Here is a 57,671-nt window from a genome sequence, read left to right on the forward strand (position 1 = left end):
CCGTTGGTTGAAACAAGTGACACTGTTCAGGCGCCAGGGCATCAGAGTGGTGGGTGACAAAGACCACTGCCAGCAGTTTGCCTGGCACTGCGGCCAGCGACGATGCCATCAGCCACCTTGTTAATCTGTTAGATCCCGTTTTACCCCCTTGGCATTTGTGTGGTGTCAGGCATTACCACGTCTGAACACGCGGCCCGCCAAATAAAAATCGCTTGCTTACCCGATCTCTAGCGGGTTCTTGGGGGGAGCTGTGTGTGATGAGAGAGATAGCCAGCCAGGTAATGGCTGGCTCAGAAAGGTGGGTGTCCCAAGTTTTCCAGCGGGCGGGGCCCGGATGGTGCTGTAGGCGCCGAATGACCAGCATATGCTCAAGCCTCATATGCAAACCAGCCAGAAAGTGACGCAACTATCAGGAAGATCTGCGTTTTTTGCGCCAGCTCAACAATTACAGCGTTGGGTATGGCAGAGGGGCGTGCCGTGGGTTTCCGTCAACTAGCCAGATGACGGCCAATAAAAATCCCCCTTGATGGGGGATTTTTATTGCTCGGGTTGGGCACCTGCTCGCCTGTCGGGCCAGGGCGTTACCCGTTTGCCCATAACTGCGCCATCAGGCCCCGGTTTCGGGCGGGGTATGCTCGGGGGCGCCGCTCAGCAGATCCTGCCCCTGGTCCTGGCTCAGCACCAAATAGCGCTCGTACTGGCGCAAGACGTCGGCGCTCAGCTCGTCCCGGGTCAGGTACTGGATGTCGTAACCGGCGCGGCCGTCGGCGAAGAAGGTGATGGGCTCGAAGATGCGGGCCTCGGGATCGTGGTTGTGGGTCGCCTCCAGGGGGTTGAAGGCGGGGGCGGGGCGGGCCTCGATGCGCACCCCGTAGCAGAAGTCCCGCCGTCCCTCCTGAGGCACCAGCAGGTGGCACTGATCCGCATCCTGCTCGACCCGGCTGGTGAGCCCGCGGGCCTCGAACTCCCGGCACAGGGCGGTCAGGGCAGGCAGGGCTGTCTCGTGCAGGAAGCGGTGGGCATCCGCCTCGGTGGAGGGGCTCAGCAGGTGATCCATGCGGGTGCGCCACTGCTTGCCGTTCCAAAAATCGGTGGCGGGTGAGAGGCGTCTGGCCGAGTGCTCCTTGTCCGCGATGAGGCCGCGCACCAGACCGAGGCAGAGCAGCACCATGATGAAGGCGAACGGCAGGGCGGCGATCAGCGTCATGGATTGCAGCGCCGCCAGCCCCCCCGTGCTCATCAGGGTACCCGCGGTGACACCGAGCAGCAGGGCCCAGAACAGGCGCTGCCAGATGGGGGAGCCCTCCTTGCCCTGGGTGGCGATGTTGTCGATGACGAAGGCCCCCGAGTCGGCGGAGGTGACGAAGAAGACGCTGATGAGGATCACCGCCAGCGCCGAGGTGATGTCGGCCCCCGGCAAGAGGTCAAAGAAGTTGAACAGCAGGGTGTCTATGTTGCCGACCGAGTCGATCAGGGTCTGGCCCCCTTCCTGCTGGCTGGCCCAGATGGCCGCGTTGCCGAACACCGTCATCCACAGCAGGTTGAAGGCGGTGGGCACGAACAAGACGCCCAGGATGAACTCGCGCAGGGTGCGCCCGCGGGAGATGCGGGCGATGAAGAGGCCGACGAAGGGGGACCAGGAGATCCACCAGGCCCAGTAGAGCAGGGTCCAGTTGCCAAACCAGCCCGCCTGGCGGGTCTCGCTGTAGGTGAAGGTGCGGAAGGTGAGCTGGCTCAAGGAGGAGACATAGTTGCCTATGTTCTCGGACAGGGCCCCCAGCAGGTACTGGGTGGGGCCGGCCACCAGCACGAACAGCAGCAGCACTATGGCGAGGAAGAGGTTCAGCTCGGAGAGGCGCTTGACCCCCTTGTCGAGCCCGGTGACAGCCGACAGACCGGCCAGGGCGATGACGACCCCGATGAGGCCAAAGCGGAACAGCTCCCCCGAGGTGTCCATCCCGGTGAGCCGGGTGATCCCTGCCGACAGTTGCAAGACCCCGTAACCCAGCGTGGTGGCGATGCCGAAGATGGTGCCCACCAGGGCGAAGACGTCCACCGCATGGCCGAGCGGCCCGTGGATCTTCTCCTTGAAGATGGGGTAGAGGCCCGAGCGTATGGTCAGGGGCAGGTTGTAGCGAAAGCCGAAGTAGGCCAGCACCAGGCCGACGATGGCGTAGATGGCCCAGGCGTGAAAGCCCCAGTGGAAGAAGGTGGTGACCATGGCCTCGCGGGCGGCAACCGGGGTCAGGGGGGTCGCCTGGGGCGGGGAGACGAAGTGGGTCATGGGCTCGCCCACCCCGAAATACATGAGCCCTATGCCCATGCCGGCGGCAAACAGCATGGCGAGCCAGGAGGTGAAGCTGAACTCGGGCCTGGCGTCGTCCGGCCCGAGCCGGATGTTGCCGTAGCTGCTGAAGGCCAGCACCAGCAGCAGGATCAGGAACATGCCGACCACCAGCACATAGAACCAGCTGAAGTGATCGGCTATCCAGCTCTGGCCGCTGCCGAAGAAGCGTGCGGCCGCCTCCGGCGCCAGGGAGCAGACGGCCAGCAGCCCCAGGATGAAGAGCAGACCCGGGATGAAGATGGGCAGTGACAGTGTGCATCTGGGGGGGCGAGGAGCGTTCATGGGGCACCTTTGGGTAGCGGGACTCAAGACACTATAGGGCCATTGTTCACAAAAGAGACTAAAAGAGCGGGCATTCTGGTCACGCCCCCCAGGTGCGCCCGCTCCCGCCTATGGCGGAACACAGGGGGGCGGCTTGGTTGTCTTCAAACGGGGCGACTATAGTGCAACCTGAAAGGAGAGGGGCGCTGAGCCTTGTCCCTTTGTCGCCAGAATCACAATCGAATCAACAACGAGGGTTTGCCAGATGAAATTCATTGCCATCCTGATGACGGTATTTTTGTTCGGTATGGGGACGGCCCACAGCGCGGCGCAGCAGGAGTGCGAGGCGCAGGCCGCAGCCAAAAAGCTGGCGGGCGCCGCCAAGACCAGCTTTGTGGGCAAGTGCGTCAAGGATGCCTCGGCCAGCACCAAGGCGAGCCAGTGCGAGAAGGCGGCCGCCGACAAGAAGCTGGCCGGGGCGGCCAAGAACAGCTTTATCCAGAAGTGCGTGAAGACGGACGCCGCCACCGACAAGATGGCTCAGTGCGAGAAGGCGGCCGCCGACAAGAAGCTCGCCGGGGCGGCCAAGAACAGCTTCGTGCAAAAGTGTGTCAAGACCACCTGAGACCGGGGGCAAGGGGTGAGCGAGCGCCTCGGGAAGGCGCTCGTCTGGGAAAAGAGAGGGGCCATGTGCCCCTCTCTTGTTGTGGTGGCTGTGGGGTGGCGGAGCAAGGGGGGCGTTATCCCGGCGTCCTTGGCAAGGCCTCCTTGATAAGGGATGGCCGGGCCGCCGCATATCCCCCATTTTTTGATTAAATTTATATTCACTAAAAAACAATATGTTATTGGCGTTTTGTTGGCTTTTTTTCAGGTTTTTTTCAATTTTTGGGAAATCTTTTCTCCCCTCGTCCGGTTCTATTGAACGTAACCGGATGAGATGCGCCGGAGACACCACTCACGACAATAAGGAATATGGACATGAACGTGAAAAAGAGTACTGCCATTGCCTCTGCCATGACGGGTCTGCTGGCCCTGGGTGCCCAGTTCATCGCCGCGCCTGTCATGGCGGCGGACGACAAGGAGAAGTGCTACGGCGTGGTCAAGGCGGGCAAGAACGATTGCGCCAGCAAGGGCGGCTCCTGCGCCGGTACCGCCAAGATGGATGCCCAGGGGGATGCCTTCGTGGTGGTGCCCAAGGGCCTGTGCGAGAAGCTCGCTGGCGGGTCGCTGCAACCCAAGTAAGCACTGTGCCATGATGTGGCGCCCGCCACATCATGGCCCTCATTTTTGAGAGAGCCCCGCCATGAGCCCCTTGATCGGTATAGGTTTACGCCCCCCCCACAATGACGAGATCCGCCAGACCCTGCCCGGGGTAGGCTGGCTCGAGGTGCACAGCGAAAACTACTTCGAGCGCCACGGCAAGGGCTTCGAGGTGCTGGCCGAACTCGCCGGGCACTACCCCGTCAGCCTGCACGGGGTCGGCATGTCCCTTGGCTCAGCCGACCCGCTCGACCCTGCGCACCTGCGCCAGCTGGCGGCCCTGGTGGCGGCCATCTCGCCGGTGCGGGTCTCCGAGCACCTGAGCTGGGGCAGCATAGGCGGGCGCTATTTCAACGATCTGCTGCCCATGCCCTACACCCGCGAGGCCCTCTCGCACATGAGCGACAAGATAGAGCGGGTGCAGCAGGCCCTGGGCCGGCAACTGCTTATCGAGAATCCCTCCTCCTACCTGCAGCTGCCCGGGGAGATGGGGGAGGCTGAGTTTCTGGCGGAGCTGGCGCGGCGCAGCGGCTGCGGCGTCCTGCTCGATCTCAACAACCTTTATGTCAGCAGCGTCAATCACGGCTTGGATTGCGCCGACTACCTGGCCACCATCGAGCTCGGGACGGTCGGGGAGATCCACCTGGCCGGGTTTACCGACAAGGAGTTGCCCCAGGGGCACCTCTATATCGACACCCACAGCGCCCCTGTGGCCGAGCCGGTGTGGGCGCTCTATCGGCAGGTCTGCGGGCTTAGCGCCATCCCCACCCTGATCGAGTGGGATCTGGAGATACCCCCCTTGCCTGTGCTGCTGGAAGAGGCCGGACGTGCCGACGCCATACTGAGCGCGGCGCAGCGAACCTCCCGGGAGGCCGCCCATGTCTGAGCTGGCCTCCCTGCAACGTTCCTTTGCGAGCGGTCTGCTCGGGGTGGATGACGCCATCCTCGCGCGCATCCAGCCGGGGCGCTTTGCCCCCGACGCCCTGCTGCAGATCTATCGCAACAACTTCATCCTCGGCCTCACCGAGGTGCTCGCCAGCAGCTATCCCGCGGTACGCGCCATGGTCGGCGAGACCTTCTTTGAGGCGGCGGCGCGAGGATTCGTGCTGGCCGAGCCCCTGGAGGAGGGGAGCGTCATGGACTACGGGGAGGGTTTTGGCGCCTGGCTCGAAGGCTTGCCCACCACCCGGGCTATGCCCTGGCTCGGGGAGCTGGCCCGCTTCGAGTGGCTGCTGGAGCGCGCCTCCCTGCTGGCGCCAGAGTCCAGGTGCTGGCCCGCCGAGCGGCTCGCCGCCCTTGCCCCGGCCCAGTGGGATCGGCTGGTGCTGCATCCCGCCTGCGATCTGCTGCTGCTTGAGAGCCGCCATCCGGTGCTGGCGCTCTGGCAGATGGCCCTGCACGGCGGGGAGACGGTCAGCGAGCTGGATACCCCCTGCTGGCTGGCCCTGAAAAAACGCCCCGGCCACAGGGTCGAGCCCATCCCCCTGGATGCCGCCGCCTGGCGCCTGCTGCAAGGCTGCCAGCAGGGCAGGCCGCTGGCCAGCCTGCTGGCCCGGGAGCCGGCCATGGCCGAACACCTGCCCCCCCTCATCACCCTCGATCTGCTGGTCGATCTGGAGCTTGCCCCATGACAACACAGACTCTCACCAAGCCGCTTGGCCTCTTTGCCGAGCGCATCCTGCCCTGGTGCAGCGGCGCCCTGCTGCTGCTGGCCAGGCTCTGGGTCGCCGCCGTCTTCCTGCGATCCGGCTGGCTCAAGTTCACGGCCTGGGACTCCACCCTCTACCTGTTCGAGTTCGAGTATCAGGTGCCCCTGCTGCCCTGGCAGTGGGCGGCCTACGTGGGCACCGCGACCGAGCTGCTGCTGCCGCTCTTCCTGCTGGCGGGCCTCTTCACCCGCCCGGTCGCCTTGCTGCTGTTTGGCTTCAACGCCATGGCGGTCATCTCCTATCCCACCCTGTGGGCGGGGGGCTTTCACGATCACCAGCTGTGGGGCTGGATGCTGCTGACCCTGGCGGTGTGGGGGGCTGGCCCCCTGTCGCTGGACAGCTGGCGCCTTGCAAAGGGGCGCAGCGGCCATTAACGTGGCTGCCAGATGAAGGGGCCTGCGGGCCCCTTCTTGTCATGTCCCCCAAGGAGATACAGATGATGGTTCGCGAGGCCCTGGCCGCCGACATTCCCGCCCTGGTGCATCTTCGCATGGCGCTCTTTTGCGAGGTGGGGGAGCTTGCCCGGCCCGATGAGGACCCCGCCCTCTGGCAGGCGACGTTGACCTATTTCACCCGGGCGCAGGAAGAGGGCTGCGCCCGCTCCTGGCTGGTGGAGGTCGATGGGGAGGCGGTGGCGTGCGGCACCCTGGCGCTCTTCGTGCGGCCCCCCTATCCGGGCAACCTGGCGGGACGCGAGGCCTATCTGCTCAACATGTATACCCGGCCGGCCTGGCGCAAGCGGGGCATGGCGAGCATCCTGCTCGATGCCATGGCGGCCCATGCCCGGGAACAGCGACTGGGCAAGCTGTGGCTGCACGCCAGCGATCAGGGGCGTCCGCTCTACGAGCGGCTCGGTTTTGTTTCCAACCCGGCCTGCCTGGAGTGGTGCCCGGCGCCCTGAGCGAGGCGCAGTGATCCTGAGTCGATTCTTTTACGTACTGGCGCTCTTGGCGGCGGCGTTGCTTTTCTCTACACTGCGCGCCCCGTGCTCCAAGGTCATCTGACCACTCATCTTGGGACTCGCGGGGCCGATACAGTCAGTGGGGGAGGCTGTGGTGCCGATCCGGATCGTCAACGAGGTAGGAGTGTCATGTTCAATCACAAACTCAAGGCGCAGTTGCAGGCCTGTCAGGCTCGGCTCGAGGAAGAGCAGGGCTTCGCCCAGGCGATCAAGGGCAGTGCCGCGACCATCATCTTCAGCCCGGACGGGGAGATCCTGGAGGTCAGCGAGCCCTTCCTGAGCCTGATGGGATATGGCGCGGGCGAGCTGCAGGGGCGCCACCACCGCCTGCTCTGCCCCGAGGGCTGGACCGGCTCCACCGACTATCAGCAGTTCTGGCGCCGCCTCGCCCAGGGGGAGGCGCAGTCCGGCACCTTCGAGCGGGTGAACAGGCAGGGGGAGACCCGCTGGCTGGAGGCGAGCTATTTCCCGGTGAAGACCCGGGGCAGGGTGACCCGGGTGGTGAAGCTGGCCAGCGATGTGACGGCCCGGCATCAGCGGCTGCAGCACCTGGAGGCGCTCTCCCAGGCGCTGGACCGCTCCCGGGCCATGATAGAGTTCACCCCGAGCGGCGAGATCATCGGCGCCAACGCCAACTTCCTGGACACCATGGGCTATCGCCTGAACGAGATTGCGGGCAAGCATCACAGGATCTTCTGCGATGAGGCCTTCCTGCGCGAGCAGCCCAGATTCTGGGAGGAGCTGGCCCGTGGCCAGTTCAAGTCCGGTCTCTTCATGCGCCACAACAGCCGGGGAGACGCCGTCTGGCTGGAGGCCACCTACAACCCGATCCGGGATCAGAGCGGCAAGGTGGTGAAGGTCGTCAAGTTCGCCAGCGACATCACGGCCCGCATCGAGCAGAACCACGCCACCCGGGAGGCGGCCCGCCTCGCCCACAGCACGGCGCAGGAGACCCTCTGCAGCGCCGAGGCCGGGGCCGAGCTGCTGCGCGCCGTGGTCGATACCTCTTCCCTCATCGCCGCCCAGGTGGATCAGGCCATCGCCCTCGTCGGCCAGCTCAACGAGCAGTCCAGGAGCATAGAGGCCATCGTCTCGACCATCAGCGCCATCGCCGATCAGACCAATCTGCTGGCCCTCAATGCGGCCATCGAGGCGGCGCGGGCGGGGGAGCAGGGACGGGGTTTTGCCGTGGTGGCCGACGAAGTACGCCAGCTGGCGGCCCGCACCTCCCTTTCCACCGCCGAGATAGCCAAGGTGGTGCAGAAGAACCGCGAGCTGACCGCTAGGGTGACCGACGACATGGCCGGGGTGGCGGGCAGCGCCGAACTCGGCAAGCAGCAAATCAGCGAGGTGGACAAGCTGATGAACGACATCCACCAGGAGGCGAGCCGGGTCTCCCAGACGGTCTCGGCACTCTCCATCTGAGCCGCCTGCGGTTGCGACACCCTCTGGCGAGATCGCCAAAAGAGTGAGCGAACGAGCCACCAAGCTGAACCCTGGCTGTACCACCCCGGCCTTGTGAATTGTGGCGCCCCGCCCCCTTGTTTAGGCTGCCGCCTCATTTTTCATTGAGCGGGTAGAGAACAATGGCAGTACGACACAAAGGCAGGGCCCTGGCCCTGCTGCTGGGGACGGTGGCGAGCATGGGGCTCGGCGGTTGCATGGGGCAGATGGGGCTCTCCTCCATGGTGACCAAGGGCAACCTCAGCGTGGTGGACAATCGCTACGGCCGTGCCGGTGTCTTCGTCCTGCTCTCCCCCGTCTATGGCCTGGCGGCGACGGCGGATCTGTTCGTGTTCAACACCATCGAATTCTGGTCTGGCAAGAACCCCATCACCGGCAAGTCTCCGGCCCTGGTGGATCACAAGGCCGACGCGGTGATCAAGGTCAACCAGCATCTGGATCCGGCCCTCAACAAGGTGCCGCTCGCCATGCTGCCGCAAGGGGTGCGCGAGGTGAAGGTGAGCTACCCGGACGAGCGCACGGCCCAGATGGAGATCCACTACATCGACGGCCATCGCGACATGATGCGCGGGGAGATGCGCGGCGAGCTGCTGGACATCTACCTGGACGACAAGCTGGTCTCGACCCTGACCCGCAAGCAGCTGGACGAAAAGGCAGGCGCAGGCAAGGTGGAGGTGTAACTTCTTCAGAAAGCCGATCTTTTTCCATCTGAAAAGGGTATAAACAAGCGGCTGGCAAGATCGCCATTATGTCTAAGGGAGAGCAGGCTATGGCGGTGACCGGATTGCGGTTGGCTGAATTGATTGGTTCCCTCAGTCATGCCCTGGACATGACCGAGGGTCAACCACGAGGACACTGCATCCGCTGCTGCTGGATAGGTGCCCGTCTGGGGGAGCGGCTGGGACTGGATGCCCGGCAGCGCCACGACCTCTATTACACCCTGCTGCTCAAGGATCTGGGGTGCAGCAGCAATGCCGCCCGCATCTGCGAGCTCTATCTCACCGACGATCTTCACTTCAAGCGCGACTTCAAGCTGGTGGATGGCTCCCTCTCCGAGGTGGTCAACTTCGTGCTGGGTCACACCGGCTTGCAGGCGGATCTGCTCGGCCGTTTTCGTAGCCTGTTCCACATCTTTCGCAACGGCGATCAGATAGCCAACGAGCTGATCCAGACTCGCTGTCACCGGGGGGCGGACATCGCTCGCCAGCTGCGCTTCAGTGACGCGGTGGCCAACGGCATCCTCTCCCTCGATGAACACTGGAATGGCAAGGGGCGGCCGCTGCAACTGGCGGGGGAGGCGATCCCGCTCTTCTCCCGCATCGCCCTGCTCTGTCAGGTGGTGGATGTGTTTCATGCCGCCGCAGGGCCGGATGCGGCGCTCAGGGAGCTGCGCGAGCGCAGCGGCAGCTGGTTTGATCCCGCCCTGGTCGCCGAGTTTGACGCGCTGGCCGACGAGGCGTTCTGGCAGGGGCTGGTGGATCCCAGGCTGACCGAGTGGGTCTTCGACCACCCTGCCGGTCAGGGGGAGGTGGCACTCGATGAGGATTATCTGGACGAAATCGCCGCGGCCTTCGGTCAGGTGGTGGACTCCAAGAGCCCCTATACCGCGGGCCACAGCGGCAGGGTGGCGCTCTACACCGACATTCTCGCCGCCCAGATGGGCTTGTCTGCATCAAGACGGCGCTGGCTCAAGCGGGGGGCCCTGCTTCACGACGTGGGCAAGCTCGGGGTGAGCAACGCCATCCTCGACAAGCCGGGCAAGCTCGATGGGCAGGAGTGGGCGGCGGTGCAGCTGCATGCCGCCTATACCGAGGAGATCCTGAGCCGCATCGGCGCCTTCGAGGAGCTGGCCCAGGTGGCCGGTGCCCACCATGAGCGGCTGGACGGCAAGGGCTACCCCAAGGGACTCAAGGGGGCGGAGATCTCCCTTGAGACGCGCATCATCACTACCGCCGACATCTTCGACGCCATCACCGCCAAGCGCCCCTACCGGGACGCCATCCCTGTGCCCCAGGCGCTGGAGATGATGGCCGAGCATCTGGGCAGCGCCATCGATCCCGACTGTTTCGCCGCCCTGAAGGCGGGGATCCGGGACTTCTCCCTCTACCTCACGCCGGAACAGCCCCTGGCGCAGGCCGGTTAAGGCCGACGGCGCCGTCATGGCCCGAGTGGCCGGAGACCAAAGACAGAACGCCCCCATTGCGGGGCGTTCTGTTAGTCCGGCTTGCTGCCCTGACTGCGGGGCGGGTTCATCACCAGTCCCAGCAGGCGGTGGAGGTGGGCTATCTGTTCGGTGAGCTGCAGGTTGAGCCAGAGGTAGCCGCTGATGGTGGCCTCGTCGTCGGCCCCCGGGCGCACCTCGGCCTGCACCTCGGCGGCGGCCGCCTGCAATCGGGCGATGGCCTGCTCGGCGGCGCTGCTGTCGCCGCTCTTGAGCATGAGGGCGAGCTGGATGATCACCGCCTCCGTGGCCTGCTGGCAGGCGCGCAGGCCGGGGTGGCTCTGCATCAGGAAGTGGCTCTGGCGATCCCGCCAGTAGGTGTTGGCCAGCATCTCCAGGGTGCAGAAGGTGTTGCGCATCGTGGTCTGGACGGCCTCGAACAGTGAGCTGTTGAGACGGGTCTCCTTGACGGCGGGCGCCAGCAGGGGGCGCAGGCTGACTATCTTGGTGAGCAGGCGGGCGTGGCTTTGGGCCAGCCTGGGGCGCTCCAGGATATTGGGGGAGAGGTGGGTGTGATAGATCCGTTGCGCCTGCTGCAGGCTGTCATGCATCTGCAGCCGCCAGTGGGTATAGGCCCGCTGGGGGTAGATGCTGCAAAACAGCAGGGCCAGCATGGATCCCAGGATGACGTCGCCGCTGCGCCAGAGCGCCGTCTCTATGTCTCCCGGCACCCCGCCGACTATGACCCCCAGGGTGATGCCGATGAGCAGCCCCACATAGGGGCGCTTGCCGAGCGCCAGGTAGCCGCACAGGAACATGATGGCGCTGCACCAGACCAGCATCAGGGGCTGGGAGTAGAGCTCCAGATAGAGGGCCACCACCCCGCAGGCGGCACCGAAGATGGTGCCGACCACCCGTTGCAGCGCCCGGGAGAGCACGTTGCCCCAGAACGAGATGGGACCCATCACCACCACCAGGGTGATGAGAGGCCAGGTGCTCTCCGGCAGCTTGAGCTCCCGGGTCAGCAGGAAGGTGAGGGTGAAGGCCAGGGCGATGCGCAGGCCGTGGACCAGGCGGTAGCGACCATAGATCAGCAGATCGAATCGGGAGAGCGGCGTGTTCAGGCGCAAGGGAGTCGTCTCATGTCAGGTTGATCATCTCGTGTTGCCGTGCTGGCGGACGCTCGCCATCACGGCAAGAGGCGGATCCGGACCCGTTCACCTTGGGTGATGGCCGATCGGGCTGGGCATTCGATCACGCAGTTGGCCAAGGGCAGGGCAGAGGGCATGAAAGCACTTGCCGGGCGCACCTGCAAGCAGCCGTTGGCATCCTGGCTGAGGTGGCCGGGCAGGCAAGCCTCCCCCGCCGGATTGGGCATGGCCTCCAGGGCCAGGGCGAGCAGCTGCAGCGGCGGCAAGGTGGGCTGGCTGCTGGCATCCCGGGGCAGCCGGGCGCAGATGAAGTCTGCGATGGCGTCCAGGGCCTCGAAACGAAACTGGGGCAGGGTCGTTGCCTCGGGCGCATCGCTGATGAGCGCCACTATGTCCGGGTCCTCCGGGAGCAGCAGGGGCCTGCCGAGGGCGCGGCGATGGAGCTCTATCTTGGGAAAATGGTGATGCTTGAACCCCTCGACCAGCAGCAGATCGAGCTGCGCCCAGTCGAAGCGGGCCAGCAGCGCCTCCAGGGAGGGCTCTTGCTCCCGGGTCTCGCAGATCAGGGCGTGGCGCAGGGAGGAGGCCGCCATCACCTGGCGGGCACCGGCCTGGCGCAGGCGATGGCTGTCCTTGCCCGGCTTGTCCATGTCGAAGTGGTGATGGGTATGCTTGAGCACCCCGAGCCGCAGGCCGCGCTGGCCGAGCAGGGGAATGAGGCGCTCCAGCAGGGTGGTCTTGCCGGTGCCGCTCCAGGCGACGAAGCCGAGCAGGGGCCCTGGGGCGTTCATGGTCGCACACCCCCCGCCAGCGGCTCCTGATGCGGCAGGCTCGCCTCGTAGGCGGCGAGCTCGGCCGGGCTGTTGAGGTTGACGAAGGCATCGGGCTGGTCGGCAAAGGGCACCACCGTCATCCGGTGGCGGGCAAACCAGGCCCCGGTCTTGCGTTCTCCCTCTGCCAGGGCCAGTTGCAGTGAGGGGAGCAGGGCGCGATGGAGCAGGGCGACCACGGGTTGCAGGTGCTGGCCGTCGTGGGCCACCACCAGCTCGCTCTGCGCCGTCATGGCGGCGCGAAAGCGGGCCATCAGATCCCGGGGCAGGGCGGGGCCGTCGCAGGGCACGAACAGCACCCAGTCGTGGCGGGCGGCGGCCAGGCCAGCCTGCATGCCAGCGAGCGGCCCCTGGAAGTCGGCCTGCGCGTCGCCGATGACGGGGGCTAGCGCCCGGTAGCGCTCCTCGCTGCGGTTGGCGTTGATCAGCACCTCGTCCACCTGGGGGCGCAGACGCTCCAGCACATGGACTATCAGGGGCTTGCCCGCCAGGGGCACCCAGCCCTTGTCGTCGCCCCCCATGCGGGTGGCACGGCCGCCGGCCAGGATCACGGCGGAGACGGGGAAGGGGAGGTCGCTGCGGCTCATGGGGCTCCAGGGGTCTGTGAGGTGATATGTCGCGTGTTCAGCGTCTGCTCTGGCAAAGGCGCTGGCGGCATCGAATGTCTGCCGATCTTGCGCCAAGCGCCCCGCCGGGGCAAGCCCGGCGGCCATGAGTCCGGCAGGAGAGGGGGCTTTGGCCGCAGGGTATGCCCAAGCTCACAAAACCGAATCCCCAAACATCATATGATCCCCTGCAATCTGAGTCTTGCTCTCCTGCCGAATGGCAACTTCATGTAAATCAAAGAGAATGACTATGGCTACCGGACAATATCTGCTGTGGAAAGACGCACAGGGAGAGGACTTTCGCCCCGTTGCACTGACAGGCACCGATCTGCTCAACGATCGCAATCTCAACAAGGGCACCGCCTTCACCGAACAGGAGCGGGCCGACTTCGAGCTCGACGGCCTCTTGCCGCCCCAGGTGCAGACCTTCGAAGCCCAGCTGGAACGGGTCTATCAGGGCTTCCTGAGCGCCTGCAGCGACATCGAGAAGTACCAGAACCTGCGGGCCCTGCAGGATCGCAACGAGACCCTGTTCTACGCCCTGCTGTCGCGCCACGTGGAGGAGATGACTCCCTACATCTATACCCCGACCGTGGGCAAGGCGTGCCAGGAGTTCAGCCACCGCTTCCAGAAGCCCCGCGGCCTCTACATCACCCCGAAGAACGTCGATGACATGGGCTCCCTCGCCCGCCACATGGACGCCAAGGCGGTGCGCATCATCGTCGTCACCGACAGCCAGGGGATCCTCGGCATCGGCGATCAGGGGGTGGGGGGCATGGGCATCCCCATCGGCAAGCTCTCCCTCTATACCCTGGGGGCCGGCATCCACCCCGCCTGCTGCCTGCCCATAGCGCTGGATGTGGGCACCGACAACCAGGCGCTGCTGGACGACCCCATGTACCTGGGTCAGCCCCATCGCCGCATTCGCGGCAAGGAGTACGACGACTTCATCGACAAGTTCGTGGCCGGGGTCAAGCGCCACTTCCCCAACGCCGTGTTGCAGTGGGAGGACTTCAGCAAGTCCAACGCCTTCAACAATCTGTCGCGCTACCAGCAGACGCTGCCCTCGTTCAACGACGACATCCAGGGCACAGGGGCCGTGGTGCTGGCGGGCATCATAGGCGCCGTCAAGTCCAAGGGCGAGACCCTGGGCCAGCAGCACTACCTGGTCTATGGGGCCGGGGCCGGCGGGGTCGGGGTGGCGGATCAGATCTGCGCGGGGATGATCCGCGAGGGGCTGGACCCGCAGGCGGCGCGAGATCGCATCTACATCCTGGATACCCAGGGGCTGGTGTGCGACAACCGCGAGGGGCTGGATGAATACAAGCGCCGCTACGCCAAGCCGGGCCTGCTGCTGACCCAGTGGGATCTGCAGGGCAAGGCGGGGCTGACCGAGGTGCTGCGTCACGTGCCCATCAGCGTGCTGCTCGGCACCAGCGGGGCCGGTGGCGCCTTCCAGGAGGAGCATATCCAGCTGATGCTGGCCCACTGCGAGCGCCCCATGGTGTTCCCCCTCTCCAACCCCACCGCCAACTGCGAGGCGCTGCCGGAAGACATCTTCCGCTGGAGCCAGGGCCGCGCCATCGTCGCCACCGGCAGCCCGTTCAAGGACGTGCACCATGAGGGCCAGACGTTCCGGATCGGCCAGGGCAACAACGTCTTCATCTTCCCCGGTGTGGGGCTGGCCGCCATCGTCAGCCAGATCCGCGAGATAAGCCCGGATATCTTCACCACGGCGGCCTTCGCGCTGGCGGAGTGCGTGGATGAGGCGGATCTCGCCCGGGGCACCGTCTACCCGAGGATCAGCGAGCTGCGCAACATCTCGGTACACGTGGCGACTGCGGTGCTCAAGGACATAGTGCGCCGGGACCCCTCCCATCCGCTGATTGGCCAGGATCTGCAGCAGCACATCCTGAGCCACATGTGGGAGCCTGTCTATCTGCCCTATCGCCGGGTCTGACACGGGACGGGAATCGCGACGGGGTGGCACTGCCACCCCGTTTTTTTTGTTCCCGGCCACTACAGGGGCGAGGGGCGGCGGATGCCACCCTTTTTCGAACCTGCTCCCGCAGCAGGCGATGGATGGCGGCCCGGGCTGAAAGCCTTGTCATCACATTCGGCCAGAAAAACGATTGGCGTCGGCCACAAAAGTGCGTAAAATCGCATACTCGATGCTTGTAGCAACGAATCCCGCCTAAAAAGCCAGTTTCATGCCCTCCCCAAGCAGTGAAAGGTAACAAATGACGCCAAATGGCGCATCTCATGCCTTGAAAAAGTCTTGTGATGACTGAAAAGTGTCAATTATCCCTGTCAGTTATCAAAAAATTAAGGATACCCATGTTTTCCTTGGTCAAGCAAAGCGTCGCCGGGTTGCAAATTCTGTTTGTCGCCTTTGGTGCCATGGTTCTGGTGCCCCTGCTCACCGGATTGAACCCCTCCATGGCCCTGCTTGGCGCCGGTGTAGGCACCCTGCTGTTCCAGCTCTGCACCCGTCGCCAGGTCCCGATCTTCCTCGGCTCCAGCTTCGCCTTCATCGCCCCCATCATCTATGCCACCCAGACCTGGGGCCTGCCCTCCACCATGTTCGGTCTGTTTGCCGCCGGCTTCATGTACTTCATCCTGGCGGCCATCATTCGCGTGCGCGGCATGGGTCTGGTGCACAAGCTGCTGCCCCCTGTGGTGATTGGTCCGGTGATCATGGTGATCGGCCTGTCGGTGGCCCAGGTGGCCTGCAACATGGCCATGGGCCGTGCCGGGGCCGAGCAGGTGGTGGCCCCTGCCACCGCGCTGACCCTGGCGGGGATCTCGCTTGCGGTGACCCTGATTGCGGCCGTGTTCTGCAAGGGCTGGATCAAGCTCATCCCCATCCTCTCCGGCGTCATCGCCGGTTATGTGGCCGCCGTGCTGATGGGCCAGGTGAGCTTCGATGGCATGATCAATGCCCCCTGGCTGGCGCTGCCCCACTTCGAGACCCCGGAGATCAACTGGGCCGCGGCCCTCTTCATGCTGCCGGTGGCCATCGCCCCCTGTATCGAGCACATCGGTGGCGTGCTGGCCATCGGCGGCGTGACCGGCAAGGACTACACCAAGGATCCTGGCCTGCACCGCACCCTGGCCGGTGACGGCATCGGCGTCTGCTTCGCCGGTTTCATCGGTGGTCCCCCCGTCACCACCTATGCGGAAGTGACCGGTGCCGTGATGATCACCCGCAACTTCAACCCGGTCACCATGACCTGGGCCGCCGTGTTCGCCATCATTCTGGCCTTCTTCGGCAAGTTCAACGCCCTGCTCACCTCCATCCCCATGCCGGTGATGGGCGGCATCATGCTGCTGCTGTTCGGATCCATCGCCGCCATCGGTCTCAAGACCCTGGTGGAGTCCAAGGTGGATCTGGGGCTAGCTCGCAACATCGCCATCGTCGCCGTGACCCTGACAGTGGGGGTGGGCGCACTGGAGATGAAGATAGGTGACTTCGCCCTGGCGGGCGTGGGTCTGGCCTCGGTGGCCGCGATTCTGCTGAACCTCATCCTGCCCCAGCACTCCGAAGAGGGTGCCATGGAGTCGGCCAAGGACTGATACTGATCCTGGACGCACCATGCCGATGACAAGAGGCCACCCCTGGGTGGCCTCTTGCTTTTGTGGCCTCCCACCGCGAGCGCCTTTACCCATCGGGGGTCGGCCTGGCGACTACAATCAGGGGCGTTGTTCACAGTCAAGGAGACGAACATGAAGACGAGATGGATCCTGGCCCTGCTGGGGATTATCTGGGGGGGCGCGGCCCAGGCCGGTGCGGTGCGCTACCAGGTCGACGGTCAGCCCTTCGAAGGCTATTACCTGGCCGCCGCCGACAAGCAGGCGCCTTTGGTGGTGCTGGTGCACGACTGGGACGGGTTGACGGACTACGAGGTGAAGCGGGCCGAGATGCTGGTGGCCCTCGGTTACAGCGTGTTCGCGGTGGACTTGTTCGGAGCAGGCGTCAGGCCAACCGCCGTGGAAGAGCGCAAGCGCCTCACCGGGGCGCTCTATCAGGACAGGGCCAGGATGCGCAAGCTGTTGCAGGCAGGACTCGCCGAGGCGGGCAGGCAGGGTGGCCGCCTCGACAATGCGGTGGCGATGGGCTACTGCTTTGGCGGCGCCGCCGTGCTGGAGCTGGCCCGCAGCGGCGCCAGCCTCAAGGGGATCGTCAGCGTGCACGGGGGGCTGGAGACCCCGGCCGGTCAGAACTACGAGCAGACCAGGGCCAGCCTGCTGATCCAGCATGGCAGCGCGGATCAGGCAGTCTCTCTTGGCCAGTTCGCGGCCCTCATCACCGAGCTGGAGAGCGCCGGGGTGAAGCACGAGGCGACCAGCTACAGCGGCGCCCCCCATGCCTTCAGCGTCTTTGGCTCGGACAATTACCGCGCCGATGCCGATGCCAAGTCCTGGCGGCGCTTCACCGAGTTTCTCGGCGAGGTGACCAAGGGGTAGGGCAGACTTTGGCGGCGCAGCGGGATCTTGCCACCGAAAGCCACGAGTGGCGGGGCCCCACTGCTTGCCGGGTCAGCAGAAGTTCAGTGGCGCTGGTTATACTGACGCGAAGAGGGGCTTGTATCTGGCCAGCGCCCCGGGGTACCGGAGCTGATAGCGGGTCGGATGGCCTCTGATCCGGTTCCGGATCGGGAGGCCCCCTCAGCCCCCCGCACATGAGACACGAAGGAGTAATGACATGCGTCTATGGATTCATATACTGGCCGTTCTGCTGCTGGTTGGCTGTGCCAAGGGGGATACCCCCGCCGAGCAACGCAACCACATTCAGCAGATGCGCCAGCAGACTCTCTCCACCCTGTATGCTCAGGATGGGAGCACCAGACAGGAGGTGGCAAGATCCAAGGGTTATGCCGTCTTCACCAATGTGAACAACAACCTGCTGGTACTGAGTGCCGGCAGTGGCTATGGGGTGCTTCGCGACAACCGCACCGGTCGCGACACCTACATGAAGATGGCAACCGCCGGCATGGGGATCGGCATGGGGATCAAGAAATTCCAGGCCGTGATCATCTTCAACGATGCCGCCGCCCTGGACAGATTCATCACCACAGGGTTCGATGCCAGCGCCCAGGCGGATCTGGCCGCCAAGTCGGCGGACGATGGCAAGGTGGTGGTCAGCGAGGCGGCCAATGCCGACTTCCAGAAGGTGAAGATGTACCAGCTCACCGAACAGGGGCTGGCGGCGCAGGCCACCATGCAGGGTTACAAGTACTGGCCGGACGATGAGCTCAACGGCAGCAGATAAGGCCCAGACACAAGTGTTCACTGCGCGGCGCTCATCAGAGCGCCGCGCGCATTTCTGCGGCTTCAGGCCCGTCAGGCGGGCTTGTCCAGCCTCAGCACCCTCACCCACATGGCCCCTTCCCCCACGGGTTGGCGGGACGAGAGGCTGAGCTCGCCCGTCTGCGCCGCGATGCGGTGCACGGCCAGGCTGTGGGACTTCTGCCCGGTGGCGATCAGATAGTGGCCGCTGTGGTCGATGGCAAAACCGCGGGGGCAGGCTTCGGTCGGGAAGTGGCCCAGCAGGGTCAGGGCGCCGTTCCCCTGGTCGACCTCGAACAGGCTGAGCAGGCTGCTGGCCCGCTCGCTGGTGTAGAGAAAGCGCCCATCCGGCGTCAGGTGGATGTCGGCCCCCCAGCGCTCTCCCTGATAACCCTCGGGCAGCATGTCCAGGCTCTCCCGCGCGCCGATGCGACCATCCGCCTCCCTGTGGTAGCGACTGAGGGTGGCATCGAGCTCATTGAGGCAGTAGAGATCGCCGTTGGTGGGGTGCAGCGCCAGATGGCGGGGCCCGGCGCCGGGGGCCGTGTGGATGTCACCCAGGGGATGGGGGCTCAGCTGACCATCCTCTCCCAGGGTGAAGCGGCGGATGACATCTTCCTTGAGGCAGGCGACCAGCAGCTCCTGGTGACCCTGGCTGGTTGTCAGCAGGGTCACCGAGTGGGCGGCCATCAGCCGGTCGATGCTCTGGTGGGGGGCCAGCACCCTACCTGCGTCATCCATGGGCGACACGCTGAGGTGGTCGAAGGCGTAGGAGGCGGCAAAGAAGAAGCGCCCGGTTTCATCGGTGCAGGTGTAGGAGGCGCTGCCATCGAGCGGCGCCGAGCAGGGCGCTCCGAGCCGGCCATCCGCGGCTATGGGGTAGCTCAGCACCCGAAAGTCGGGGCGCACTCCCGCATAGAGCCAGCGCTGGTCCGGGCTGATGACCAGGGGCTGCACCTCGCCGCCGGTCTGGACTTCCTGCAGCGGGACCAGCTCGCCGTCCTCGAGTCGAAACACATGGATCAACCCGCTCACCGGGTTGGCGACATAAACGACTTGCTGCATTGTGATCTCCTTCATGCTCTGGCGCTCATCATCGAATGATTGCTCCAGGCCAGGCAAGTAGTTGTGCAGGGTATCGTCTTGATTGGCCGACCCTGTCTTTGTTGTGGCACGGGTTATTTTTCCAGGCTCAGCAGGTAGTTGCGCAGGTTGACGCCGTGATAGGCCAGCCCTGTCTTTGTTGTGGCACGGGTTATTTTTCCAGGCTCAGCAGGTAGTTGCGCAGATTGACGCCGCGATTGGCCAGCCCCAGCTTGATGCGCACGCTGTTGCGATGATTCTCCACCGTTTTGCGCGCCACATTGAGGGCGCTGGCGATCTCCTGGCTGGACATGCCACTGCGAATGAACTCGGCCACCTGCATCTCCGAGGGGGTCAGCACCTCCAGCAGGCGTTGGTTGCCGTCGGCCTGCAGGCTCTTCTCCATGCTGGCGCGGATCAGCTCCAGGCACATCTTGAGGGCTGGATCTTGAATTTGGGTAAGTTTTTGCTCCACTTCGGGCAGGTGGCGGGCGATCAGCTGCTGATGCTGCTCACCGGGCGCCGCCCCCTGGCTGTCGCTGAGTGCGGCCAGGGAGTGAGCGAGTTCGTTGATGAGCCGGTGATCCTGCTCTATGCCTGAGGCGTCCTGGCTCTCGCTCGGCTTGATCTGCAGGCACCAGATGCGGGAGCCGTCCGGTCCGTCATGGGCGAAGAGCTCGAAGGCAAGGTTGAGGATCTCGAAATGCAAGGTGGGCAGGTTGCCCCGGATCCGCTGGCGTATGGCCTTCAGGTAGTCGGGACCTACCAGGAACACCAGATCGTCTAGCCGATTGAGGGTCAGGGTATCCACCGGATAGCTGGATGCCACCACCTGCTCCTGCTCATCGAAGCTGATGAAATAGATGTCATTGCGCGCCAGCAGTTGATGGCAGAGCCCCTGCTCGACGATAGGGATCAGCTTGTTACTCATGTTCCTTCCAGTTCTGCATCTCGTGATAAGTCCCCGTATTTCGCCTTCATTCATCCCTGTTGTTGTGTTCGGCTCACCCAGTGAATACCCAGGCGCTCAGATTTTTCCTGTCATTAATTAACAAAAATTGAACACCCTGTGAGCTGAGTCGCAAAAACATCGCGCTCTTTAGTGAGGTACCTCTCATTACAGGCTATAAAACACCTAGATAATACCTATCGACCACTCAATGGATATAGGGAGAATACCATGTTGGCAAAACGCTCACACTTTTTACTGGCGGCATTGACCGCCGCCATGCTGCTCGGCAACGGGGCCCAGGCCGCCGAGGCGACCACGACACTGGGGCCCAATGGCGAACAACCAACCCCTTATACCCAGGTAACACTCACTACTGCCCAGCAAGACAGGGTCAAGGCCCAGCATTACACGGCCGCCATCCTGATGCACACCACCTCCGACTGGTCGAGTGCCCTCATCAAGGGTGCCAAAGACAGATTCCATGACTTGAACGTCAAAGTGGTGGCGGTGACCGATGCCGAATTCAATGCCAACAAGCAGAGGACGGACGTGGAAACCGTGATGGCCATGGCTCCCGACATCATTCTTACCCTGGTGGTCGATCCCGTCTCCGGCGCCGCGGCCTTTCGCCCCGCGGTCCAGCAAGGCAGCAAGCTGGTGCTGATCAGCAACCTGCCAACGGGATTTGAATATGGCAAGGATTACGCCGGCATCGTCACCGACGACCTGTTCGAGATGGGGGGGTTGGCTGCCGACATGCTGGCCAAGACGGTGGGCGAGCAGGGAAAGATAGGCTTCATCTACCACGAGGCGAACTACTACGTCACCAACCAGCGGGATCAGGCGGTGTTGACCAACCTGGCCAAGCATCACCCGGGCGTCCAGATCCTCGCCAAGCAGGGCATTGCCAACGCCAATGATGGTGAAGTGGTTGCCTCGGCTCTCATCACTCAGCACCCGGACATCCAGGCCATTTATGCCCCCTGGGATTCCATCGCCGAAGGGGTGGTCGCCGCGACGCGGGCCGCCGGACGCAGTGACATCAAGGTGATCACCATGGACCTGGGCGCCGCCAATGCCCTGGACATGGCCAAGGGTCGCAACGTGGCCGGCATAGTGACGGATTTACCTTATGACCTCGGCCAGACCCTGGCCACCATGGGGGCCCTGGCCAAGCTGGGAGAACAGACCCCTCCCTTCGTCACCGTCTCCGCCGATGCGGTGACCCGCGACAACCTGGCCGATGCCTGGCAACAGGCGCTGCGTCGGGATCCACCGGCCGCCGTTACCAAGGCACTCAGCCAATAAGTCCATAGGTCGCTGCCCTGAGGCAGTGGCCCATGCCATCTCATGGAAGGAGTCATCACATGGAGCTGTACGCCATAGAGGCGAGTGGTATCAAGAAGGGGTTTGACGGCATCCCCGTGCTCAAGGATGTGTCGTTTCGTCTCAAGCGAGGCGAGGTGCATGCCATCGTCGGTCAGAACGGGGCGGGCAAGTCCACCCTGGTCAAGCTGCTCAACGGCTTTCATGGTCGAGACGGTGGCGAGGTGCTGTTGTTTGGCAAGCCCTGCCGCTTCACCACCCCCAAAGAGGCGCAGGCCGAGGGGATCGCCATGGTTTATCAGGATCTCAGCCTGGTGCCGACCCTGTCGGTGGCCGACAACATCTTCCTGGCTGGCGGCGGCGAGAGTGGTGCGATCATCTCCAACCGGGACAGGGTCAGGCGTGCCGCCCCCCTGCTCGCCATGCTGGGTGTCGATCTTGATCCGGACTGCGAGGTGGGGCGGCTGAGCGTTGGTCAGCAGCAGTTCGTCGAGATAGCCAAGGCCCTGGCCCAGAACGCCCGCATCCTGGTGCTTGACGAGCCGACCGCCTCGCTCTCCAACAATGAGATCAACGAACTGTTCAAGGTGATCGCCACCCTCAAGGGCCAGGGGATGTCGATCATCTACATCACCCACTATCTCAGCGACATCATGCGGGTCTGCGACGCCGTGACCGTGCTGCGTGACGGCCATACGGTGCTCGCCACCCACACGGCCAACACCAGCGTCGAGGCACTGGTCGAGGCCATGCTCGGCAGCAAGGGTGACACCAGCCTGAGCTGGTCACGCCCGGGGTCTGCCGTGGATGCCGTGCCTCTGCTCGAGCTGGAGGGCGTCTCGAATGCACAGCTGCACGACATCTCCCTCAGGGTGATGCCGGGCCAAGTCGTGGGATTGGCGGGTCTGCTGGGCAGTGGCCGTACCGAGATCCTTGAGGCCATTTATGGCCTGACACCCATCCAGGCGGGCGAGATCCGCATCGATGGCGAGCCGGTGCGGATCCGCTCACCCAGGCAGGCCATCTCGCTTGGCATCAACATGGTACCGGAGGAGCGGCGCAGCCAGGGCCTGGTGCTCGATTTCTCGGTGGCCGACAACATGTTGATGGCCGCCTATGACCGGCTCACCCAGGGACTGGGTCTGGACAAGCCCAAGGGAGACGCCATGGTGCGGGCCCAGATCAAGAGCCTGGGGGTCAAGACCAGCGGTCCCGAGCAGTCGGTGCGTTTTCTCTCCGGCGGCAACCAGCAGAAGGTGGTGATCGGCAAGTGCCTCTCCACCAAGGCCAAGGTGTTGCTGCTCGACGATCCCACCTTCGGCATCGATATCCATGCCAAGTACGAAATCATGAAGATAGTGGACAGCTATGTCGCCGCCGGTAACGGGGCCATCTTCGTGTCGAGTGAATATGCCGAGGTCGCCAGCTTCTGTGACCTCATCTATGTGGTGAACAAGGGGCGGATCGTCGCCTGCCTGGCAGGGCGACGGGTGAATGAAGAGACGCTGCTGGCGGCGGTTCAATGACAAACAAGGAGCCCTGCGTGGTGAACAAGGAATCTTGTGTTGTGAGCAAGGGACATAGGGTCGTCGCCTGCCTGGCAGGGCGACGGATGAGTGAAGAGACGCTGCTGGCGGCGGTTCAATGACAAACAAGGAGCCCTGCGTGGTGAACAAGGGATCTTGTGTGGTGAGCAAGGGACATAGGGTCGTCGCCTGCCTGGAAGGGCGACGGATGAATGAAGAGACGCTGCTGGCGGCGGTTCAATAACAAGCAAGGAGTCAAGGATGAAAGATTTAACTCTGCCGGCGCCCAAGGGCCGCGGTATCAACTGGCGCGACTACATCATCTACATGGTGTTCGTCGGCATCTTCGTGTTCTTTTCCGTGGTGCTTCATGACAAAGGTTTCCTGAGCGCCGTCAACCTGATGAACATCGCGCGTCAGACCGCCACCATCGCCATCATGGCGGTGGGCATGACCTTCGTGCTGAGTGCCGCCGAGATAGATCTCTCGTTCGGCGCCACGGTCGCACTCAGTGCCATAGTCGCGGCGCTGACCCTGCAGGAGACGGACAGCATTCTGCTGGCGGTCTCGGCGGCGCTGCTGGTGGGCACCATGATAGGGGCCATCAACGGCCTGTTCGTGACCCAGGTCGGCATTCCCTCCTTCCTGGTGACCCTGGGTACCACCGGCATCATCACCGGCATCGCTCGCTGGTCCACCTCGCTGCAATCCATCCCCATCGACAACGACCTCTATGTGTTCATCTTCGGCTCGGGTGACATAGGGCCCATCTCGGTGCTCTTCATCTGGACCATTCTGGTGACTGTGGCAGGCGCCTTCGTGCTGCGCAACACCCGCTTCGGCAAGCAGGTGCTGGCTACCGGGGGCAACAAGATCTCCGCCATGTATTCGGGCATCAACATCAACCGCATCAAGCTCTACGTGCTGATGCTCAACGGTTTTCTCGCCGCTCTCGCGGGCATCCTCTACTCGGGGCGGCTGCAAAGCGCCCGCTACACCCTGGGGGAAAGCGATCTCATGCTGGTGATTGCCGCCGTCATCATAGGGGGGACCAATCTGTTTGGTGGCAAGGGCATGGTGGTGGGATCCGTCATCGGCGCCCTCATCATGGGCATGGTCAACAATGGCCTGATCCTGATGGGGCTGAACGTGGATCAGCAACTGATCCTGCGCGGCATCATCGTCATCGTCGCCGTCACCTTCACCATGGGGCAGCTCAAGCAGCTGCGAAAAAAATAAATTTATTATCAGATACTTAAGGAAGAGATCATGAAGATGGATCCCAAGGTGGCGAGCATCATCTCCGGCTGGAGCCTGAAAGAGAAGGTGGGTCAGTTGTTCATCCTGGCCTTCCCGGGCAAGTCCGCCGAGCAGGCGCGCACCATGATAGTCGAGTACAACCTGGGAGGCTGTTACCTGAGCCAGGACAACGGCGATACCTTCGCCGAGGCCCAGCAATTGACTCGGGAGCTGGCCAGCATAGGTGCCGAGCAGGGTCGCCTACCGCTGCTGCTCGGAGTGGATCAGGAGGGGGCTTGGGGGGTGCTGGTGGGGGAGTCCACCACTGGGCCCGGCAATCTGGCTCTCGGGGTGGCCGAGACCGGGCAGGGTACCGAAGCCATGTACAAGGCCATGGCCGAGGAGATGCGCCTCGCCGGTTTCAACTGCATTCTGGGGCCCTGCTGCGACGTGAACTTCAATCCCAGCTCCCCCATCATCGACAGCCGCTCCTTCGGGGACAGGCCCGCCAAGGTGGCGTTGCACGCGGCGGCGGCGGTGCGCGGTCTGCATCAGGGGGGTATCTGTGGCAGCGGCAAGCACTTCCCCGGGCACGGCGACACCCAGGGTGACACCCACAGGGAGATCCCCAGGGTCGACAAGTCCCTCAGCGAGTTGCGCGAGCAGGATCTGCGGCCCTTCCAGGCCGCCATCGATGCCGGGGTGGATCTCATCATGACCAGCCACATCCTCTATCCGCAGCTCGACAGTCAGCACCCGGCCACGCTCTCATCGATCATCTTGCAGGATCTGCTGCGCACCGAGATGGGCTTCGAGGGCATCATCATCTCCGACAGCATGAACATGGGGGCCATCGTTCATCACTACTCCCCCGCCACGGCGGCAGTGCTGGCGCTCAAGGCGGGCATCAACATGATCATGCTCTCCGAGGAGCACTACGATCACAGCGACTCCTACCTCGACAAGCAGTTCGCCATGATCCACGGCATCATGGCCGCGGTGGCGGCGGGGGATCTGGACGAGGCAGTGATCGATGCCGCCCTGGCTCGCATCCTTGCCTTCAAGCTCGCCAAGCTGGTGCCCATGGCGCTCTATCAACCCACCGACATGGCGGCAAACCAGCAGGTGGCCAACCGCTGTGCCAACCAGGCGCTCACTTGGCTACGCCAGGTGCCCGAGTTGGGCGAGGGGCCCTTCTATGTGCTCAACGCCACCCCGCAGACCAGCTATCACAACCTCACCAATCCCCGTGGCATAGGCCCCAACCAGCGTGAACCTGCCTTCGATCACTTCCTTGCGGCTCTGGACCAGGGCGCTCGACGGGTGCTGCCCGTGACGCCCGAGCAGCTGGCAACCGTCGGCGACGACTGGCTGCTGGTGGTGACCGAGCACCATCCTCTGCCCGGAGAAGACTTCGCCCAAGGGGAGGCCCAGGCCTTGGTCCGCTGGCTCAGCCGCGAGGTCGAGAAACTGATAGTGGTGGCACTGCGCAGCCCTTATGACCTGCTCGGTTATCCGGATGTGCGCTACTACCTGTGCAGCCACTCGGCCCGCCCCGAGAGCGCTCGCGCCGCCGCGCAAGTGTTGAATGGCACCCTGGCGACCCAGCACAGCCGGGCGGTGAGTCTGGTCAGTTAACTTTTGCTTTTCCCGCCATCCCGGATGGCGGGGGATTTCTCCTAGGAGTCTGTTGTTGGGAGCCTGCATGGGCAATTGCCCGGTGATTAATGGACTAATTAGAGGATTCAGGCTTTGAAAAGCACCATGAAAATAGTGTCGGCAACCGTGTTGCTCGCGTTGGCTGTCCCCGCTCTGGCGGCCAAGGGGGGCACTCAGGACTTCCTGGATGCGCTGCGCAACTTTGAATCCGGTATCAATCCGGCACTGGCAGATTTTTATCTGCAAAACCTCGACAACCCTGTCTACACCTATGCCCAGGTGACGGCACCGGGTCGTCTGGTTCGGGATTGCTCGACCGGCAGCATGTTGTCCGAGCCAACCACCATCAGCGGCTTCTTCAACAAGCTGGGGGTGGGCAATATCTATAATTCCGCCACCCCGACCGATGCGGCCATGTTCCGGAAGATGCAGTACAACTCCTTGAACGCTTGGGGTTTTATCGGTTATCAGCTGGGTGAAGCTGTGTTGATCGATGCCGGTTACTACAGCCCGAAACAGGTGACTGTCGATGGCAAGGAGTACGACAGCTTCTACATGTTCGTGCCGGACTCCACCTGGGTGGGTTGCAAGACCGAGGCCCTGGCCGAGATTGAGGGCTCGGGCGGCAACAAGGTCTATGTGACCGATGTCAACCGCTGGCAGGGCACCTTCGTTGGCAAGAATGGGGTCAACTCCCTGGCCGACTTGCGCCTGCCGGAGAAGCAGGAGCTGGTGATGCGCGACGCCATGCATTTCAACTATCAGGTGATAAGCAAGCTGCTCAAGGACGCCAACATGACCTGGGCCCAGGCCCTGGCCAAGAGCTGGCCCGATAAGGATGACAACGGTCAGCCAATTCAGGTCCGTGCCACCATGTCAGGCATACTGGCGGCGGCACACCTGCGTGGCGCCTGGGGGGTCGGCGCCCTGCTGACCAAGGATCAGATCACCTGTGATGAGCTCGGGACCTGCATCACCAAGTACGTCTACAAGTTTGGTGACTACAACAGCCTGTTTGACACCCCGGGTGACAGCATCACCCAGGGCTCACCTTATGATGAGGTGCTGACAGCCGGTTGGGGCAATGACATTGTCATCACTGGTGGTGGCAAGGATCAGATCCTGCTCAACGAGCAGGCGAACGGCCTGACCACGGTCAATGAGTTCACCCTGGGCAATGATCTCATCGTGCTGCGTGGCTGGAGCATGGCGGATCCCCTGGCGGATCTGGTGATTGGTGATGTCGCCGATGGCGCCGAGTTGCAGTTTGCCGGTCAGCGCGTCCTGCTCAAGGGGGTCAGCGCGGCGTCGGTGCAGGCCAATCCGGCTGCCGTCATCACCAAATCCGATATCTACACCCTGGCCTGGAACTCGGGCAAGCAGGTGGTACAGGGCTTCGATCCTGCGGTCGACAAGATTGCGGGCAGCGCCGGCATCGGCTTCAAACACCTGAAGGCCTATGAGACGGCCACCTCTGTGGTGATAGGCCCACAGGCGGAGGATGGCGGCATCTACTCCTCCTATGAGCTGGTGGGGTTGACCCTCAAGGATATCAGGCCCGAGATGTTCACCAATGTCACCGGCAGCTACGATCGCCTCGGCTATATAGTGCCGCTTAGCTCGCTGAACTGGGGTTGGAACATGACGCTGGTCGTCAGTCGCTTCGATCCGGCCAAGACGGTCATCACCACCCCGAGCAACCAGCCGGTGCCTTTCTCTGGCATCAGGCTGAGCCAGGAGGGGAGCGACGTGGTCATCAGCCTGGTTGAACCCTATGCCAAGGGGGATGCCAAGCAGATAGTGCTGAAGAACACGGCGGTGAATACCCTCAGTGCGACCAACTTCGCCGGTTTTAGCGGCAGCTACAGCGAAGCTACCATCGACATTCCCGTCTTCTTCGACATCAGCGTGAACGTTGGGGTCGGCGGCACTCTGTCACCGGCGCCGGTGAACGGTGTGCTGAAGGCCAAGGGGGGAACCAGCTTCACCGTCACCCTGTTGCCCAATACCGGTTACAAGGTGAAATCCCTCACCGTCGATGGTGTGGCGCAGGCTGTGGCTGGTAGCTATACCTTCCCTGCCGTGAATAGTGCCCATAGCCTGTCGGTCAGCTTCGAGCAGGGCAGCAGTTGCCCGGCAAGCTGGGCCACCGGGTCTGTGTATACCACGGGCAACCAGGTGACCTACAACGGCAATATCTATGAGGCCAAGTGGTGGAACAGTGGCAATGTGCCGAGCGCAGGGGACCCCTGGAAACTGATCGGTGCCTGCAGCTAGGCGGCCTTTATGCGCGCCGAGTGATAGCTGACACCTAACAACACAGGCCCCCCTTCGGGGCCTGTGTTTCTTGATGGGCTCATGTGCGCGGTGTCAGGGCCGGCTCAGGATCTCCTGGATGACGGGCACCACTGAGAGGGCCAGCAGGGCCGCCATGGCATGGTTGAACCGGCGGCGGGCGAGGGCATTGGTCAGCCAGCGCTTGAGCAGGGTGCCGCACAGCAGCCAGAGCCCGACGCAGGGGAAAGAGACGATGAAGAAGGTCAGGGCTATGGTCAGGTTCTGCTGATGGAAGTCGGCCCCTGCGCTGGTGAAGGCGGCGATGGCGCCAGTGGCGACCACCCAGGCCTTGGCATTGACCCATTGGAACAGGGCGCCCTTGAGGAACCCCAGGGGGCGGGCGGAGGCGTCTCCCGTCACCTCGTCGGCGGAGCGGGCAATCAGCCAGGCGAGATAGAGCAGATAGAGGGTGCCGACACACTTGATGACAAGGTGCAGGCTGGGGAAGAGGGTGAACAGCTGGCCGAAGCCCAGCCCCACCAGCAACAGCATCAGGGTGAAGCCGACGCAGATCCCCATGAGCAGCGGCAGGCTGCGCCTGATCCCGAAGTTGGCGCCGGCGGTCATCACCATGATGTTGTTCGGTCCCGGGGTGACCGATGCCGAGATGGCAAAGAGCACCACGGCGTAGAGATAGTCCATGAGTTCCTCGTGGGTGACATTCCGTTGTCTTCCCTATATTGGGTGCCTGCTCCCGCTTTCAAGTCCGGCGGCCCGGGTAAAAAAAACAGGCTCCAATGAGGAGCCTGTTTGCAGGGGCAGGAGGTCGGCATCAGGCCGGCTTGCCACCATTGGGCGGCGGCAGGCTCGGGCGGGACTCTATCTTCTGCTCGTCCCCTTGCCGGTTCTTGATGTGGACGTCCATCTGGTTGAACGCGATGTCGATGCCGTGTTCACGGAACAGTACGTCGATGCGGCGGTTCAGCTCATCGATGGCCGGGTTGCGATCCCCGAGCTCGCTCACGAAGAAGCGCAGCTCGTGATCCAGGGTGCTGGGGCCGAAGGTGAGGAAGTAGACGATGGGGGCCGGGTCTTTCAAGACCCGGCTGTTCTCCGTGGCCGCCTGCATCAACAGCTTGCGGGTCAGCTCCAGATCCGAACCATAGGCCACCCCGACCCGGGCGATGACCCGGGTGACGGTATCGGACAGGGACCAGTTGATCAGCCGCTCTATCATCAGCTGCTGGTTCGGGATGATCACCTCCTTGCGGTCGAAGTCGGTGAGGGTGGTCGAGCGGATGCGGATCTTGTTGACCGTGCCCGAGATGGTGCCGATGGTGACGGTGTCCCCGATCCGCACCGGGCGCTCGAACAGTATGATGATGCCGGAGATGAAGTTGGAGACGATCTGCTGCATGCCGAAGCCGATACCGACCGAGAGGCCGGCGGCCAGCCACTGCAGCTTCTCCCACTGGACTCCCAGCATGGCCAGGGCGGTGAGCGAGCCCATCCCGATCAGCACATAGTTGAGCATGGTGGTGAAGGCGTAGGCGGTGCCCTGGGCGAGGCGCAGCTTGGAGAGCACCAGCACCTCCAGCAGGCCTGGCAGGTTGCGGGCCAGCGACAGGGCCGCTCCGAACAGGAACAGGCCGGTCAGCACGTCGCTCAGGCTGATGGGGTAGAGCACGGCGTTGGCACCCGTGCCCTCGCTCTTGTGCCACAGCACCACGCTGTCGAGGTAGGTGAAGACAGCGACCAGATCGGACCAGAGCCAGTAGAAGGCGACGCCGAACACCAGCAGCAGCATGATGCGGGTCAGGCGCAGGGACTGCTGGCTGACCTCTTCCAGATCCATGGGCTGCTCTTCGATGGCCTCGCCCCCTTCCGCATCTTCCGAAGGCTTGTGTTCGCGCTTGGCGACGGCGCGGCGGTAGGCCAGACGGCGGGCCGCCAGCTCCAGACCACGCAGGGCGGTGCGATAGACCAGGCTCCAGATGATGATGAGGTAGAAGGATTCGATCAGGCGACCGGTCAGCTTCAGGGCGGTGTAGTAGTAGCCGAGCGCCGCCAGCACCATCAGGGCCACCGGCGCCAGCGCCAGGGCGACGGCCGTCATGGTCTGCAGCATGCTGGCCTCGCCCTTGATGCGGGCGCGGGAGATGGGCAGCACCAGGTAGGCGGTCAGCCCCAGCAACAGCATGGTCAGCGCCTGGCCGATGACGTCGTTGCCCAGCGATGAGGGCTCCACCACCGCCTTGGTCGAGAGCATGATGAGGGGCAGCAGGGGCAGCCAGAGGTAACGCATGCTGTTGCGCTTGGCCTGCAGCTCGTCCCGCGGGATGCGGAAGTGGCTCTCGCCGATGCCGCCAGGGCGCATCACCGACAGGTATACGCTGAACACCAGGTAGCCCAGTGCCAGGTTCAGGGTGATCTGGAAGATGAGGCGCGGGCTCAGCAGGCCACAATAGGCCAGCAGCAGGCCGGCGGCCAGGATGAAGAGGGTACCCGGCAGGCGCTGCAATACGGTGTAGAGCAGGGCGCGCGGGGTGTGCCACTGGCTGTCCTGGCGGAAGCGGCCGAGATCCTTGGCGATCCGTTGCTGGCGCTTGACCAGGGTCGGGCGTTTCCACAGCAGCAGGCCACCCACCAGCAGCAGCGGCAGGGCCAGCAGGGAGACCGCCAGCAGCATGTCGCCCCAGCCTTGCCAGTCCGGCTTGAGCACCCAGTCGGAGGCCTGCTTGTAGGCATGGCCCGGCCAGTTGATGAACCACTTGCCATCGATGGGCTTGTTGCTGCTGACCCAGAAGATGTGCTGTTGCAGGGTGAATTCGATGGAGGCATAGATGCGCGTCAGCTGCTGCTGGGTGAGCTGCAGGCTGATGGCATTGGTCAGCTGGGCATCCATCTGGCGGTTGAGCTGGTCCAGCAGGCTGATGCGGGTGTCGATCAGCTTGACCAGGATGGCCTTGTCCTCTTCGCTGACGGTCTCCCTGCTGTTGGCGATCAGGTTGTCCAGATACTGGCCCTTCTGGAACAACTGATCCCGTTGCTGACTCAGTTCAAACTGGGCCAGGTGCAGGTCGGCAATCTGCTCTTCCAGGTTCTTCACCAGGGTGGAGGGGGCGGCCTCCAGCTGCTGGTAGAGCTGATAGAGGATGCGTGACAGCAGCAGGTTGCCCTTGAGCATCTGCACCTGTTCGTTCAGGTTGCGCTCGGTCTGGGTGCCGCGCTCCAGCCAGCTCTTGGCCTGCAGGTTTTTCTGGGCGAGCAGGTTGAGGTTGGTGGTGGCGCTGATGAGCTGCTGGCTGAGCTGGTGGTTGATCTCCTGCTCTTTTTGCACCAGCGGGTTGTTCTGGGTGGCGACCAGCTCGCCGGTCTGCTCGGCGGCCTTCTCGGTGTCGCCGAGGCGCTTGGCGCTGCTCTGCTCCTGCAGGGCCTGCAGTTTCTGCTCTTCATGGGCGAGGCGCGCACTCTGGTAGTCGCGCTGCTTGACCGCCAGATCCTGCATGCTGGTGCGGTTGTCCAGATCCTTTTGCAGGTTGGCCAGTTGCAAGTCCAGCAAGGCCAGCTCGGTATTGAGCTTCATCTTCTCGGCGCTGCTCACGCCGTCCCCGGAGTTCAGACGAGTGCGGATCTCCTGGCTGCGTTGATAGGCGCGGCTCATGTTGGCCTGGGCCCGCTCCGGCAGGGTCTGCAGGCTGGTGATCTGGCTGCCTATGGTGCCGAGGGCCTCCTGGGCATCCTGCATGTTGGCCAGCACCTCCGGCTGACGGCTCTCCAGCTCCGCCAGGCTCATGCTGGCGTATTCGCTCCTGAGCTGCTCAGGACCCTTGTCCTGGGCCAGGGAGTCTATCTTGGCGCCTATCTCTTTCATTTCGCCGGGCAGGGAGCGAACCCGCTGTGCCAGCGCCTTGGCCTTGGCCTGCTCCTTCTCGATGCTGTCGAGCAGGCCTAAGGTATCGGTCAGCAACTTCTGATCCGCCTGCTGGCTGACGGTGAGGGTCTCTGACTTGCCGAGGGCATCGAGCGCCCGCTGTACGGTGGCGCGCTGGGGCAGATCCTGCGCCATGGCTTGCGGGGCGCAGAGGCTGATGAGTAAACAGAGCAGCGGCAACAGGGTGGCCGAGGCTCTTCTGAACTGTATTGAGGGCATAAAACGTCCGGGTGATTATGCGAGATTCGGGAGGTTTCCCACTGGGGGGAAATCCGCGTGGATTCTAGCACCGGCGCGAGGGAGGCAGCAGGGGGGGAGATAAAAAAAACGGCGCCTCAAGGCGCCGTTTTCAATGGTTCAGGACTGATTACAGTACGTGAACGGAGGCGGTGTTGGTGGTACCGCTCGGTACCAGGGCACCGGAGACCATGACGACCACGTCACCCTTCAGGCCCATGCCGCTTTGCAGTGCCGCTTCCTTGCCGATGCGATAGAAATCGTCGGTGGAGGCGATGCTGTCAACAACGTGAGCAACCACACCCTTGGTCAGGACCAGCTGGGCAGCAGTTTTCTTGTTGGTGGTGATGGCCAGGATCCAGGCTTTCGGGAAGTACTTGCGAATGGCCTTGGCAGACTTGCCGCCTTCGGTTGCAACCACGATCAGCGGGGCGTCCAGCTTCTCGGAGGTCTCGACCGCACCTTTACAAACGGCTTCGGTGATGCGCAGCTTGTTGCTGTCGTTGGCAGCAGACAGGTTGGACGGCATCACGGCGTCGGTACGCTCGCAGATGGTGGCCATGATGGTCACGGCTTCCAGCGGGTACTTGCCCTTGGCGGATTCGCCAGACAGCATGACGGCGTCGGTACCATCCAGGATGGCGTTCGCCACGTCGCCGGCTTCGGCGCGAGTCGGACGCGGGTTCTTGATCATGGAATCCAGCATCTGGGTGGCGGTGATGACCACTTTACGTGCCTTGTTGCACTTGGTGATGATCATCTTCTGGGCGAAGATCACTTCTTCAACCGGAATTTCCACACCCATGTCGCCACGAGCAACCATGATGCCGTCGGAGACAGCCAGGATGTCGTCGAAGTTGTCCAGGCCTTCCTGGTTTTCGATCTTGGAGATGATCTGGATGGCTTCGCCACCGTGGGCCTTCAGGTGCTCACGGATTTCCAGCACGTCTTCTTTCTTGCGGATGAAGGAGGCGGCAACGAAGTCCACGCCCTGCTCGCAACCGAAGATGAGGTCACGCTTGTCTTTCTCGGCCAGGGCCGGCAGCTTGATGGAGACGCCCGGCAGGTTGACGCCCTTGTTCTCGCCCAGATCACCGTTGTTCAGCACCTTGCAGATGACTTCACGCTCGGTGATTTCGATGACGTCCAGACCGATCAGGCCGTCATCCACCAGGATGCGGTTGCCGACGCGCAGGTCGTTGGCGAAGCCGGCGTAGGTCACGGCGACCTTGTCTTTGTTGCCAACCACGGTCTGGTCGGTGGTGAAGGTGAAGGTCTGGCCGGCGACCAGAGAGACATCGTTGCCACCTTCCAGCTTCATGGTACGGATTTCCGGACCCTTGGTATCCAGCAGGATGGCTGCGTGCTTGCCGGTCTCGGCCATCACTTCACGCAGGTTGCGGATACGGGTGCCGTGCTCTTCGTAATCACCGTGAGAGAAGTTCAGGCGCATGACGTTCATGCCGGCGTCGAGCATCTTGCCGAGCATTTCTTTGGATTCGGTCTTGGGACCTATGGTGCAGACGATTTTGGTCTTTTTCATGTCAGTCTTCATGGTTAAGGAGTTTCCGCCGTGCAATATACACCAGTTTTTGGATACTTTTTATGATCCAGAAACAACGTTTTGAGCTAAAAACGCCTCAATTTGAAAGATAACGTTTTCGCTCACAGCTGATTTTAGGGGCTAAAATAATTGATTTTCCGCGAGTGAGGCCATTTGGTTCCCATTTTTCGCCCCCGTCGATGACCCGATCCCATGTAGTTAAATGACAAACAAGAGATGAGCGCGCCGGCGACGGGTCAGGGCCCCTTTCCCCCTTTGGCCGTCACCCAGTGTAGTCATTGGACCGCCACCACGCAGGAGAGGCACCAGCTTTCGACCAGGCGCGTCACCCACCCAGGGGACGCGCCTTTGCGCAGGCTTAGCCGAAGAACCAGTAACCGCGGTTGATGAGGCGGGTCAGCAGTTGCAGGAAACCGGCCTGATCGGCGAGTTCCACCATGTCGGCCTGGGTGATGATGTCCTTGTCGCACAAGAGCGAAATGGCGGCCGCATCCTCGCTCGGCAGGGTCCAGGCCTCGCCGTCGATGTAGCAGGTACGGCTCTCGCCGCTGAACCAGACGGAGCGCAGCCCCGGCACCTTGATGGCGGGCTCGCCCTGGGTCAGCAGCTCGGCCACTTCCTCGGCGCTGTAGTCAGGCTCCATGGGGCTCACGTCCAGATCGTGCTTGGCCTCGGAGATCATGGTGCCGAACCACTCCTTGAACAGGGTCTCGTCATCCAGGGCCTGTTGCATCAGCTCCCGCAGGCGGTGCAGTTCATGGGGTTGGATCTCGCCGTGACGAGCGCGGGGCTTGAGGTCCGGGTCGCCGTAACGCTCGGTGCGCAGATCGTTGTCGATCAGGTGATCGGCAAACGAAGAGATAAGCGCTTTGGCGTCCGGTGCCCGGAAGCCCACGGAGAAGTTCAGGGAGGGCTCGATGGCGTAGCCCTCGTGGGGGAATCCGGGCGGGATGTAGAGGATGTCGCCCGGCTCCATGATGGCGTCGATGATCGCCTCGAACGGCTCGCAGTGCAGCAGGGCGGCGTGGGCGGCAAACTCCTCGAGGGGCTTGGCATCGCCGACCCGCCAGTGACGCTTGCCCTGGCCCTGGGTGATGAAGACGTCGTAGTTGTCGATGTGGGGGCCGACGCCGCCATGGGGGGTGGAGAAGCTCACCATCACATCGTCAAAGCGCCAGCCCGGGATGAACTGGAACGGCAGCGCCAGCTCGTGCACCTCGGGGGCCCAGTGGTTGCAGGCCTGTACCAGCACGGTCCAGTTCTCTTCCCCCAGGTGGTCATAAGACTCGAAGGGCCCGTGTTCGGCGGCCCACTTGCCGTCGAAGCGGGTCACCAGGCGCGATTCGATCACCTCCTCCATGGCCAGCCCAGCCAGCTCGTCCGGGCTGATGGGATCCTGAAAGTCGGTGAAGCCGCCCTTGATGAGGAGCGGGCGCTTCTGCCAGTAATGCTCGAGGAAGTGGGCAATATCCAGATTGAGTTCGTACATGGTGCTTCTCGTATCTTGTGAGAGATCTTGCCCAAATCGGGCTTGGGCAAGGGCTCTGAAATGGCCCGATAGCCTGTGACGCTATCGAATGGGCCAAAATCAACGGGGGCCCTGCCGTCATGACAGAGCCCCCGCCGGTTCGGTTTAGCCGCTTACTTCAGCAGATCGACCAGACGCTGGGCCTGACCGAGGTAGTTGGCCGGAGTCAGCTTCTTCAGTTCGACCTTGACGGCCTCGGGCAGTTCCAGGGTGTCGATAAAGGTGCGCATGCCTTCGGCATCCACACGGCGGCCACGGGTCAGCTCCTTGAGCTTCTCGTAGGGCTTCTCGATGCCGTAGCGGCGCATCACTGTCTGGATGGGCTCGGCCAGCACTTCCCAGTTGGCGTCCAGATCGGCGGCCATGGCGTCCGCGTTGGCTTCCAGCTTGGAGATGCCCTTGAGGGTCGCCTGATAGGCAATCAGGGAGTAACCCACGGCCACCCCCAGGTTGCGCAGCACGGTCGAGTCGGTCAGATCACGCTGCCAGCGGGAGATGGGCAGCTTGGAGGCCAGATGCTGGAATACGGCGTTGGCCAGACCCAGATTGCCTTCGGAGTTCTCGAAGTCGATGGGGTTGACCTTGTGCGGCATGGTGGAGGAGCCGATCTCGCCCGCCACGGTGCGCTGCTTGAAGTGACCCAGGGAGATGTAGCCCCACACGTCCCTGTCGAAGTCGATGAGGATGGTGTTGAAGCGGGCCATGGCGTCGAACAGCTCGGCGATGTAGTCGTGGGGTTCGATCTGGGTGGTGTAGGGGTTCCAGGAAAGGCCCAAGGAGGTCACGAACTCCTCGGAGAACTGGTGCCAGTCCACTTCAGGGTAGGCGCTCACGTGGGCGTTGTAGTTGCCCACGGCGCCGTTGATCTTGCCGAGGATCTCCACCGCCATGATCTGCTTGTACTGGCGCTCCAGGCGATAGGCGACGTTGGCCATCTCCTTGCCCATGGTGCTCGGGGTCGCCGGCTGGCCGTGGGTGCGTGACAGCAGCGGCATGTCGCGGTACTCAACGGCCAGGCGCTTGAGCTCGGAAATCAGCTTCTCGCAATAGGGCTTGATGACCTCGTCGCGGGCGGTTTTCAGCATCAGGCCGTGGGAGTTGTTGTTGATGTCTTCCGAGGTGCAGGCGAAGTGGATGAATTCGCTGACGGCGGCCAGCTCCGGGTTCACTTCCACCTTCTCTTTCAGGAAGTACTCCACCGCTTTCACATCATGGTTGGTGGTGCGCTCGATCTGTTTGATGCGCGCGGCGTCCGCTTCGTTGAAGTTCAGGACTATGCCGTCCAGCACGGCATTGGCGGCCGCACTCAGGGCAGGGACTTCCGGGATCCCGGCGTGGCTGGCCAGTTTTTGCAACCAGCGCACCTCGACTTCGACGCGAAAACGCAGCAGACCGAATTCGGAGAAGATGGGACGCAGGGCATCGGCCTTGTCGCCATAACGACCGTCAATCGGGGAAACAGCAGTCAGCGCGGACAGCTCCATGGGGTGAACTCCTGATGATTGGTGTGGGGGATTCTCATCAACTCGCGCTCCTGTTACGAGACCGTTATCAAGGCTCATGTGCTGCTCGGCATCCTTATTTATCGACATAAACTCCGGTACCTGCGCTGCGCTTCACCTTGCTTCCGGCCTCTCACGACGGAGCTCGAGCCGATTCTTAGAAACGTTTGGCCAGTTCCACCATCTTCTTGCGAGCGAAGATGATCTGGGTACGGCTGCCGCCAAGCTGGCGCCACAGCACGCAGGCACGGATGCCTGCCAGCAGCAGGGCGCGCACCTTGTGCTGCACCAGTGGCTGCTGCAGGAACAGCGGGGTGCCCGCCACCTGGATGCGCGGCCCTATGGGGCTGATGAGATCGCTGTAGATGCTCGCCATGTTGGCCAGGATCTGCTCGTCGAGCAGATCGAAATGCTGTTGCTGGCGGCCGATCTGTCCGATCCGCTCCCCCAGCATGTTGAGAATGTCCTTGCGCTTGGCCAGCTTGCGCTCCAGCGCAATCAGGCTAACCACGTAGCGGGTCAGCTCGGCGTTCTTCTGGCTGCCGTCGGCCCCCAGCTGCTCCACCAGGGCGCGGTAACCGTCGCGGATGGCGAGGTGGCTGCCGAATACTTCCAGCGGCTGCTTGGGATTGGTCACCAGCACGCTTTGCAGGCTCTCGCGCAGGGAGGCCTCGTCACAGGTGCCGTCACGGGCCACTTTTTGCACCAGATAGGCCGCCTGGCAGATGCCGGCGAAAGCCATTGTTCTGTCTTGGAATTTGTCGCTCACGTCTGCTGCCTTCTGTTAAGGATTCAAACCGGATGGCTGAAACGCTGTTCTATGATGCCGCCGCCCAGGCAGACTTCCCCGTCGTAGAAGACGGCGGACTGGCCCGGGGTGACCGCAGCCTGCTTCTCGTCGAAGATGACCCGGATGGTCTCATCGTCGATGGGCTGGATGAGACAGGGAATATCCTGCTGGCGGTAGCGGGTCTTGACGGTGCAGCGGCGTGGCTCGCGAATGGGGGTGCGATCCACCCAGTGCAGCTGGCTCGCAATCAGACCATCGGAGTAGAGGCGCGGATGTTCGCCCTGCGCCACCACTAGCGTGTTGCGCTCCACCTCTTTGTCGACCACGTACCAGGCCTCTTCGGTGGCATCTTTGCGCCCACCGATGCCAAGCCCCTTGCGCTGGCCCAGGGTGTGATACATCAGACCCTGATGCTCGCCGATCACCTTGCCGTCCACGGTTTCGATGGGACCGGGCTGGGCGGGCAGGAACTTGGCCAGGAAGTCCTTGAACTTGCGCTCGCCGATAAAGCAGATACCGGTAGAGTCCTTCTTCTTGGCGGTGATGAGATCCAGCTGCTCGGCGATGCGGCGCACCTCCGGCTTCTCCAGATCGCCGACCGGGAACAGGCTCTGACCCACTTGCTTTTCGCTCAGGGTGTAGAGGAAGTAGCTCTGATCCTTGTTGGTATCCAGGCCGCGCAGCAGGCGCGGGCGGCCGGTGCTGTCGTCACGGCGCACATAGTGGCCGGTGGCGATGTAGGTGGCACCCAGCTCTTCGGCGGCAAATTCCAGGAACGCCTTGAACTTGATCTCCTTGTTGCACAGGATGTCCGGGTTCGGCGTGCGCCCCGCCTTGTACTCTTCCAGGAAGTGCTCGAACACGTTGTCCCAGTACTCGGCGGCGAAGTTGATGGTGTGCAGCTTCATGCCCAGCTTGTCGCAGACGGCCTTGGCATCAGCCAAATCCTGGGAGGCGGAGCAGTACTCGTCCGTGTCGTCTTCTTCCCAGTTCTTCATGAACAAGCCTTCGACCTGATAACCCTGCTGCTGGAGCAGGTAGGCCGAGACGGAAGAATCCACGCCGCCGGACATGCCGACGATCACCTTGATTTGGCTGTTGTCTGTCATTAGTCGAAGTTACCAGTTCGTTTAAACGGGGCGTATTCTACCAGAGTTTTGCGCCCCCGGTCACATCTCCCTGCCGTCGTTCCCCTCGGGAGCCTGGCGGCGGGAAATCGTTTTTCCATCGTTTGCCAGGATGGGCAAAAAACGGCTTCAATTGGCCTCAGATAAAGGCCTTGAGCGCCGACAGGGGCAGGCGGGTGCCTGCCAGATAGTCCTGGATGCACTGCCACACCAGCGGGCTTCGCAGGGCGGGCTTGCACTCGGCTATCTCCGCCAGGGTGAGCCAGTGGCAGGCCAGCACATCGCCGTCGGGATCCTCTGGATGGTGCTGACCCGGCGCCTTTTCAAGGTCGAAGATGACGGCAGTGCGCACGAAGGTGGCCTCGCTGTCCGCCGGTTTGAACAGATAGACCCCGAGCCAGGCGCTGGGGGCTGCGGTGAGCCCCGTCTCCTCCTTGAGCTCGCGGCAGGCCGCCTCAATCATGTTCTCCCCCGGCTCCACGTGGCCGGCGGGCTGGTTGAAGTGGCGCTGACCCTTGATCTCCTCCTCCACCAGCAGGAAGTGGCCCTGCCAGTGTACCAGGGCGGCCACGGTGAGGCGGGTGGGCAGCGGTGGGTGATCGCTCATGAGGACTCCTTGTCTCGTTGGCTGTGCCCCGGCGGGGGCGTTCGATGCAGATCCGCTGTCGCCATCATTCTGACGGCTTGGTGCGGGCCGGGCGGCGGGCGGTGCCGCGCCCGCTGTTGCGATTGCCCGGGCGCGGGTCTGCCTCGCGGTTGCCTCGCTCCTGGCGTGGTTCCTGAGGCTGTCGCCGGGCCTGGGGGCTGCGGGCCGCTCGGGGCTCGTTGCTGCCAGTGCCCTCGGGTTTGGTTGATGCCCGCGGCTTGCCGTGCGCTGGCGCTGATCGCGGTGCCTGCGCCAGCTCGGGGGCGGGCAGGGCGCGGCTCTCCCCCGGCGCCAGACCATCTAACGTCCAGTCACCGATGGCGTAGCGAATGAGGCGCAATGTGGGGTGGCCGATATGGGCCGTCATGCGCCGCACCTGGCGGTTGCGACCCTCCACAATCTTGATCTCCAGCCAGCTGGTGGGGATCTCTTTACGCTCGCGAATGGGCGGATTGCGTGGCCACAGATCGGGCTCGGCCATGATGCGCGCCCCGGCGGGCAGCGTCATGCCGTCGTTGAGCTCCACCCCGGCGCGCAGGGCGGCCAGTGCCGCCTCGCTCGGCACGCCTTCCACCTGCACCCAGTAGGTCTTGGGGGTCTTCTCCCCCGGCTGGGTGAGGCGCGCCTGCAGCTTGCCGTCGTTGGTGAGCAGCAAGAGCCCCTCGCTGTCTCTGTCCAGCCTGCCTGCGGCATAGATGCCGGGTTCCCTGATGTAATCCTTGAGGGTCTCGCGCCCCGCCTCGTCGGTGAACTGGCAGAGCACCATGTAGGGCTTGTTCAGCAGCAAGAGCCTGCGATCTGCCGGTGCCACCTCTGGTTTTTGCCCCGCCACTCTGGCGTCGCCCGCCTGCCGGGTGCCGGCCCGCGAGCGTGCAAGGCCGGGCTTGTGGGCTTCATCCTGTGCAAGGCGGCCAGTGGCGCTGGGGCGGCCGGAAAGGGAGAGGCGGGGACGGGCAGGTTTCATCGCGTGCATACCAAAAACAGGGGATGCCGGAGTGTATCACGGCGGCGCTCGCCATGGGGCATCGGGGATGCGCGCACCCGGGCAGGCCTGCGCCTCTCAGCCGAGCAGGCTGTCGATGACGATGGCCTGGCGGGCGGGGGCCGAGCTTGCGTGCAAGAGCGCCGTGCTGACCACCTCGTCCATCAGGGCGCGGGCCAGCCGGGTGAGGGGGCGCAGCTGCTCGGGGGCCAGAGCGGCCGGGATGGCCAGCAATATGATGGTCTGCACAGGTCCGAGCGCCGATCCCCAGGGGAGGGGGTCATCGCAGCTAAGCAGCGAGAGGCTTGGCCTGGTGATGGCGGGGCAGATCACATGGGGCATGGCGAGGCCAGGCCTGATGATGGTGGCGGCGAGCCGCTCCCGATCCGCGATGGCCTGCTCCAACGCGGCTCTGTCGCGCACCCGCTCCCCCGGCAGCAGATCCACCAGGATTTGCAACGCCAGCGCCTTGTCGAGGGGGGCCGAGCTATGGCCGAGCTGGGCGAGGGAAAAACCGTAGTCGGGCAGGGCGGCGGTCAGCCGTTGTTCGGCCCGGGCCGAGGTGGCGGGGCGCCCCAGCGGCTGGCCCAGCTCCACGCACCAGCAGGTGAAGGCCATGTGGGCGAGCTCGGCATCCAGCCCTTCGATCAGCAACTGGCAGAGATCCCCGGGCTGGGTGGCCAGGGTGAGCAGGGCGAGCTGGCTGGTCGCCTCTGCCCGCTGGCGACGGCTGATGTTGATGAAGAGGATCTGGGACTTGAACAGCCCGGCCAGTCGACAGAGCTGCTTGGCCTGGGTGATGGTCAAGCCCTGCTGGCAGCAGAAGGTGAGCTCGCGGCGGAGCATTCAGGCGCCGGGGGTGACGGCTTTGAGCACGGCGGCGGCCTCCAGCAGCACGGACTCCAGGGATACCTGGCGCACATTGCAGCCGAGGAAGCGCTCCTTCTGCTCGATCTCGATGTCGGAGGCGATCAGCACCAGATCCGCGCTGGCGATCTCCCGGGCGGTCAGCACGTTCTCCAGCCCCATGGCGCCCTGGGTCTCCACCTTGATCTTGAGCCCCAGTTTGTCGGCGGCTTTTTGCAGCGCCTCGGCGGCCATGTAGGTGTGGGCTATGCCGGTGGGGCAGGCGGTGACGGCGAGGATCTTCATGGGCTCTCGAAGCAAATTGAGGTGGGGCAACAAGATAACGCCATGGGGCGGCTTTTGCCAAAGGTGCGGGGTGAAAGTGGGATCTTGGCGGCGCTCTGGTGCCGCTTTGCGCAAGGTGTGGCCCCGTTTGAGTGTGGGGCTGTGCGGATAAAAAACGGCCCGCCAGAGGGCGAGCCGAATGCATATCAGGAGATAAAGCGGATGGCGGCTATCAGGCGGACTGGGTGGCCAGCTCGGCGGCGCGCAGTTCCCGTTTGATGCGGCGGATCTTGCGCTCCTCGGCCACGGCGACGCAGGCCATCAGCACCAGGCAGGCGGCGGCGGCCATGTCCAGCGCCGCGAAGGTGCCGGTCCAGCCGGTCAGGCCGAAGATGGGGGTGCCGTCGGCTATCATGCCCAGCCCCAGCTTGGCGAAGCTGTCACCAATGAGGTAGGCGAAGGTGCCCTTGACCCCGTCGGCCACGCTGATCCCCTGCTTGGGCACGAAGCCCACGGCGGCCACGCCGATCAGCAGCTGCGGACCAAACACCAGGAAGCCCAGCAGGAACAGGGAGCCCAGGAACATGAACTGGGTGGTGGCATGCTGGTAGAGCCCCAGGGTGGCGATGATGAGCGCCAGTGCCACGCAGGCCACCAGACCACGGCGACCGTTCGCCAGATCCGAGAGGTAGCCCCACATCAGGGTGCCGACCAGGGCGCCCACTTCGAAGAAGGTGAAGCCCTGGATGGCGACTTCCTTGGAGAAGCCGAGCTCCTGGTGGGCGTAGACGGTGGACCACTGGTCGATGCCGATGCGCACCACGTAGAGGAAGATGTTGGCAAAGCACAGCAGCCAGATCACCTTGTTCATCAGCACGTACTTCACGAAGATCTGCCACTTGGTCAGCTTCTGCTCTTCGGTGGCGATGTCCTCTTCGCTGGCCACTTCGTCAAACAGCTCCTCCACCTTGCCAAGGCCATAGGCCTCCGGCGAGTCGCTGCCAAAGCGCAGGCCGATAAAGCCGACAATGAGCGCAATCATGGAGGGGAAGATGAACATGCCGAGCACGTTGCCATCGAACAGGTAGTTGGCACCGAACAGCGCCACACCAGCCGCACCGGCGCCGCCCACGTTGTGGGAGAGGTTCCACATGCCGAGGTAGGTGCCGCGCTTGTTGCGGGGGGTCCACTTGGTGATGGTGGAGTAGCTGCAGGAGCCACCACAGCTCTGGAAGAAGCCGCTCAGGGCATAGAAGAAGATCATGAAGTAGAGGCTAAAACCCGTGCCCCCCATGCTGGCACTGAAGCCCAGCATGCAGAGGGCGGAGAGGATCAGCATCAGCGGCAGGAACTGCTTGGTGTTCTTGCCATCGGCATAGTAGGAGACGACCGTCTTGCCCACCCCGTAGGTGATGGAGAAGCCAAGGCCTATCATGCCGAGCTCGGTCATGGAGAGACCGTACTCCTGGATCATGTCGTTCTGGGCGATGTTGAAGTTCTTGCGGATCAGATACATGGTCAGATAGCCAATAAATACAACCAGATAAGATTGCATGAATGGCTTGAACCAGAGCTTGCGCCGGGCTTCGACCGGCAGGTCCAGGGTGGGGATCCGGACCTGTTCGAGCAGTTTAAACATCTTCGTTCATCCTCTGCGAGATAGACGCTATTCCCGCCGCGTTCCTCATTTGTGTATTGAACTCGTTCAATCTGTTATGGGAGGTCACGCCACGGGAAGGGCGACAGGAAGAGGGCGAACTGCAGAGCGCTCCCCTGTCGATTGAACCCATGCCCGGCCCTGGCGCCTGCGCTGGGGTCGGGTAACTACATCAGGTAGGTCGACTGTAAAGAGGCGGGATGGGGATGGCGTGAGAGCCATCCCTAGGGGACTTAAGAAAATTTCCTAGTTTGGCGGCTTGTGGCCCTGAAGCGTGAAGGGGATCACAGAGTCGGCTCACTGGCCTGCGCACCCCGGGTGGCGCGACGCGCAGTGGTGGGAGCCATCAGGCTCGCAACCCGGCGGCAAGGGGGGGCGCAAAAACAAGCAGGCCACCCGGGGGTGGCCTGCTGTCATCTCAAGTGCGTGGGGTCAACAAGGGTCAGGCTGCCTTGGCCAGGGTCACCTCGTCACTCTTTTTAACCCGCAGTTTTTTCAGGGCAACCGCCACCACGCCGGTGACGATGGCGCCGCAGATCATGCAGAGCAGGGCCAGCAGCGGCTTGTTGACGGCGCCGAGCAGGGCCACGATGGGGCCACCGTGGGCCACGCTGTTGGTGATGCCAAACAGGAAGGCCATCACGGCGGCTGTCATGCTGCCCAGCACGTTGGCGGGAATGACGGCGAGCGGATCCCGGGCGGCGAACGGAATCGCCCCCTCGGAGATCCCCACCAGACCCATGGCACCGGCGGCCTTGCCCGCCTCGATCTCGGAGGCGTCGAAGATGCCGAGCTTGCGACCGAGCACTGTGGCCAGCGACATGCCAAGGGGCGCCGCCGGGATGGCGCAGGCCATGGCCCCCATGAACTGGGTCTGGCCGGAGGCAATCATGCCGACGGAGAACAGGAAGGCCACCTTGTTGACCGGGCCGCCCATGTCAAAGCCCGCCATGCCCCCGAGAACTATGCCCAGCAGCACCAGGCTGCCGCCGCTCATGGAGAGCAGCATGGCGTTCAGACCCGTCATCATGTCGGCAATGGGGGCGCCGATGATGAAGATGAAGACCGCGGCGATAAAGAGCGACCCGACGATGGGGGCGATCAGGATCGGCACCAGCGGCTGCACCATCTTGTGGTAGTGGCGGGTCGCAATCCATCGCACCAGGTAGCCGACCAGCAGGCCCGCTATGATGGCACCGATAAAGCCGGTGCCGGCGTCGGCGCCGTAGAAGCTGCCGTTGTTGGCGATCCAGCCGCCGATAAAGCCCGGCGCCAGGGCGGGGCGATCACCGATGGCGTAGGCGATGTAGCCCGCCAGTATAGGGATCATCAGGGTGAAGGCGGCGACCCCCACGTTGAGGATCTGGTTCCACATGCTCCCTGCCGGGATCTGCATGCCGCTCGGGGTCGGATCGCCGCCGATGGCGAGCGCCAGGGCGATCAAGAGGCCCCCGGTCACCACGAAGGGGATCATGTGGGAGACGCCGTTCATCAGATAACGGTAAAGATCCGAGCTGCCGCCCGCGCTCTTCTCCTCGCTCTTGCGCTCATCCTTGTCCGCCACATAGGCGGGGGCCTTGAGCGCCTGCTCGATGAGGCCCTTGCCATCCTTGATGGGCGCCTTCACGCCGGTCTTGATGAGCGGCTTGCCGTTGAAGCGGGTCATGTCCACCTGCTTGTCGCAGGCCACGACGATGGCGCTGGCGCGGGCGATCTCGGCAGGTGTAGGGCTGTTCTTGACGCCGATGGAGCCGTTGGTCTCCACCTTCACCTCGTACCCCAACTCCTTGGCGGCGCGCTCCAGGGATTCCGCCGCCAGATAGGTGTGGGCGATGCCGGCCGGGCAGCCGGTGACGCCGATGATCAGCCCCTTGTCGGCGGCCGGGGTGGCAACCGTCTCTTCTTTCTTCTCGAGCAAGAGCGCCAGTGCCTCGGCCGAGGTCTTGGCGGCCAGCAGGGCATCGATAAAGCCCTCTTCGATCAGCTTGGCGGAGAGCTCGGCCAGCACCTCGATATGGTGATTGGCGCCACCCGCCGGGGAGGCAATCATGAAGAACAGCCGGGAGGGCTTGCCATCCTCGGCGCCGTAATCGATGCCGGCGCGGCTGATGCCGATGGCCACCGCCGGGGTGCTCACCGCAGCACTCTTGGCGTGGGGCAGGGCGACGCCCTCCTCGAAGCCGGTGTTGTCCAGCTCTTCCCGGGCCCACAAGTCCTTGATGAACTGCTGCTCGTCGCTGACCTTGCCTTGGGCGACCAGCAGGCGGGTCATCTCGGTGAAGACCTCCTCCTTGCCCGTGGCCTTTAAATCGAGCGCGATCAGCTGCTCGTTGATAAGGGTGGTGATCATGGCGTTCTCCCTGCTCCCTTGATGGAGCCTGTTGGCATGCCGTGCACACGGCATGCAGACAAAATTGACACGACTATTATCGCGCCGGGTCGCACGCCACCCTATCGGACAAATGTGCGAATGACTGGATTTTTGTGCGGCAAGATTCCGAGTGTGAGCCGGATCCCAAAGCGAGGTATTGGATAGAGAACATCAGGTTTGCATTTTTTAATAAATGAAATCATGTAGTTATTTACTTGTTTGTTGCAGCCACATCGCTGTGGCCCTACCAGTCTGGGCGGGAGAGAGAAGCTTTTTCTATAAATTTGTGAGGATGGATGATGGGGCTGGATGTGATCCGACGCACATAAATGGCGGTAATCAGGGGAGCTTGGGGGTGGGCACACTGGAGAAATGGGCTTGGCGAGCGGGATTTGTGGGGGTAACCGTAGGGTGCAATGAACGAAGTGAAATGCACCGCCTATCACGGTGATCGGAAGGTAGAGGTGCAATGCGCTGTGCTTATTGCACCCTACTGAATTGATGACGCGAATGTCTGAATGCGCTTGGATATTAAAATTTCTAGGTTAACTTTTGGCTATTGCCTCTGGAAGATAGATCCAGCGGATAAGAGGGCCTTTTCTAGATACAAAGCGAATTTTAATCCAATCATCTTTTTGTTGAAGAATTTCTACTTTGTCATTATGAATAAGATAGGCTTTGGTCTTTGATGTTTCTTCAGGTGATGAGTAGAGAAATACTTTCTTGGATATGACTGACCAGATGATTTTCTTGCCATCAAAGTCAATCGCAACGGTGTCCAGTTTCTCCCCCTTCTGATTAAATGTGTGCTCGTAAAGAGGGAAGGTATCGATCTCGGAGCTTTGGTTCTGATACTCTGTTGTTTTATATAGCCAGAGTTCACCTTGGGCGTTATATCGGTAAGTGTCGTAATACCATACAGGACCAGAGCGGCAAGAGCTGACCAAAGACAGATCATCTAATCGAACAGCAAGGTTGTAGAGATCCCCGCAGGCAGATGCTGGCATTTTAGAGTCTGAAAATTTTAGCTCTTTGAATGCTGAATTCACATGTTCATATAAGAACACATAAAAGACATTATTTACCATGCCGAGAGAGTTAATTATGGCAATATCCTGATAGCCATCAAAGTTGAAATCTTGTATGACAATGTCAGATTGCTGATCATCATCAACACATTTCAGTTGTTGCTTATCTTTTTCGGTAGCAACTAAATAATAACATCCATTTTCTTTTTGTATTTCAACTTTCACTCTATCAATAACATAAAATGAGTTCGTCGTTGCAGAGACGGAGAAACATAATAATAAAGCAGTAATAATGATAAGATATTTCATGTTGATGTGTCTTATTACCTTGTTTTTATAAAGTATTGTTCATGTCATAACTTTTTTGTTTTTCAATTATTTATGTAGGCCACATAGAAATCTATTAACACATTTGCTTTCCCTAGCCAGAGTTGCCAATAATGCATCGCCTTATTAAGTAACTGGCACTAATATCATCATGCTTTTTGGTAAAAATCAGGTGGTACAGTTTTTATCACACTTCTCGGAAGTGGATGTGTTCGCGAATACACTTCTCTATTCGTACCTATTTATTAAAGTTATGATGATATATAATTAATAGTATAAAGTATCTCATGAAGACTTATATAGTTTTACCTATTACCTTAAAATTAGTTGGTTCAAGTAATTTAGCTGATTTGGCAGTGACATGCAGAACTCCCTTGCAGCTAATTAATTCAGAGCTTTCATGTGCATGTACCGCTTGCCAATATTCTGCAAGTTTTAATTGAATGGTTACATTTTTCTCAATGCCATGAATTGATGAACGAACAGTTATTTCTCCGAAGTCATCCTCAGAAAGATGCGTCATTTTACTCACCAACCCAAAAGCTTCATATTCTTTTATAACATAGTTGCCTTTGTAGAAGGCTGATGCCAATTCTAGCAGTGGAACTTGTTCTGGCGAGAATTCGAATTCGGTGGGAAGTACTTGGGTATCTAACTCAACACCTGCTCGGCATATATTAATAGTAAAAGACCTGCTCTTTGTGATACCTGTTAATCCAATTAATGCATCGCATAGATTGGCACTGACACCATGGTTAACTACAGACTCAAATTCAAATATGCTCTCAGTTCGTTTGTAAGACTCTATGCCTCGTCCAATAGCAACTAGACTGCGTGATAAATTATTAGTGATCGCTCGAGTAATCGACATTTTATCTTGTTCTACTTGCGAGTTTATAGTGTCAGATATTGGGGCTATAAGGTTTACAATAAAACTGCCTACTTCAGTTTGACCAAGTCGAAGTTGTTTAATAAAATTTTGTGCTTCGAGATTACGTTGCCCAGTAAAGTAGGACCTTTTATTAAAGGTAGATAGTGTTGTTGCAGTTAATAAATCCCGAGATTTTTCTATTAATAGAACACCATCATCGATAGGTATTGTACCCTCTTCAACATCAGAGTGAACAACACGTATTTTAACGCTATCAGAAAAAAAACTCTCAATTTCTTTGAGTATGTTATGAGGATCTCGATCTTCGAAAATTGCCAATTCATTAATAGCATCGATTATTCGTTGGCAATAGCCTTTAATTTCCATTGATTTAGGCAGTATTACCTCAAAATTAAAATGTTCTTTGTCTGAACGATGCCAAATTGTTGCTTGCCCTAAAAGATCTCCTTCTGCAACCCATCCTTTGGATAACAAATAACCCTCTAGATTTATAGGCGGTATTTTAATCGATACATTCTTTAACGGAGAAGATATCATGCAGTAATCCCCCTCTTGCTTGCAAGCTCCATTAAGGAAAGCATGCTGGAGGCAGTTAATATGTTTGACCTTGAGATCTTGATTGTGACTGAGGCGTCATTACTAGTGGGTTCTAAATTGCTCAGATTGAACCAATAACAACAATGTTTAACTTTCATATGATCTATTTCATGAGCCAGCCAGATTTCCGTGTCCTTAGGAACAACCAAAATGAATAAATACCTAGGGCATAACAAATTGTCTGCACGCAAGTCATTATAGTTCTTTATTGAAAGCTGATATGATAAATATTCATCGCAACCAGTATCCCTCTCGGTGCATTTTAATTGTATTTCTAACTGCGGATTTCTAATTCCTGAAGAAAATCCACGGCCTTTTAAAATTAGATCTACGCTATCATCATCAACATCTGGTATGGCAGATCTAAAGCCTACTTGGGCAGCAATTGCACTAACATAAGCTCTGCTCAATAATTCTTTTCTTTGACTTGTATCCATTTAAATTAACCAAATCAATTCATTTTTAATGAAAGGCTGTAGGCTCGATTAGTGAAGCGTTATCGGGTATTTGCGGAAATCATATTAAAAGGTGATATTCCCAAATTACAATAGCTTGATAATTTATTAATTATCAAGCTACTTACATTTATTTTAACAGCTGAAAGTGGCGGTAAACATCGTTGTTATTAAGGCCACCTACGTTCTGGCTGACGAGGATAGGAGAAGTGATTCCTTGCACCAGCACCAGTTTCTGCGCTTAGAGCACCCGCGTATAGAGTCGCACCATGCAGGAGAAAAGGAAGGGCGGAATTCCACGCTACCGCCCGTGGATTACAGCCTCCAGCCTGCTACATTCGTCCGACGATGTGGTGGATGGCGAAACGGCTGCACAGATGTGTCTCTGCAAGAATGGTTGCCAAGTGGGCATCTTAACCAAGGTGATTGGGTGGCAAAACAGGAAGCTGATAAAAATCAGCCGCAGATCAACAAATTGCTTGATAAGGATAATGGGTTGGCTGTCGCCTGCCGGTAGCAACGGGTTACTGGTCGCTATGGAGCGGGATATAGGGCTCCAACACCAGCGAGAGTCGCAGCATGTCCTTGTGCTGGATGCCATGCTCCATCAGAGGCTCCGGGTAGTGGGTAAGGAAGTGATCCTTGATGACGGCATCGACGCGAAAGCCGTGGCGCTGGTAATAGGTGAGCTGGTGGCCGAAGCTGCCGGTACCGAGCTCGACGCGCCATACCCCTTTCCCGGCCAGGCTGGTCAGCACGAAGCGCAGCAGGCCGGAGCCGATGCCTTGCTGCTGTCGAGTGGGGGCAACGGCGATATTGAAGATCTCGGCCGTTTGCTCCCCCACTAGACCCGCCACACAGGCTCCCACTACCTCGTTGCCCGCCAGGGCGGCAAAGCCCCAGGCGCCGGGCAGATAGGCGGCAATGCGCTGTTCTGCGGGATCGGCCTCCAGCAGCAGTGCCAGCGGCAGTTGGTCGGGGTCCATCTCGACAAACTTCATCTTTATTTCTCTTCGATCTCGCTCTGACGGTCCGGGGTGTGCCGTCCTCTGGGCCTCAATATTCCAGAAACTTCTCCCCGCAGCGCTCGCAGATCAGGTGCTTTACATGGGTGGTCTGATAAGCCAGGGTCGAGCCGAATGCCCAGTTGGTGATGCTGCTGGAAGTAAAGGCTTGCCAGAAGGCCTTGCGCGGATCCTTGGGCACGATGTCCTGACTGTGATCGCGAGGGACCAGCACTACGATATGGCGAGTGCGCTCAGCGCATTTGTCGCAGCGATGGATTTCGCTCTGCGCCTGCTGTTCACTCTGTTTTTGCTGTTCACGCTGGGCTGTCATGATGAGCACTCTCCTGCTGATGGCGCGCCCATCATAATCCTCTCCACTTGGCTCTCACCCCCCCATATGGTGTGGCTCCATTGAGGGAGGAGCCCCTTTTCTGTGTGGTGGCATGAGGGCATGGCGATGTCGATCAGGGCTGTTTGGGGGATGTGATGCCCATGCTGGCCAGTACCCGGGCGGCGTTCTCCTCGCACGGCATCTCGTCGGGTTTGGACTCCACCAGCCGGATCAGGGTCTGCAACTGCTGCTTGCTGTGGGCAAGCCTTGCCTCCAGCACCTCGATGTCGCTCACCTTGGCCTTGAGCGCCGCCAGCAGCGGGGCCTGTTGCCAGGTGCCGATATCCGCCGGCACCAGTTGCTTGATCTCGTCGAGGGAGAAGCCCGCCTGCTGGGCCTGGCCGATGATGGTCAGCAGCTGCACCGTTTCGGGCGGGTAGTCGCGATAGCCGTTGGCACCCCGTCGCACCTTGCTGAGCAGGCCCCTGGCTTCGTAGAAGCGGATGGCCGAGGCCGCCATGCCGGTCTGTCTGGCCAGTTCACCTATCTTCATCTTGCCTCCTGGGCTCGGGTTGGCGGGGCCGCCCGCCGAAGGGCGGGATCAGGGAGGATTCTAGGGTTAAAGCCCGCTTGAATGTCAACGGCCCCGAGCAAGGGCGGTGTGGGTGGATGGCGTTTCCCCATCGCAACGGCATCCCGACAAAGGGGCTTGACCTTCAAGTCAGCTTCAAACTTATGGTGGGGCCCTCACTACCGAGGAGATCGCCATGAACCCCTTTACTCCCCTGACCCTGCCGAGTGGCAGCCAGCTTATCAACCGCCTCGCCAAGGCGGCCATGGAAGAGAACATGGCCGACCGTGACCATGCCCCCTCAGAGGCGCTGATCCGCCTCTATCGCACCTGGGCTGAGGGTGGCGCCGGCCTCATCATCACCGGCAATGTGATGGTGGACGGCCACGCCATGACGGGAGCGGGGGGCGTGGTGCTCGACTCCCCGGAGCTATCCCCACAGCTGGCCGGGCGTTTCAGTGCCTGGGCCGAGGCGGCCAAGAGCGGGGGCGCCCAGATCTGGATGCAGATCAACCACCCCGGCCGCCAGATGCCGGCAGCGCTGGGGCAGCCCACCCTGGCGCCTTCCGCCGTGCCCATGGCGCTTGGCAGTTTCTCCAAACAGTTCGCCCCGCCCAGGGCCATGAGCGAGCGCGATATTGCCGAGGTAAAGGCGCGCTTTATCAACACGGCGCGGCTGGCACAGGATCTGGGCTTTGACGGGGTGCAGATCCACGCCGCCCACGGTTATCTGTTGAGCCAGTTCCTCTCGCCGCTCACCAACCTGCGCCGCGATCGTTGGGGCGGCAGCCTTGAGAATCGTGCTCGCTTGCTGCTGGAGATAGTGCAGGGGATCCGTGAGCAGGTGGGGGAGCGCTTCTCACTGTCGGTCAAGCTCAACTCCGCCGACTTTCAGCGTGGTGGCTTCAGCACCGAGGATGCCAGGGCTGTGGTCGAGATGCTCAACCCCCTCGGAGTGGACCTGGTGGAGCTCTCCGGCGGCAGTTACGAGGCGCCCGCCATGCACGGCCAGGCCCGGGATGGCCGCACCCTGGCGCGGGAAGCCTATTTTCTGACATTCGCCGAAGAGATAGTGAGCGCCGCCCGCATGCCCGTGATGGTGACCGGGGGGATCCGTCGTTATCCGGTGGTGGAGCAGGTGCTCGGCAGCGGAGTGGCGGTCGTCGGCATGGCTACCGCGCTTGCCATAGCACCGGATCTGCCCGCCAGATGGCGCCGGGAACAGGCGGCCAGCACCGAGCTGCGCCCCATCCCCTGGCGCAACAAGGTGCTGGCCTCGGTGGGCTACATGGCGATGGTGAAATACCAACTGCGGCGGCTGGGCCGCGGCCAGCCGAGCCGCCCCAAGGTCGCACCCGCCCTGGCGCTGGCCTGCCAGCAGTGGCAGACCCTGCGTGGCAACGCCCGCTATCGGCGCTGGATCAAGGGGCGACCCGTTTTCACTGGCTAAAGCCTGCTGCATCACGCTGCGCCAGTGCCCGCTCCACATAGAGATAGCCGATGCCCGCCACCTGCTGGGGACGAGTGAGCTCGCCAAAGCGCAATTGGGTCGCATTGACGGCATCGCTGCAGTCGAAGGGGTTGGCACCGGTCTGGCTGACGATGGTCTGCAGCCAGGGCTCGCCGAAGTCGCAGCTGCGGCCATAGAGCCAGATGCGGTTGATGTTGAGGATATTGAGGAAGTTGTAGAGGCTCAGGCCAATGGCGCGTGCCCCCTCGTCCACCAGGGTGCGGATCATGGCATCTCCCTGGTGGTAGAGCACGAGCAGCTGGGCCGTGTCGAGCTCTCCGCCTGCCGGCGCCGGGTTGTCGGCACTGGCTTGCTGCTTGAGAAAGACCCTTGCCCGCTTCTTGATGGCAAACAGCGAGGCGACCGTCTCCAGGCAGCCATAGCGGCCGCAGGCACAGGCGCTGCCGTCCGGGTTGATGATGGTGTGGCCTATCTGGCCGCTGCCAAAGAGGGCGCCCCGGTAGATCTGGCCGTTGATGATAAAGGCGGAGCCGATGCCATAGTCGACGTTGATGACGCAAAAATCCCCGTTTCCTTCCCGGCCCTGCCACTTCTGGGCCAGCGCTAGCATGATGCAGTCGTTATCCACCATCACCTCGCAGCCGAGGCGCTCCTCCAGCAGATACTTGAGCTCGACCGGCGCGTGCCAGGGGGCCTGCGGCATGGTTTGCGACACCCCGGTGGCCGGGTTGACCTGGCCGTGTACCGCCAGCGCCAGCCGGATCGCCAGCCCCTTATGGCGGCGCTTGTGCTGGTAGTAGTGCGCTTCAATCAGGCACAGCAGCTCATCGGGGGTCTGCGGGGCTATCTTCTGGGCGCTGAACTCATCCAGCGGGGTGATCAGGTTGTCCACCAGTATGCTCTCCAGGCTGGTGGGGCTGATATTGAGGCAGAGGATGGCCCCCTGGCCACTGGCGATGCGGTAGCTGCCGCCGTTGATGCCGCGCAGGGAGAGGTTCTGCTCGCTGTGGCTGATGGTGCCGTCGGTCACCAGATCGTCGAGGATCTTGCTGACCGCCGGGATGGAGAGCTCACAGTGGCGGGCCAGAGTGGACTTGCTCGCCTCCTTGAGCTGGTAGAGCAGCGCCAGCAGCACTTGCTTGTTGTGGTGGCGTACCTTCTGGTTGTTCAGGCCAACGATCATCAGTTCACTAAACTCCGCTTACTGTATTGCGTGATCTTTAAGCGAAAATCGCCGTCATCGCCATCTTAAACTGGCCTCATGGAAACGTTTACTAATAAATGTTGAATGAGGCGAGATTGATGAGAGCTGATGTAATAGTCTGGGTCGAAGCCGTCACCCTGCCGACCTACGAGGTAGGTGCCGAAGATCCCAACCCCATGTTTCTCGAGAAGCGGGTCTATCAGGGCTCCTCGGGGGCCGTCTATCCCTATGGGGTGATCGACACCCTCACCGGCCAGAAGCAGATGAAGTCCTATCAGGCGGTCTGGCTGGAAAACGACTTCATCAAGGTGATGTTGCTGCCGGAATTGGGTGGCCGCATCCACCGTGCCTACGACAAGGTGATGCAGCGGGACTTTGTCTATTACAACGAGGTGATCAAACCGGCGCTGGTGGGGCTGGTGGGGCCCTGGATCTCCGGCGGCATCGAGTTCAACTGGCCGCAGCACCACAGACCCACCACCTTTATGCCGGTGGATGTCACCATTGCGGAGCGGGAGGGCGGCGCCAAGACAGTCTGGCTGGGCGAGGTGGAGCCAATGCGCGGTCTGCAGGTGATGGCGGGATTCACCCTCTATCCCGACAAGGCGCTTATCGAGATCACCGGCAAGGTGTTCAACGGCAACGACACGCCGCGCCACTTCCTCTGGTGGTCCAACCCGGCGGTGAAGGGGGGCGATGCCCACCAGAGCGTCTTCCCGCCCGACGTGACCGCCGTCTATGACCACGGCAAGCGCGACGTCAGTGCCTTCCCCATTGCCCGCGGTACCTACTACAAGGTGGACTACTCCGCCGGGGTCGATATCTCCCGTTACCGCAACATTCCGGTGCCCACCTCCTACATGGCGGACAAGTCCGACTACGACTTCGTCGGTGCCTACTGCCATGACGAGCAGGGCGGCCTGTTGCACGTGGCGGACCACCACGTATCCCCTGGCAAGAAGCAGTGGAGCTGGGGCAACTGTGACTTCGGTCTGGCCTGGGATCGCAACCTGACCGACGACAACGGCCCCTACATCGAGCTGATGACCGGGGTCTACACCGACAACCAGCCCGACTTCACCTGGCTGGATGCGGGGGAGGAGAAGGTGTTCGTGCAGAACTTCCTGCCCTACAACACCCTCGGCACCCTGCAAAACGCCAACACCCGCGCCGCCATCAAGCTGGAGCGCAGCGATGACGGCATCGTCTGCGGGGTCTATGCGGTGGCGCCACTTCGCGGGGCCAGTTTCGAGGTGAGTGACGAGGGGGGCGTGCTGTTTACGCAACCTCTGGAGTTGCAACCGGGTCAGGCCTGGCTCGAGCCGCAGGCCATCACCAGCGAGGGACGCTTGCAGGTACGTCTGCTGGATGAGCAGGGCCAGCCGATCCTGAGCTATCTGGAGCATCAGCCCGCGGGCGAAGCCCTGCCGGATCCTGCCACCGCGCCAGAGCCCGCCGTCAATCTCGACTCGGTCGACGAGCTCTATTTCATCGGTCAGCATCTTGAGCAGTATCTGCACGCCAGCCGCTCGCCCTTTGATTACTACCTGCGGGCACTGGAGCTCGATGGCGGCGACTATCGCTGCAACCTGGCACTGGCGACCCTGGAGTACAACCGTGCCAACTATGAGCAGGCGCTGGTCTACGTCAATCAGGCGCTGACCCGTGCCCATCGGCTCAACAAGAACCCCCAGTGTGGCAAGGCCAGCTTGCTGCGCGGCCACATCGAGGAGCGTTTGGGCCAGTTCGATGCCGCCTTCGATGACTTCTACAAGGCGACCTGGAGTGGCAACTGCCGCGACAGTGGTTTCTTCGGGTTGGCCCGCATCGCCATGGTACGGCGCGATGCCTCGCAGGCGCTGCAATTTGTCGAGCGCAGCCTCGCGGTCAACGGTACCCACTACGGCGCCATCGCCCTCAAAGGGTTGGCGCTGCTGGAGTCTGGTGAGCAGGAGGCGGCCATCGCCTATATCGACGAGCAGCGAGTCCGCTATCCGCTTCACTATCAGCTGGCTTTCCTGCGCTGGCTGGCAAGCGAGCAGCCGAGCGATCTCGAGGCGCTGCGCACTCTGTGCAACGGGCGCGGGGTGAACCTCTGTTTCCTGGCAAGCGACCTGCTGGCGCTGGGACGTCCCGAGCTGGCGCAGCAACTGCTCTCAACAATGCCGGTGGAAGAGACCCTGCCGCTGCTGTTCCAGGCTGCATTGTTGCCGGAAGGTGAGGCGCAGGATGCCCTGCTGCAACGGGCCGAGCAGGCCTTTGGCCGCAAGGTGCGCTTCCCCAACACCCTTGGCGAGGTGGCCATGCTGGCGCAACTGCCCCACAGCTGGTTTGCCAGCTATCTGCTGGGCTGCTTCCACTACAGCAAGCGCAGCTACCCACAAGCCATTGCCCTGTGGCAGCAGGTGTGCGAGCAGGCGCCCGGGTTTGCCCCGGCCTGGCGCAACCTTGGCATCTATCACTTCAACAAGAGCGGCGATCCGGTGGCGGCCGAGCAGTGCCTAAGTCGGGCGTTTGCCCTCAAGCCGGATGATTCCCGTCTGCTGTTCGAGCTGGATCAGCTGCACAAGCGCTGCGCCATGGCTCCCGCAGAGCGGCTGGCGCTGCTGGAGGCACACCGGGCGGTGGCCCTCAAGCGCGACGATCTGACCGCCGAGCTGCTCAGCCTCTATCACATCACCGGCCAGCTGGAGGCGGCGGCAGAGATCTTGCGGCTGCGTGAATTCCACCCCTGGGAGGGTGGCGAGGGCAAGGTGACCGGTCAGTACCTCATCAACCAGCAGCGCCGGGCGCTGGTGTTGATGACCCAGGGATGCCACGAGCAGGCTATTCCGTTGCTGCAACAGGCGCTGCACTACCCCCTCAATCTGGGGGAGGGGCGTCTGGTGGGACAGACCGACAACGATATCCACTACCTGCTGGCGCTCTGCCACCTCGCCTGTGACAACCAGACTCTGGCCGCCCAGTGCCTGCAACTGGCCTGCCTGGGTCAGGCCGAACTCGGGGCCAGCCGCTACTACAACGATCAGCCGGTGGATTACCTCTTCTATCAGGGCATGGCACTGGCACGACTTGGCCGGGTTGCGGAGGCGCAGCGTCTCTTTGAAGGGATGGTCGGCTGGGCCGAGCAGGCGACGGGCGAGTCGGTCGAGGCGGACTTCTTCGCCGTCTCACTGCCGGATCTCATCGTGCTGGATGACGACCCGCAGCACAAACACCGCCAGCACTGTCTGCTGGTCAGGGCGCTCGGCCTGTTGGGGCTGGGTCAGCGGGATGGTTGTGAACAGAGCTTGCGAGAGCTGCTCACCCTCAACCCGGCTCACGACAAGGGGCACCTCTTTGCCCTGATCTGCCGCGAGCTGTCACTCAACTCATAACTCTCATAACAAAAACCGGCGCCCCGCCACGGTGAGGGGCGCCACTGCACCCTACAATCGACAAGATGATAAGGATGAGTCATGGAACGCACGAAAAATCAATTGGATACGAATGGGCTCAATATGAGCTACATCTGGATGATCTGTTTGGTGGCCGCCTGCGGTGGCCTGCTGTTTGGTTATGACTGGGTCGTGATTGGCGGGGCCAAGCCCTTCTATGAGGCCTATTTCGCCATCACCGACCCGGCCCAGTCCGGCTGGGCCATGAGCTCAGCGTTGGTGGGCTGCGTGCTGGGGGCCGCCATCTCCGGCTGGTCAGCCGACCGCTTCGGTCGCAAGAAGCCGCTGATCCTGGCCGCCATCCTCTTCACCATCTCGGCCTGGGGCACGGCCGCGGCCAGCAACTTCGATCTCTTTGTGGTCTATCGCATCATCGGCGGTATCGGCATCGGTCTGGCTTCTGCGCTCTCGCCCATGTACATCGCTGAGATCAGCCCGGCCGACAAGCGGGGCAAGTTCGTGGCCATCAACCAGCTCACCATAGTGATCGGGGTGCTGGCAGCTCAGCTGGTGAACCTGATGATCGCCGATCCGGTGGCGAGCAACGCGACTCAGGCCGATATTCTGGCGACCTGGAATGGTCAGTCCGGCTGGCGCTGGATGTTCGGCGCCGAGCTGGTGCCGGCGCTGGCGTTTCTGGTGCTGATGTTCTTCGTGCCGGAGTCGCCGCGTTGGCTGGCCAAAGATGGTCAGTATGAGAAAGCCTCCCGCATGCTCGGCAAGATTGGCGGTGATGCCTATGCCAAGCAGACGCTGGCCGATATCCGTCAGACCCTGGTGGG

48 protein-coding genes and 1 pseudogene (2 of these 49 cut by a window edge) are annotated in these 57,671 nt (G+C 61.8%); 23 read left to right on the forward strand and 26 right to left on the reverse strand.

The genetic code is table 11. The features are described 5' to 3' along the window. On the forward strand, positions 1-124 hold the end of the coding sequence (locus tag AAHB08_RS04145; RefSeq protein ID WP_342058183.1) for an alpha-amylase family glycosyl hydrolase. It extends 827 nt beyond the left edge of the window; 124 of the gene's 951 nt are visible here — the last part of the coding sequence; its start codon lies off the left edge, out of view; the stop codon is at positions 122-124. A gap of 483 nt (positions 125-607) precedes the next feature. On the opposite strand, the gene AAHB08_RS04150 is transcribed toward AAHB08_RS04145, so the two are convergent. Beyond that, positions 608-2,629 (reverse strand): BCCT family transporter, encoded by a 2,022-nt coding sequence (locus AAHB08_RS04150; protein WP_342058184.1) that lies wholly within the window; start codon positions 2,627-2,629, stop codon positions 608-610. Between the two features lie 244 nt (positions 2,630-2,873). On the opposite strand from AAHB08_RS04150, the gene AAHB08_RS04155 reads away from it, so the two are divergent. The 9 genes from AAHB08_RS04155 to AAHB08_RS04195 all read left to right on the forward strand — a co-directional run bounded on the left by AAHB08_RS04155 (position 2,874) and on the right by AAHB08_RS04195 (position 10,145). Beyond that, the gene (locus AAHB08_RS04155; RefSeq protein ID WP_342058185.1) at positions 2,874-3,233 is read left to right on the forward strand and encodes a hypothetical protein; all 360 of its coding nucleotides are present in this window, start codon (positions 2,874-2,876) and stop codon (positions 3,231-3,233) included. Positions 3,234-3,586: 353 nt separating this feature from the next. Further along, the gene (locus AAHB08_RS04160) at positions 3,587-3,850 is read left to right on the forward strand and encodes a BufA1 family periplasmic bufferin-type metallophore (protein WP_005328858.1); all 264 of its coding nucleotides are present in this window, start codon (positions 3,587-3,589) and stop codon (positions 3,848-3,850) included. A gap of 61 nt (positions 3,851-3,911) precedes the next feature. After that, positions 3,912-4,754 (forward strand): MNIO family bufferin maturase, encoded by an 843-nt coding sequence (gene bufB / locus AAHB08_RS04165; protein ID WP_342058186.1) that lies wholly within the window; start codon positions 3,912-3,914, stop codon positions 4,752-4,754. Then, a complete protein-coding gene (locus tag AAHB08_RS04170; protein ID WP_342058187.1) occupies positions 4,747-5,499 on the forward strand; it encodes a DNA-binding domain-containing protein in 753 nt (250 codons plus the stop codon). The genes bufB and AAHB08_RS04170 overlap by 8 nt, the downstream gene beginning before the upstream one ends. Continuing rightward, the gene (locus AAHB08_RS04175) at positions 5,496-5,951 is read left to right on the forward strand and encodes a DoxX family protein (protein ID WP_319913274.1); all 456 of its coding nucleotides are present in this window, start codon (positions 5,496-5,498) and stop codon (positions 5,949-5,951) included. Before AAHB08_RS04170 ends, AAHB08_RS04175 begins: the two co-directional genes overlap by 4 nt. Before the next feature lie 62 nt (positions 5,952-6,013). Then, positions 6,014-6,478: a GNAT family N-acetyltransferase gene (locus AAHB08_RS04180; protein ID WP_342058188.1), complete on the forward strand. Its 465-nt coding sequence runs from the start codon at positions 6,014-6,016 to the stop codon at positions 6,476-6,478. Positions 6,479-6,667: 189 nt separating this feature from the next. Beyond that, a complete protein-coding gene (locus tag AAHB08_RS04185; protein ID WP_342058189.1) occupies positions 6,668-7,963 on the forward strand; it encodes a methyl-accepting chemotaxis protein in 1,296 nt (431 codons plus the stop codon). 161 nt (positions 7,964-8,124) lie between these two features. Beyond that, positions 8,125-8,682 (forward strand): DUF3332 domain-containing protein, encoded by a 558-nt coding sequence (locus tag AAHB08_RS04190; protein ID WP_139439344.1) that lies wholly within the window; start codon positions 8,125-8,127, stop codon positions 8,680-8,682. An 89-nt stretch (positions 8,683-8,771) separates the two neighbouring features. Continuing rightward, on the forward strand, positions 8,772-10,145 hold the full coding sequence (locus AAHB08_RS04195) for an HD-GYP domain-containing protein (RefSeq protein ID WP_342058190.1): 1,374 nt from the start codon (positions 8,772-8,774) through the stop codon (positions 10,143-10,145). Between the two features lie 71 nt (positions 10,146-10,216). Here AAHB08_RS04195 and AAHB08_RS04200 read toward each other — a convergent pair whose 3' ends face one another. From AAHB08_RS04200 to mobA, 3 genes and pseudogenes are all read right to left on the reverse strand, one after another. Next, positions 10,217-11,293 carry an FUSC family protein gene (locus AAHB08_RS04200; RefSeq protein ID WP_342058191.1) on the reverse strand — a complete coding sequence of 359 codons (1,077 nt, stop codon included), beginning with the start codon at positions 11,291-11,293 and terminating at the stop codon, positions 10,217-10,219. A 323-nt stretch (positions 11,294-11,616) separates the two neighbouring features. Then, positions 11,617-12,105, reverse strand: a pseudogene (mobB, locus tag AAHB08_RS04205) (molybdopterin-guanine dinucleotide biosynthesis protein B); the annotation flags it as partial. After that, positions 12,102-12,731: a molybdenum cofactor guanylyltransferase MobA gene (gene mobA / locus AAHB08_RS04210; protein ID WP_342058192.1), complete on the reverse strand. Its 630-nt coding sequence runs from the start codon at positions 12,729-12,731 to the stop codon at positions 12,102-12,104. The pseudogene mobB and the gene mobA, both read right to left, overlap by 4 nt. Before the next feature lie 268 nt (positions 12,732-12,999). Between mobA and AAHB08_RS04215 the strand changes: the two genes are divergently transcribed. From AAHB08_RS04215 to AAHB08_RS04230, 4 genes are all read left to right on the forward strand, one after another. Continuing rightward, positions 13,000-14,709 (forward strand): NAD-dependent malic enzyme, encoded by a 1,710-nt coding sequence (locus AAHB08_RS04215; protein ID WP_342058193.1) that lies wholly within the window; start codon positions 13,000-13,002, stop codon positions 14,707-14,709. A 377-nt stretch (positions 14,710-15,086) separates the two neighbouring features. Further along, positions 15,087-16,325 carry a uracil-xanthine permease family protein gene (locus AAHB08_RS04220; RefSeq protein WP_162519309.1) on the forward strand — a complete coding sequence of 413 codons (1,239 nt, stop codon included), beginning with the start codon at positions 15,087-15,089 and terminating at the stop codon, positions 16,323-16,325. A 150-nt stretch (positions 16,326-16,475) separates the two neighbouring features. Then, positions 16,476-17,216: a dienelactone hydrolase family protein gene (locus tag AAHB08_RS04225; protein WP_202046801.1), complete on the forward strand. Its 741-nt coding sequence runs from the start codon at positions 16,476-16,478 to the stop codon at positions 17,214-17,216. Positions 17,217-17,454: 238 nt separating this feature from the next. Beyond that, positions 17,455-18,021, forward strand: a complete 567-nt coding sequence (locus AAHB08_RS04230; protein WP_342058194.1) for a lipid-binding SYLF domain-containing protein — start codon at positions 17,455-17,457, stop codon at positions 18,019-18,021. A gap of 71 nt (positions 18,022-18,092) precedes the next feature. Here AAHB08_RS04230 and pgl read toward each other — a convergent pair whose 3' ends face one another. Then, the gene (gene pgl, locus AAHB08_RS04235; protein ID WP_342058195.1) at positions 18,093-19,103 is read right to left on the reverse strand and encodes a 6-phosphogluconolactonase; all 1,011 of its coding nucleotides are present in this window, start codon (positions 19,101-19,103) and stop codon (positions 18,093-18,095) included. Between the two features lie 190 nt (positions 19,104-19,293). Further along, the gene (locus tag AAHB08_RS04240) at positions 19,294-20,052 is read right to left on the reverse strand and encodes a response regulator transcription factor (protein WP_342058196.1); all 759 of its coding nucleotides are present in this window, start codon (positions 20,050-20,052) and stop codon (positions 19,294-19,296) included. Between the two features lie 249 nt (positions 20,053-20,301). Between AAHB08_RS04240 and AAHB08_RS04245 the strand changes: the two genes are divergently transcribed. The 6 genes from AAHB08_RS04245 (at position 20,302) to AAHB08_RS04270 (ending at position 28,100) form a co-directional block, all read left to right on the forward strand. Beyond that, positions 20,302-21,381 carry a substrate-binding domain-containing protein gene (locus AAHB08_RS04245; RefSeq protein ID WP_197970377.1) on the forward strand — a complete coding sequence of 360 codons (1,080 nt, stop codon included), beginning with the start codon at positions 20,302-20,304 and terminating at the stop codon, positions 21,379-21,381. Between the two features lie 59 nt (positions 21,382-21,440). Beyond that, positions 21,441-22,925, forward strand: a complete 1,485-nt coding sequence (locus AAHB08_RS04250) for a sugar ABC transporter ATP-binding protein (RefSeq protein ID WP_342058197.1) — start codon at positions 21,441-21,443, stop codon at positions 22,923-22,925. Between the two features lie 118 nt (positions 22,926-23,043). Continuing rightward, positions 23,044-23,169, forward strand: a complete 126-nt coding sequence (locus AAHB08_RS04255) for a hypothetical protein (protein WP_342058198.1) — start codon at positions 23,044-23,046, stop codon at positions 23,167-23,169. 17 nt (positions 23,170-23,186) lie between these two features. Beyond that, positions 23,187-24,164, forward strand: a complete 978-nt coding sequence (locus AAHB08_RS04260) for an ABC transporter permease (protein WP_202046797.1) — start codon at positions 23,187-23,189, stop codon at positions 24,162-24,164. A gap of 30 nt (positions 24,165-24,194) precedes the next feature. Further along, positions 24,195-25,802 carry a glycoside hydrolase family 3 N-terminal domain-containing protein gene (locus tag AAHB08_RS04265; RefSeq protein ID WP_342058199.1) on the forward strand — a complete coding sequence of 536 codons (1,608 nt, stop codon included), beginning with the start codon at positions 24,195-24,197 and terminating at the stop codon, positions 25,800-25,802. A 126-nt stretch (positions 25,803-25,928) separates the two neighbouring features. Then, complete coding sequence (locus AAHB08_RS04270; protein WP_342058200.1) at positions 25,929-28,100, forward strand: carbohydrate-binding protein; 2,172 nt, start codon at positions 25,929-25,931, stop codon at positions 28,098-28,100. Between the two features lie 93 nt (positions 28,101-28,193). Here the strand turns inward: AAHB08_RS04270 and AAHB08_RS04275 are convergent, their stop codons facing one another. From AAHB08_RS04275 to AAHB08_RS04365, 19 genes are all read right to left on the reverse strand, one after another. Further along, on the reverse strand, positions 28,194-28,802 hold the full coding sequence (locus tag AAHB08_RS04275; RefSeq protein WP_342058201.1) for a LysE family translocator: 609 nt from the start codon (positions 28,800-28,802) through the stop codon (positions 28,194-28,196). 130 nt (positions 28,803-28,932) lie between these two features. After that, positions 28,933-32,253, reverse strand: a complete 3,321-nt coding sequence (mscK, locus tag AAHB08_RS04280; protein WP_342058202.1) for a mechanosensitive channel MscK — start codon at positions 32,251-32,253, stop codon at positions 28,933-28,935. A 148-nt stretch (positions 32,254-32,401) separates the two neighbouring features. Further along, positions 32,402-33,814, reverse strand: a complete 1,413-nt coding sequence (pykF, locus tag AAHB08_RS04285) for a pyruvate kinase PykF (RefSeq protein ID WP_202046793.1) — start codon at positions 33,812-33,814, stop codon at positions 32,402-32,404. Positions 33,815-34,193: 379 nt separating this feature from the next. After that, positions 34,194-35,324, reverse strand: coding sequence for a ribosomal protein uL16 3-hydroxylase (locus AAHB08_RS04290; RefSeq protein WP_342058203.1), 1,131 nt, complete (start codon positions 35,322-35,324; stop codon positions 34,194-34,196). Between the two features lie 152 nt (positions 35,325-35,476). Beyond that, positions 35,477-36,847, reverse strand: a complete 1,371-nt coding sequence (gene purB, locus AAHB08_RS04295) for an adenylosuccinate lyase (RefSeq protein WP_139439357.1) — start codon at positions 36,845-36,847, stop codon at positions 35,477-35,479. A 175-nt stretch (positions 36,848-37,022) separates the two neighbouring features. Then, entirely contained in the window at positions 37,023-37,634 is a 612-nt protein-coding gene (hflD, locus tag AAHB08_RS04300) for a high frequency lysogenization protein HflD (RefSeq protein WP_139439358.1), read from the reverse strand. A gap of 23 nt (positions 37,635-37,657) precedes the next feature. Next, positions 37,658-38,764, reverse strand: coding sequence for a tRNA 2-thiouridine(34) synthase MnmA (gene mnmA / locus AAHB08_RS04305; protein ID WP_342058204.1), 1,107 nt, complete (start codon positions 38,762-38,764; stop codon positions 37,658-37,660). 157 nt (positions 38,765-38,921) lie between these two features. Beyond that, on the reverse strand, positions 38,922-39,389 hold the full coding sequence (locus AAHB08_RS04310) for an NUDIX hydrolase (protein WP_342058205.1): 468 nt from the start codon (positions 39,387-39,389) through the stop codon (positions 38,922-38,924). 64 nt (positions 39,390-39,453) lie between these two features. Continuing rightward, the gene (gene rluE / locus AAHB08_RS04315; protein ID WP_446699508.1) at positions 39,454-40,392 is read right to left on the reverse strand and encodes a 23S rRNA pseudouridine(2457) synthase RluE; all 939 of its coding nucleotides are present in this window, start codon (positions 40,390-40,392) and stop codon (positions 39,454-39,456) included. 96 nt (positions 40,393-40,488) lie between these two features. Continuing rightward, the gene (locus tag AAHB08_RS04320; RefSeq protein ID WP_342058207.1) at positions 40,489-41,256 is read right to left on the reverse strand and encodes a PTS sugar transporter subunit IIA; all 768 of its coding nucleotides are present in this window, start codon (positions 41,254-41,256) and stop codon (positions 40,489-40,491) included. Further along, a complete protein-coding gene (locus AAHB08_RS04325) occupies positions 41,257-41,562 on the reverse strand; it encodes a PTS fructose transporter subunit IIB (protein ID WP_342058208.1) in 306 nt (101 codons plus the stop codon). Positions 41,563-41,773: 211 nt separating this feature from the next. After that, positions 41,774-43,180 carry a hexose-6-phosphate:phosphate antiporter gene (gene uhpT, locus AAHB08_RS04330; protein WP_139439364.1) on the reverse strand — a complete coding sequence of 469 codons (1,407 nt, stop codon included), beginning with the start codon at positions 43,178-43,180 and terminating at the stop codon, positions 41,774-41,776. 460 nt (positions 43,181-43,640) lie between these two features. Continuing rightward, positions 43,641-45,548 (reverse strand): PTS fructose transporter subunit IIABC, encoded by a 1,908-nt coding sequence (locus AAHB08_RS04335; protein ID WP_342058209.1) that lies wholly within the window; start codon positions 45,546-45,548, stop codon positions 43,641-43,643. 566 nt (positions 45,549-46,114) lie between these two features. Beyond that, a complete protein-coding gene (locus AAHB08_RS04340; protein ID WP_342058210.1) occupies positions 46,115-46,906 on the reverse strand; it encodes an XAC2610-related protein in 792 nt (263 codons plus the stop codon). Between the two features lie 313 nt (positions 46,907-47,219). Then, positions 47,220-48,353 (reverse strand): hypothetical protein, encoded by a 1,134-nt coding sequence (locus AAHB08_RS04345; RefSeq protein ID WP_342058211.1) that lies wholly within the window; start codon positions 48,351-48,353, stop codon positions 47,220-47,222. Continuing rightward, entirely contained in the window at positions 48,350-48,850 is a 501-nt protein-coding gene (locus tag AAHB08_RS04350) for a DUF4365 domain-containing protein (RefSeq protein ID WP_342058212.1), read from the reverse strand. The genes AAHB08_RS04345 and AAHB08_RS04350 overlap by 4 nt, the downstream gene beginning before the upstream one ends. A gap of 542 nt (positions 48,851-49,392) precedes the next feature. Further along, positions 49,393-49,869 (reverse strand): GNAT family N-acetyltransferase, encoded by a 477-nt coding sequence (locus tag AAHB08_RS04355; RefSeq protein WP_342058213.1) that lies wholly within the window; start codon positions 49,867-49,869, stop codon positions 49,393-49,395. A 55-nt stretch (positions 49,870-49,924) separates the two neighbouring features. Then, a complete protein-coding gene (locus tag AAHB08_RS04360; protein ID WP_342058214.1) occupies positions 49,925-50,206 on the reverse strand; it encodes a hypothetical protein in 282 nt (93 codons plus the stop codon). A 133-nt stretch (positions 50,207-50,339) separates the two neighbouring features. Next, positions 50,340-50,759, reverse strand: coding sequence for a MerR family transcriptional regulator (locus AAHB08_RS04365; protein WP_342058215.1), 420 nt, complete (start codon positions 50,757-50,759; stop codon positions 50,340-50,342). A gap of 214 nt (positions 50,760-50,973) precedes the next feature. Here AAHB08_RS04365 and AAHB08_RS04370 point away from each other — a divergent pair, with 214 nt between their 5' ends. Then, complete coding sequence (locus AAHB08_RS04370) at positions 50,974-52,227, forward strand: NADH:flavin oxidoreductase/NADH oxidase family protein (protein ID WP_342058216.1); 1,254 nt, start codon at positions 50,974-50,976, stop codon at positions 52,225-52,227. Here the strand turns inward: AAHB08_RS04370 and AAHB08_RS04375 are convergent. Further along, complete coding sequence (locus AAHB08_RS04375) at positions 52,217-53,431, reverse strand: ROK family protein (RefSeq protein WP_342058217.1); 1,215 nt, start codon at positions 53,429-53,431, stop codon at positions 52,217-52,219. The two genes, AAHB08_RS04370 and AAHB08_RS04375, sit on opposite strands and share 11 nt — an antisense overlap. 119 nt (positions 53,432-53,550) lie before the next feature. Between AAHB08_RS04375 and AAHB08_RS04380 the strand changes: the two genes are divergently transcribed. Both AAHB08_RS04380 and AAHB08_RS04385 read left to right on the forward strand, forming a co-directional pair. Then, entirely contained in the window at positions 53,551-56,829 is a 3,279-nt protein-coding gene (locus tag AAHB08_RS04380; RefSeq protein WP_342058218.1) for a DUF5107 domain-containing protein, read from the forward strand. 81 nt (positions 56,830-56,910) lie between these two features. Beyond that, on the forward strand, positions 56,911-57,671 hold the 5' portion of the coding sequence (locus tag AAHB08_RS04385; RefSeq protein ID WP_342058219.1) for a sugar porter family MFS transporter. The gene runs 691 nt beyond the window's last position; the window shows 761 of its 1,452 coding nt (coding positions 1-761); its start codon is at positions 56,911-56,913; the stop codon falls past the right edge of the window.

Source organism: Aeromonas sp. OTU364 (assembly GCF_038440395.1).
Taxonomy (GTDB): domain Bacteria; phylum Pseudomonadota; class Gammaproteobacteria; order Enterobacterales; family Aeromonadaceae; genus Aeromonas.

What these genes read in the sequence shown, in the direction of transcription:
- AAHB08_RS04265 (WP_342058199.1), top strand. Translation starts at nt 24,195, where the DNA reads ATGAAGATGGATCCCAAGGTGGCGAGCATCATCTCCGGCTGGAGCCTG.
- AAHB08_RS04245 (WP_197970377.1), top strand. Translation starts at nt 20,302, where the DNA reads ATGTTGGCAAAACGCTCACACTTTTTACTGGCGGCATTGACCGCCGCC.
- AAHB08_RS04260 (WP_202046797.1), top strand. Translation starts at nt 23,187, where the DNA reads ATGAAAGATTTAACTCTGCCGGCGCCCAAGGGCCGCGGTATCAACTGG.
- AAHB08_RS04160 (WP_005328858.1), top strand. Translation starts at nt 3,587, where the DNA reads ATGAACGTGAAAAAGAGTACTGCCATTGCCTCTGCCATGACGGGTCTG.
- mscK (WP_342058202.1), bottom strand. Translation starts at nt 32,253, where the DNA reads ATGCCCTCAATACAGTTCAGAAGAGCCTCGGCCACCCTGTTGCCGCTG.
- purB (WP_139439357.1), bottom strand. Translation starts at nt 36,847, where the DNA reads ATGGAGCTGTCCGCGCTGACTGCTGTTTCCCCGATTGACGGTCGTTAT.
- AAHB08_RS04275 (WP_342058201.1), bottom strand. Translation starts at nt 28,802, where the DNA reads ATGGACTATCTCTACGCCGTGGTGCTCTTTGCCATCTCGGCATCGGTC.
- AAHB08_RS04255 (WP_342058198.1), top strand. Translation starts at nt 23,044, where the DNA reads ATGACAAACAAGGAGCCCTGCGTGGTGAACAAGGGATCTTGTGTGGTG.
- AAHB08_RS04155 (WP_342058185.1), top strand. Translation starts at nt 2,874, where the DNA reads ATGAAATTCATTGCCATCCTGATGACGGTATTTTTGTTCGGTATGGGG.
- AAHB08_RS04240 (WP_342058196.1), bottom strand. Translation starts at nt 20,052, where the DNA reads ATGAGTAACAAGCTGATCCCTATCGTCGAGCAGGGGCTCTGCCATCAA.
- AAHB08_RS04220 (WP_162519309.1), top strand. Translation starts at nt 15,087, where the DNA reads ATGTTTTCCTTGGTCAAGCAAAGCGTCGCCGGGTTGCAAATTCTGTTT.
- AAHB08_RS04325 (WP_342058208.1), bottom strand. Translation starts at nt 41,562, where the DNA reads ATGAAGATCCTCGCCGTCACCGCCTGCCCCACCGGCATAGCCCACACC.
- pgl (WP_342058195.1), bottom strand. Translation starts at nt 19,103, where the DNA reads ATGCAGCAAGTCGTTTATGTCGCCAACCCGGTGAGCGGGTTGATCCAT.
- bufB (WP_342058186.1), top strand. Translation starts at nt 3,912, where the DNA reads ATGAGCCCCTTGATCGGTATAGGTTTACGCCCCCCCCACAATGACGAG.
- AAHB08_RS04340 (WP_342058210.1), bottom strand. Translation starts at nt 46,906, where the DNA reads ATGAAATATCTTATCATTATTACTGCTTTATTATTATGTTTCTCCGTC.
- AAHB08_RS04185 (WP_342058189.1), top strand. Translation starts at nt 6,668, where the DNA reads ATGTTCAATCACAAACTCAAGGCGCAGTTGCAGGCCTGTCAGGCTCGG.
- AAHB08_RS04290 (WP_342058203.1), bottom strand. Translation starts at nt 35,324, where the DNA reads ATGTACGAACTCAATCTGGATATTGCCCACTTCCTCGAGCATTACTGG.
- AAHB08_RS04310 (WP_342058205.1), bottom strand. Translation starts at nt 39,389, where the DNA reads ATGAGCGATCACCCACCGCTGCCCACCCGCCTCACCGTGGCCGCCCTG.
- AAHB08_RS04365 (WP_342058215.1), bottom strand. Translation starts at nt 50,759, where the DNA reads ATGAAGATAGGTGAACTGGCCAGACAGACCGGCATGGCGGCCTCGGCC.
- uhpT (WP_139439364.1), bottom strand. Translation starts at nt 43,180, where the DNA reads ATGTTTAAACTGCTCGAACAGGTCCGGATCCCCACCCTGGACCTGCCG.
- AAHB08_RS04230 (WP_342058194.1), top strand. Translation starts at nt 17,455, where the DNA reads ATGCGTCTATGGATTCATATACTGGCCGTTCTGCTGCTGGTTGGCTGT.
- AAHB08_RS04320 (WP_342058207.1), bottom strand. Translation starts at nt 41,256, where the DNA reads ATGCTCCGCCGCGAGCTCACCTTCTGCTGCCAGCAGGGCTTGACCATC.
- AAHB08_RS04380 (WP_342058218.1), top strand. Translation starts at nt 53,551, where the DNA reads ATGAGAGCTGATGTAATAGTCTGGGTCGAAGCCGTCACCCTGCCGACC.
- AAHB08_RS04175 (WP_319913274.1), top strand. Translation starts at nt 5,496, where the DNA reads ATGACAACACAGACTCTCACCAAGCCGCTTGGCCTCTTTGCCGAGCGC.
- AAHB08_RS04180 (WP_342058188.1), top strand. Translation starts at nt 6,014, where the DNA reads ATGATGGTTCGCGAGGCCCTGGCCGCCGACATTCCCGCCCTGGTGCAT.
- AAHB08_RS04370 (WP_342058216.1), top strand. Translation starts at nt 50,974, where the DNA reads ATGAACCCCTTTACTCCCCTGACCCTGCCGAGTGGCAGCCAGCTTATC.
- AAHB08_RS04270 (WP_342058200.1), top strand. Translation starts at nt 25,929, where the DNA reads ATGAAAATAGTGTCGGCAACCGTGTTGCTCGCGTTGGCTGTCCCCGCT.
- AAHB08_RS04360 (WP_342058214.1), bottom strand. Translation starts at nt 50,206, where the DNA reads ATGACAGCCCAGCGTGAACAGCAAAAACAGAGTGAACAGCAGGCGCAG.
- AAHB08_RS04170 (WP_342058187.1), top strand. Translation starts at nt 4,747, where the DNA reads ATGTCTGAGCTGGCCTCCCTGCAACGTTCCTTTGCGAGCGGTCTGCTC.
- AAHB08_RS04195 (WP_342058190.1), top strand. Translation starts at nt 8,772, where the DNA reads ATGGCGGTGACCGGATTGCGGTTGGCTGAATTGATTGGTTCCCTCAGT.
- AAHB08_RS04150 (WP_342058184.1), bottom strand. Translation starts at nt 2,629, where the DNA reads ATGAACGCTCCTCGCCCCCCCAGATGCACACTGTCACTGCCCATCTTC.
- AAHB08_RS04215 (WP_342058193.1), top strand. Translation starts at nt 13,000, where the DNA reads ATGGCTACCGGACAATATCTGCTGTGGAAAGACGCACAGGGAGAGGAC.
- AAHB08_RS04335 (WP_342058209.1), bottom strand. Translation starts at nt 45,548, where the DNA reads ATGATCACCACCCTTATCAACGAGCAGCTGATCGCGCTCGATTTAAAG.
- pykF (WP_202046793.1), bottom strand. Translation starts at nt 33,814, where the DNA reads ATGAAAAAGACCAAAATCGTCTGCACCATAGGTCCCAAGACCGAATCC.
- AAHB08_RS04350 (WP_342058212.1), bottom strand. Translation starts at nt 48,850, where the DNA reads ATGGATACAAGTCAAAGAAAAGAATTATTGAGCAGAGCTTATGTTAGT.
- AAHB08_RS04250 (WP_342058197.1), top strand. Translation starts at nt 21,441, where the DNA reads ATGGAGCTGTACGCCATAGAGGCGAGTGGTATCAAGAAGGGGTTTGAC.
- rluE (WP_446699508.1), bottom strand. Translation starts at nt 40,392, where the DNA reads ATGAAACCTGCCCGTCCCCGCCTCTCCCTTTCCGGCCGCCCCAGCGCC.
- AAHB08_RS04345 (WP_342058211.1), bottom strand. Translation starts at nt 48,353, where the DNA reads ATGATATCTTCTCCGTTAAAGAATGTATCGATTAAAATACCGCCTATA.
- AAHB08_RS04375 (WP_342058217.1), bottom strand. Translation starts at nt 53,431, where the DNA reads ATGATCGTTGGCCTGAACAACCAGAAGGTACGCCACCACAACAAGCAA.
- mnmA (WP_342058204.1), bottom strand. Translation starts at nt 38,764, where the DNA reads ATGACAGACAACAGCCAAATCAAGGTGATCGTCGGCATGTCCGGCGGC.
- AAHB08_RS04355 (WP_342058213.1), bottom strand. Translation starts at nt 49,869, where the DNA reads ATGAAGTTTGTCGAGATGGACCCCGACCAACTGCCGCTGGCACTGCTG.
- AAHB08_RS04190 (WP_139439344.1), top strand. Translation starts at nt 8,125, where the DNA reads ATGGCAGTACGACACAAAGGCAGGGCCCTGGCCCTGCTGCTGGGGACG.
- mobA (WP_342058192.1), bottom strand. Translation starts at nt 12,731, where the DNA reads ATGAGCCGCAGCGACCTCCCCTTCCCCGTCTCCGCCGTGATCCTGGCC.
- AAHB08_RS04225 (WP_202046801.1), top strand. Translation starts at nt 16,476, where the DNA reads ATGAAGACGAGATGGATCCTGGCCCTGCTGGGGATTATCTGGGGGGGC.